This window comes from Phnomibacter sp., assembly GCF_036803085.1.
In the GTDB taxonomy this organism is placed as follows: Bacteria; Bacteroidota; Bacteroidia; order Chitinophagales; family Chitinophagaceae; genus Phnomibacter.
In genome coordinates this window covers 1-57,671 of the sequence record NZ_DAIRUZ010000008.1, presented here as the reverse complement: position 1 = coordinate 57,671, position 57,671 = coordinate 1, and the positions used below count along the sequence as shown (strand labels likewise).

Sequence of the window (57,671 nt, the reverse complement as noted above, 5' to 3'; positions counted from 1 at the left end):
AAGGTACGCAGCCATACTTCCAGTATCCACGGGTATTGGGTCATGAGTTGGGTTGCGAAGTGGTAGAAGTTGATCCGTCATCAGGGTTTGTGCCCGGTGATAAAGTAACGATTGTGCCATACTTTGCTTGCGGCGAGTGTGTAGCCTGCCGCAATGAGTTGCCCAATTGCTGTGCTGCCATTCAGGTGTTTGGTGTACATGTAGATGGCGGCATGAAAGAATTTATTTCTGTACCTACAAAAGCATTGCTGAAAGCCAACGACATGAGCTTTGATGAGCTGGCTTTGGTAGAGCCATTGGCCATTGGTGCACACGGCATACGCAGGGCTGCTGTACAGCAAGGCGAATTTGTGTTGGTGATTGGTGCCGGTCCCATTGGCTTGGGCATTATGGAGTTTGCCCGCATTGCCGGCGGCAAAGTAATAGCCATGGATGTGAATACAACGAGGTTGGATTTCTGCAAGGATAAACTGGCGGTGAAACATACCATCAATGCGGCTACTGAAGATGTGCTGCAGCGATTGAAAGAAATCACCAATAGCGATATGCCTACTGTGGTGATTGATGCAACAGGCAATCAGAAAGCCATCAACGCCGCATTTTTATACATGGCACATGGGGCCCGTTATGTATTGGTGGGTTTGCAAAAAGGCAATCTTGAAGTAGCGCATCCGGAGTTTCACAAAAGAGAAGCCACACTGATGAGTAGCCGCAATGCAACGCAGGAAGATTTTGACCATGTGATGCGCTGCATGCAGCAAAAACTGGTAGATCCTGCAACGTACATTACGCATCGGGTGGCATTTGCTGATGTAAAAGAGCAATTTGAATCGTGGCTCAATCCTGCCAATGGCGTTATCAAAGCCATGGTTGAACTGTCGTAATTTTCAACATCAAAAAAGAAAGGCGTGATGCGTAAAGCTGCTTGGATATTGGGTTTGATGATGTGCTGTAGTTTGTTGTTGCAGGCTCAGGTTCGCCATGTGCAGTCTTTTAATAAAGGGTGGAAGTTTTACGCAGGTGATGATAGCCTGGCGAGCCAAACCATATACAACGATAGTAAATGGCGTCCATTGCAATTGCCCCACGACTGGAGCATTGAAAGTCATTTCTCAGCTCGGTTTCCGGCAACTAACCAAGGTGGGGCTTTGCCCGGCGGTATTGGTTGGTATCGCAAAACATTTACCATGCCTGCATCGGCATCCACCAAGTTTACCAGTATTCATTTTGATGGCGTATACAAAAACAGTGAAGTGTGGATCAACGGTCATTGGTTGGGTAAGCGACCAAATGGCTACGTCAATTTTTCGTACGAACTCACACCGTATTTGCAATACGGAAAAACCAATGTGATAGCAGTGCGGGTAGATAATGCTGCACAGCCCGATTCTCGATGGTACAGTGGTAGCGGCATTTACAGAGACGTACAATTAATAACGACCAATAAAGTTTCGCTGGCTAATGAAGGTGGCGTGTTTGTGACCACACCCATCGTAAGCAACGAGTATGCGCAGGTAAGCTTTCAATATGATATTCGAAATGCGGATAATGAAGCCGTATTGGTTAATGTGTATACTGATGTGCTGGATGCCAGCGGAAAAAAAATAGCCAGCAGTAAATCACCCATGTTGCGCAAAGTGTATCAAGGCAGGCAGGCGTATGCTGATGTGTTGCGTATTGCCAAGCCTGTAAGATGGTCGGTTGAACATCCGTATCTCTATAAAGCCGTTACTAAAATTGAAGTGAATGGGCATTTGGTAGATGAGCAAGTACATCCATTGGGCATCCGCAGTTTTCGGTTTGATAGCGAAAAAGGTTTTTTTCTGAATGAACAACCACTCAAAATTCAGGGTGTTTGTCAGCACCACGATTTAGGCGTATTCGGCGCAGCTTTCAATAAAGCCGCTGCCATGAGGCAGTTGCGCATTTTGAAAGAGATGGGAGTGAATGCCATCCGCTTTTCGCACAACCCGCCGGCCTCTACATTGCTCGACCTTTGCGATTCCATGGGTTTTCTGGTAGTGGATGAAGCATTTGATATGTGGCGTAAAAAGAAGAACAAGTTCGATTATCATTTGCAGTTCAATGACTGGCATGAACAAGACCTGCGGGCTATGGTACTCCGCGACAGAAATCACCCTTCTGTATTTATGTGGAGCATTGGCAATGAAATACGGGAGCAGTTTGACAGCAGCGGCACCGTAATTGCCCGTCGCTTGAGTGCCATTGTAAAATCGCTGGATACTACACGGCCCGTCACCAGTGCCCTCACTGAAACATTTCTCGAGAAAAACTTCATTGCACAATCCAATGCTTTGGATGTGCTGAGCTTCAACTATAAGGAGTACGATTATCCGCATTTGCCCAAGCGTTTTCCCGGTGCATCATTCATTGCCAGCGAAACCGCTTCGGCACTCAGTACCCGTGGGGTGTATGTGGGTGCTGCCGATAGCATGCATGTATGGCCGCCCAATTTTAAAGAGCAGGAAAACTTTTCCGGCGGCTATGCCGATACTACCTGCAATGCCTACGACAATACCTATGCTTATTGGGGTGCCACGCATGAAAAAGCCTGGTTGGCGGTAAAAGAATATCCGCATATCGCAGGCGGATTTGTGTGGAGTGGATTCGATTATCTCGGCGAGCCATTGCCATACAACTTTCCGGCCCGCAGCAGTTATTACGGCATTATTGATTTGGCAGGTTTTCCCAAGGATGTGTACTACATGTACCAAAGCGAATGGACCAACAAGCCGGTGCTGCATGTGCTGCCTCACTGGAACTGGAAGAAAGGAGACACGGTGGATGTGGTAGCCTATTACAGCCAGGCCGATGCAGTAGAACTTTTCTTGAATGGTCAATCACTGGGTAAAAAAAGCAAATCAGACAGCAGCCTGCATGTGCAGTGGCGGGTACCTTTTGCCTCAGGCAGCATCAAAGCAATTGCTTGGAAAGATGGAAAAATTGTACAAACCACCATCACTAGCACCACAGGCAAGCCAGTGGCCATTCGCTTATTGGCAGATAGGAAAATAGTGCAGGCCAATGGGCAAGATGCCGCATTTATAGAAGTACAGTTGGTAGATGCGCAGGGCCGTTTGGTACCCGATGCCGATGTGACTTTTTCTGCTACAGTAACCGGCGCCGGTACACTGGCAGGTACCGACAATGGTTTTCAGGCCGACACAGTATCGCTGAAAAGCAACCAGCGACGTACGTGGAAGGGAAAGGCTTTGGTAGTAGTACAATCTGCAGAGCGGCAGGGAAATATCACCGTTACCGTAAAAGCAGCAGGAGTTTCTACAGGCATAATTACGCTGAACTGCCAATAAAAACGGCTTGCCTGCGATACGGAAACGTTTGCGTAAAAAGCAGGGCGCATAGGAAAATAGTACATCAACTTAGCAATACCGTACATTTTTAAGGGAAGAGGCAGAAGTACTTTTAGTGTGTTAAAAAAAGCAGTAAAAAGCCATCTGAAAATGTTCGATTTGCTGCAGTTGAATGTCCATGAAAGATTGTTTGCCTCCTATGATGATGAAGAAACGGCCAGCCCGGGTGCTGTCTGTACAAGCCAGTGACAATCAGCTGTTGCCTGCAGATGCAGCACGTTTTATGATCTTCTTCCTTACAGCAATTTTTTTCTCTCTATTATCTTTTGCACAGCAAGATGCCAACTACCTGAAAGTCATTACAGAGCGGTCGGCTAAAATCATCAACACATTGGGTGTGCAAGATTCAACACATTACAATCAGGCATTACAGGCAATAGTGTTGCAATATGCCGCTATCAATGAAATTCACGAAGAAGCAAAAGCGGCTACTCAGCAGGCAAAAGCAAACAGTACGGATACGGCAGCATTGCGGGTGCAACTGCAAGCCATTGAATTGAAAAAGAAAAATCTGTTGGCAGCAAAGCATCAATCTTATTTGCAACAATTACATGCTGTGCTTACGCCGGCACAAGTAGAGCAGGTAAAAGATGGCATGACGTACAAAGTATTTCCGAATACCTATGCCGCTTACCTCGATATGATTCAGCAACTGACTGCCGTGCAAAAAGCCAAAATTTATGATTGGTTGAAAGAGGCGAGGGAAGAAGCCATGGATGCAGAATCGTCTGACAAGAAACACGCTGTATTTGGGAAATACAAAGGCCGTATCAACAACTATTTATCTGCCGAAGGATACGATTTAAAAAAAGAAACGGAAGCCTGGCAGCAACGCCTGAAAGCAAAAACCAAATAACCAACACTGTATACAACGATTGAAAATGGAAACCCGTAAAATGCCATATATGAAGCACATGCTAAAACCAAAACTGCTAGCACTTAGCGTATTTATGATGATGGCGGTCAGCCTGTTTGCACAGGAAGTCATCGTCTCTGGTACTGTAACCGGTGCCGATAGCGGACAGCCACTTGAAGGTGTGTCTGTAAGAGTTAAAAATACCACTACCGGTACAGCTACCAACGACAAAGGTCAGTTCTCTATCAAGGCGCCTTCTTCAGAATCGGTGTTGTCCTTTACTTATGTAGGATATGCTGTGTATGAAATTAAAGCGGGTGCAAGTGGCAGCATTACAGTTAGTCTTACTAAAGCCAACAACCAATTAGATGAAGTAGTAGTGATTGGTTATGGTACTAAAAAGAAAGTGAATGTGATTGGTGCTGTAGCACATATCCGTTCAGAAGATATTCAGGATATTCCGGTGGGCAATATTGGTCAGGCACTCATCAACCGTTTGCCGGGTGTGGGTGTCAGTGTTGCTTCGGGCAAGCCAGGCGCCAGTGTCAACATCAACATTCGTGGTGCTTCAATTTTTGCAGGGGCTACTTTGGTAGGAGCCACTGCCGATCCGCTGTTTGTAATTGACGGTCTGATAGCCAGCAAAGAAGATTTTGATAACCTCGATGCCAGCCTCATTGAAGACATTAACTTTTTGAAGGATGCATCTGCCGCCATTTATGGTGCAGCAGGTGCAAAAGGCGTAGTGCTGGTAACTACTAAAAAAGGCCGCCCCGGTAAACCCAAAATTTCTTATTCTGGTTATTTCGGTATTTCTGATGAAGCAGTGAAGCCTCAAATTATGAGTGCTTATGAACATGCGAAACTGCTGAACAACGGATACGAATTAACAGGCGCTCCTACAGCGCAGCGTTTTTCACAAGCCGATCTCGATTTTTTGGCTACCAACCCCTACAAAAGCTGGTACGATGAAATGTGGAAGGCTTCTTCACAAATGCGCCACACTTTAAACGTCAGTGGCGGTTCTGACAGGATTACATTTTTTGCCGGTGGCAACTACTTCCGTCAGGATGGTAACTATGGTGGTATTCTTTCTCAGAAGTACGGGTTTAGAATGGGTACCAACGTAAAAATAGCTGATGGACTTTCTGCCAATGTAATTTTTGCATCAGACTTCAGCAAGGATAATCGTAACACACTGAAAGGTGCCAACGATGAATCGGATGATTTGTCTATCCGTGCCATTTACCTTACTCCTAAGTGGGTGCCCATGAGCATCAATGGCGTGCCAGTAGGTTGGAGTGGTGTAAACCCTCCGGGCAACTGGAACCCCAATGCATTGTTTAGTTCTGGCAACTACAAAAGAAATGATGGCCAGGGCATGAACATCAACGCTTCGTTGGAGTACAAACCTACTTTCTTAAAAGGTTTGACAGCACGTTTTCAGTATGGCAGAAACAGCCGCACCAATGCAGGCAAAGAATATTTTCCTCACTATCGTGTAGGTAATTTTATTCGGGGTGGTCAAAATGGCTTGCTGTATACCGATGTATTGAATGCCAGTACACCTATGCAAACCGTGAGCAACAGCGATCAGTTGGCTGAAGGTTCAGATGTAAGCAACAGCAACCAAATGGTAGCTACGCTTTCCTACGGGTTTAAAACAAATACCAGCGATTTTGATGTAATGGTTGGCTTCGACCAAAGCGAATCAAACACCAGAAATATTTACATCTACAAAAACGGACAATTGGTGAATGGTGTTGATCAGTTTTGGGCATTTAGCAATACCGGCCAAACCATTCGTAACCCTCAATACAGCGAGTCTGTAAAGCGTTCTTTTATCGGCCGCATGAATTATTCTTTCATGGATAAATACATGGTTGAAATTATTGCCCGTTATGACGCATCTGCAAACTTCCCTCCTCAAAACCGTTGGGGTTTATTCCCATCTATTGGTTTGGGTTGGAAGATCAGCGAAGAAAATTTCTTCCAGCGTACATTCCCCTTTATCGATTTTATGAAGATCAGGGCTAACTATGGGTTGGTAGGCGAAGACCGTGTAGCTAACCGATTGTGGCAAGCTCGTTTTACCCAAACTACCGGCATGCTGTTTGGTTCTGTTGTTACCAATGGTCTCGATCCAAACCTTTCGCCCAACCCCAACATCACTTGGGAAAAGGCCCGTACGTTCAACGCAGGTTTCGACGTGAATGTGATGCGCAGCAAACTCACTTTTGCCTACGACTTTTTCCATCGTTACAACTATGATGGATTCGACAGATTGGATGCAGGTGTATTGCCACCCACAACCGGTGTAGCCACTGCAGTGGTAAACTATGGCCAGAGCGTAAGCTGGGGGCATGAGTTTATGGTTGGCTATCGCGGAAAAATCACCAAGGATTTGAATTACACCGCCGATATCAACTTCGGATTTTCTAACTCACGTTTGATTCGTTCTTATTTCAACCCTGCACGTTTGGGTACTTACGGACCTGATGGGCTGAGCATTACTCAAGGCCTCGATCCTCGTCAGTACAACAGCAGCAACTTCGGTTATATTTCTAAAGGCATTCTTCGTACACAAGATGATGTAGATGCGCTGTTGTCAAAAAATCCTAACTACCTCATTGGTGGACAAAAACCACAAGTTGGTTTCATGGATTTTGAAGATGTAAATGGTGATGGCAGAATTGATGACCGTGATATTACTGTGATGTACAACCGCACCACACCAGTGGTTGCTTTTGGTATGACCTTTGGCGTAAGCTATCGTGCATTCAAATTGCAAATGAACATGAACCTGCGCCTCGGTGGCAAAGTGTTCTATGATAGTGAAGCACGTAAAGTGCCTACCACCACACAAAATGCGCCGTCATTCTGGAACGATACCTGGTCGTTTGATAATCCAAACGCACAGTTTCCAAGAGCTGATGCGCCATTAGCCCGTGAAAACTCTACGTTCTGGGCAGTTAGTGGTACACAAAGCCGTATCAACAACATGGTGTTGTCTTACAGCTTCCCCAAATCAATCAGTCAAAAATTGGGCATTCCTGAGTTCCGTGCATTTTTTACCGGCACCAACTTGTGGAACATCGTAAATCCATTGAAGTATAAAGATCCTTACACGTCCAACTTTGCCAGCTACCCAACCCTGCGTACCATTTCACTGGGTGTAAATGCTACTCTTTAATGATTGCTTAAAAGAAAAAATATGTACACGAAAAATAAATTCCTGAAGCTTGCAGCCGTATCACTGAGTGTGGTGTTGTTGGCTACTGCCTGCAAAAAAGACTTCTTCGAAGTAGAAGATCCAAACGGAATCGATTCGCAAATCTGGAACGATGCAGGTGCTGTTGATCTCTTCCTCAACAGGAGTTACGATCTCATTATCCCAAACTGGCCTACAGTTGGCGGCATCCATACTACATCGGATGAAACCAATAGTGTAAGTACTGCATTTTTATATGGCCAGTTGGTAGAAAATTCGGTAACAGATATAGGTGGTAGCAACTCTATTACTAACAACCGCTATTTCGATATCCGTCGTTGCAACGTGGCTATTGATGGGTTGGCTACAAGTTTGTTGCCTGCATCAGTTAAAGATCCTTTGCTGGGCCAGTTTTACTTCCTCCGTGCATTTGTGTATTTTCGATTGGTTTCGCTGTATGGTGGTGTACCGCTTATTTTAAAAGCACAAGATTTAACGGGTGAAGATTTGAATGTACCCCGTTCAAAATCAAGCGAAGTATTTGCAGCTATTGCTAAAGACCTTGACTCGGCTGCAGCAAAACTGCCTGCATTGTGGTCGGGCAACAATGTTGGTCGTATCACCAAAGCAACCGCTATGGCATTTAAAGGGAAAGCATTGTTGTACTGGGCTAGTCCACAGTTCAATCCTAATAATGATGCCGATCGTTGGGCTGCTGCTTATCAGGCCAACAAAGCAGCCTATGATACAGGTGTAGCACATGGCTATATTTTATTTCCTGCGTATGCCAATATTTGGGTAACCGAAGATCACCGCGAAGTAATGCTGGTGCGTAAGTTAGATGCCATTTCTGTTAGCCCCGGCCGCGGCACAAATAACGAGTACGTTACTCGTCCACCTTCTGAATCTAACAACGGCGGTGGGTCTAACCAACCCACATGGAATTTGGTGCAAGCATACACCAATAGCGAAGGCTTACCTATTACGCATCCTTCTGCCAATTATGATCAGGTGATGTTTTGGCAAAACCGTGACCCACGGTTGGAAGCTTCTATTGCATACAATGGTTCTGTATGGCCACTCAGTGGAAAGGCCGGCCGTAAGCAGTGGAGCTATACAGGCGTATTGGATGAGCAGGCTTCAAAAATTGTAACTGGTTTTTATTGTGAGAAAATCACCAACCCTTCTATTACTGCTACACAAGCACAATACAATAGCAATACTGGCGGCGGTAGTGGTATGGATTGGATTGAAATGCGTTTTGCAGAAGTGATAATGAACCTGGCAGAATGCGCAAACGAAACCAATCGTTTGGCCGAAGCAAAAGACCTGATTCGTCAGATACGAGTACGTGCTGGTATAAAGCAGGGAAGTTTTGATTTTGGTTTGGATGTAGCTACCGATGCTGCTTCTATGAGAACACTGATTCTGAACGAACGTCAGGTGGAGTTTGCCATGGAAGGAAAGCGGTACTGGGATTTACGTAGAACACGTAATCTGCATTTGATTTCTGCGCGGCAGTCGCTGAAAGTTACGCCAAAGCCGCCTTACTATGCAGGAACAGGTACTGTTGCGGGCCGCATTTATCTCGATAAGCCAGATGCCCTTGGAGTTCGCCCAAGAGATACGGCTAACCTGAACAACAAAGCGGTGTATACAGCTATGTTCAATGTAGCTATCGCATCATTGGAAGGTTCAAATGTGATCAGTATTCCCAATACTTACTATCACTACGCTTTGCCAAACTTTTTCAACCAGGCTACTTATACCATGGAGCAAACGCTTGGCTGGTCGGGCGGCACATTCGATCCGCTTAAGTAATCTCTATTTACTGACTACAAAATATTACAGCTATGAAATATCGTTTGCTCACATATATTGCTCCATCTGTATTGCTGATAGCCGCTATTGCCGGCTGCGACAAGGGTGTAGAACCAATTACCGCTTATGGGGTAACAGTGGAGTACAAGAACAGCAATGAGTTTGCTATCACTGCCGATAAAACAGTGAATCCGAAAGACTCCATTTATTTTGATTTCAACATTTCATCCAGCAAAGAGGAAATGACTTATGTTGAAATTCAAAAGAACGGTGTGCGTATTGATACCTTCAACGTTACAGGCAATAAAACAACTTTCTCGGGTTCAAAAGGGTATCGTATTGATAGTATACCCGGCGATTACAGCTATCGCATTTTAGCCCGCAACCGAAATGCCACTTTCCTGGGTGACGGTGGTAAAACATTTAAGATAACAGTGAAGCCAGACTTCGATTTTTGGTCGTATCGCATTTTGCAGGTGCCCGATTCAACTGCTAAAACCAACAAGTGCTATTACTCTACCAAAGATGGAAAAATCTTCAGCTTTACTGATGGTGCTGCCAATGCTGCAGGTATTGATTTCGGTTATTATTTCGATACATCTTTCATGAGTACCACTTCCACTACGGATGATTTGGGCCATACCATTTATGCATTAACTGCTACACAAGGTCAGCTCAATTATTATGACATCAGCAGTTGGACAAAGAATGCCACCGTATTTAAGAAGCTCCCTTCTTCGGTCAACTTCGTTTCACAACTTACATCAGCCGGTGCTATTCAAACTTTGGTAGGTGGAAACCTTACCAGTGGAACAGCTGCTTTTGTTAATAAAATTTCAACTGCAGCTGGTAATAACGTGATTGGATTTAAGCGGGCTGATGGTAAGCTGGGTGCAATACTGGTTCGTTTCATTCAGGGCAATTCACCTTCAAAAACTACCCAGATTGAAGTGGATGTAAAAGTGCAGAAATAGTCATCGTTATAACACAAGCAATCTAAAGAGAAAGTGTTATCGCTTTCTCTTTTTTATAACGGTCTGTTTTGCTGCTGAAAAACGTCTAACCTTAATATATCCCGACTATGAAAATGTATCGTACATCTTTACTATCACTGGCTGTGTTGTTGCTAATGACTGTGTGTGCCAGTGCACAGTATCCGCAAATTCCACCCGACGTTCAGCGTACTTCAGACTCGTTGATGAAAGCAGCCAATGCACATTCCGACAGCATGTGGCAATTGGCCTGGCCCGTTATACAACAAGAAGCCAAACAAGGTAAACCTTACATCCCCTGGGCATCGAGAGTAGATGAATTGCCGCAGGCTGATATACCTGCTTTTCCCGGTGCAGAAGGTGGTGGCAAATACAGCTTTGGTGGCCGTGGCGGCAAAGTATATGTGGTTACCAATTTGAATGATGATGGCGCTGGTAGTTTGCGTTGGGCTTGTGAGCAAGGTGGTGCCCGTATTATTGTCTTCAATGTAGCAGGCATCATTCGCTTAAAAACACCATTAATCATTCGTGCTCCGTACATCACCATTGCTGGTCAAACTGCACCTGGTGATGGTGTATGTATCGCCGGAGAAAGTGTGTGGATCAACACACACGATGTTATTATTCGGTACATGCGTTTTCGCCGTGGCGAAACTTGGGTGGGCCGCAGAGATGATGCTATTGGCGGCAACCCGATTGGCAACATCATCATTGATCATGTGAGTGCCACATGGGGCCTTGATGAAAACATGAGCATGTATCGCCATATGTACAACGACAGCACCGGAAAAATTGAAGACAAATTCGGCACGGTAAACATCACCATTCAAAACTCCATTTTTGGTGAAGCACTTGATACATGGAACCATGCATTTGGCAGCACACTGGGTGGCGAAAACTGTACGTTTATGCGCAACCTTTGGGCCAACAATGCAGGCCGCAATCCATCGGTTGGTTGGAATGGTGTTTTCAATTTTGCCAACAACGTTATTTTCAACTGGGTACACCGCAGTATTGATGGCGGTGATTACAGAGCTCAGTTCAACATCATCAACAATTACTTCAAGCCCGGTCCGGCTACACCCAACAATAATGTGGGCCACCGCATTCTAAAACCAGAAAGCGGCCGCAGCAAACTCAAGTACAAAGTGTACGGCCGTGCTTATGTAAATGGCAATGTGATGGAAGGTTTTCCTGCCATTACCAAAGACAACTGGAATGGTGGTGTGCAGGTAGAAGAGCAAAGCGACGCCGGCGAGTACACCGCATTTATGAAATGGCACAAACCATTGCCTATGGCACCCATCACTATTTTGAGTGCAGAGCAGGCTAAAACCTATGTGCTGGCCAATGCGGGTGCCACCTTGCCCCGCCGTGATGCAGTGGATGCCCGTATTGTAAAACAAGTAGCTACCGGAAAAATTGAATACAATGCTGATGTGCAATTGCCCGAAACGCAATTCAAGCATCGTCGTCTGCCAATCGATTCTTACAAGCAAGGCATCATTACCGATCCTGCACAGGTAGGCGGCTATCCCGAGTATAAGGGAACGCCTTACAAAGACAGCGACAACGATGGCATACCCGATGCCTACGAAATCAAAATGGGTTTGAACGCCAACAATGCCGCCGACGCAGGCAAGCTGGCGAAAAACGGATACAGCAATATTGAAAATTTCCTGAACAGCGTGGTAGATGTAAAAACTGTAAAACCCGCTGTAGCGGCTAAATAATATCCGCAGTTACATTTCTCACTGTATGCAGCTTGGCATTCATTCCTTAGATAGCTTTATACAGTAGAATGAACAATCATGATTCGTGTAGCATATTCATATCGTTTGATTACAGCAGCATTGCTGCTGCTGGTTGTAAAGGCTTCGTTTGCACAAAAGCAGGCGAAGCCTGTGCCGCCTTTGTATGTAGAGAAAGGACAACTTCAATACAAGCCCGATACATTGGGCAATCGCATTCCCGATTTTTCGTATTGTGGCTACAAAGCATCTGAGCAAGCCATACCTGTAGTGCCAGCAAAAGTGTATGTGCCACTTAGCACAAAAGATGCCACAGATAACATTCAACTGGCCATTGATTATGTAAGTGGTATGCCGAAAGATGCACAAGGTTTTCGGGGTGCTGTTCAATTGTTGCCGGGTGAGTATAAAGTGAGCGGCTCTTTGCGCATCGATTCATCAGGTGTGGTGCTGCGGGGTAGTGGGGCTTTTGCAAAAGGCACACGCATTGCCGGCACCGGCGCCAGCCGCGAAACCTTGCTGCGCCTGTTGGGTGAAGGAAAGCCCACGGTGCTGCATACGCAAACCATTGCAGATAAGTATGTGCCAGTCAATAGCAAGCTGGTAACAGTGGCTGATGTTGCTGTCTATCATGTTGGCCAGCATGTTCGCATTCACCGGCCATCCACTGCAGCATGGATACAAGCTTTGGGTACCGACCATTTTGGTGGCGGCATTACGGCGTTGGGTTGGAAGCCGGGCGAAAGAGATTTGTTTTTCGACAGAACCATCACGGCTATTCATGGCCATCAGCTGGAGCTGGATGCACCCATTACTACGGCATTGGACGTACAATACGGAGCTGCATTTGTGCAGTTGATACAATGGCCCGGCCGGATTTCTCAAACTGGTGTGGAAAATCTGCAACTTGTTTCTGCTTACAATAAAGCCAATGCAAAAGACGAAGATCATCGTTGGGATGCCATTGGCATTGAAAATGCAGTCGACTGTTGGGTGCGTCAGGTGAGTTTTCAGCATTTTGCTGGCAGTGCTGTGCGGGTGTTGGAAACTGCACAACGTATCACCGTAGAAGATTGTATTGCTACACAACCCATTTCTGAAATTGGCGGTCAACGTCGATATACCTTCTTCACCAGCGGCCAGCAAACTTTGTTTCAGCGCTGTTATGCCGAAAATGGTTATCATGATTTTGCTGCTGGCTTTTGTGCAGCAGGCCCCAATGCATTTGTACAATGTGAATCTATATTGCCGTACAGCTTTAGCGGCGCCATAGACAGCTGGGCAAGCGGAGTGCTGATGGATGTGATAGCTGTAGATGGCAACGCATTGCGTTTTGGCAACAGAGGACAGGATGCAAATGGTGCTGGATGGGCGGCTGCCAACAGTGTGTTTTGGAATTGTAGTGCAGCCCGTATAGATTGCTATCAGCCACCTACAGCACAAAACTGGGCGTTTGGCAGCTGGAGTCAGTTTGCAGGCGATGGTTACTGGAACGAATCGAACAACAGCATACAACCCCGCAGTTTGTACTATGCACAACTGCAAGAGCGTTTGAAAAAAGATGTAGCCGCTTTGGCACAACTGATGCCAGTGTCTACGGAGGCGAGTAGTAGCCCTTCGGTAGCGGTGGCATTGCAACTGAGTAAAGAAGCCATGCAGCTCAAGCCACTGTTGAAGACATGGATTGAAGCTGCTGCCAAACGAAATGCGTTGCCTGTAACAACAACTGCCGCACCATCCATTACGGATATTGTAGAAATTGTTTCCCGACCAGCTGATCCCTTTCCAATTACACAACTGAAGCAAGGGGTATTGGTAAGAGATGGCCATTTACTGGCTGGTAAACGTACCAATGTACAATGGTGGAGTGGTAGCCTTAGCGCCAAAGACATTTCCAATGCCAAACCGCACCTCACTCGTTTTGTACCCGGCCGCTACGGCAAAGGTTTGACAGATAATATTAAAGAAGTGGCTGTTGACATGAAGGCGACAGGCACCGTAATGTTGGAACACAACTACGGTCTTTGGTACGACAGAAGACGAGATGATCATCAGCGGGTGCGAAGAATGGATGGCGAAGTATGGCCACCATTTTATGAGCAACCATTTGCCCGCAGTGGCCAAGGCACGGCATGGGATGGATTGAGTAAGTATGATTTAACCAAGTACAATGCTTTTTACTGGAGCCGGTTACAATCATTTGCCAATGAAGCCGATGCTAATGGTTTGGTATTACTGCAACATCATTACTTCCAGCACAACATTATTGAAGCCGGAGCACACTATGCTGATTTTCCATGGCGTACGGCCAACAATATCAATAACACAGGTTTTGTAGAGCCGGTGAATTATGCTGGCGACAAACGCATTTTTTACGCCGAACAATTTTATGACATCAGCCATCCGGTTCGCAGAGCATTGCACCGCCAATACATACGGCAGTGTCTCAATAACTTCAGCAATAACCATGCGGTTATTCACAGCATTAGCGAAGAATATACCGGTCCTTTGCACTTTGTGCAATTTTGGCTGGATGTAATTGCAGAGTGGAAAAAGGAAACCGGCAAGCAACCGCTCATTGCGTTGAGCACAACAAAAGATGTGCAGGATAGTATTTTGGCGAAGCCCAAATATGCGGCACTCATCAACATTATCGACATACGCTACTGGCACTATCAGGCAGATGGCACTTTGTATGCACCTGCTGGTGGCGTAAGCCTGGCGCCACGCCAACATGCACGGTTGCTGAAACCCAAAAAGACAAGCTTCGGGCAAGTGTACCGTGCTGTACTCGAATACAAAAAGAAGTTTCCTGAGAAAGCAGTGATGTACAGCGGTGATAATTATCCCGAATTTGGAATTGCTGTTTTGATGGCGGGTGGTAGCTTACCCGTTTTGCCTGCCAATATAGATGCAGCAATATTGGAAAAAGCTGCGGGCATGAAACCTGTATCTGGCAAAGAAGAAGGCGTCTATATCCTGAGCAATGGCAAAGCTTCCATTGTGTACAACAGCAACACCCATCAATTCACTGTTCAAGATTGAATAACTGATTTAGGATTATGAAGAAGTTTTTAGTATCGATAGGCATGTTGCTTCACTTGTTTGCACAGGCGCAGTTGCCTTTGTTGCAGGTGTCATCCAATCAACGGTATTTTCAAACGGCTGATGGAAAACCTTTTTTTTGGTTGGGCGATACCGGCTGGTTGTTGTTTGTAAAATGCAATCGGCAGGATGCGGTGCACTACCTGGATGTAAGAAAGTCGCAGGGATTTAATGTGATACAGGTAATGGTGCTGCACGACATGAACAATACCAAAAATGTGTACGGCGATTTGGCTTTGCGAAATGAAGATGTGTCGAAGCCCAATGTAACGGAAGGGAAAAATCCTGACAATGCAGATGCATACGATTATTGGGATCACGTGGAATACATTATAGATGAAGCGGCCAAACGGGGTATGTATATGGCACTGGTACCAGTGTGGGGAAGTAACGTGAAAGGCGGAAAAGTAACGCCGGAACAAGCTGCCGTGTATGGCCAATTTTTGGCACAGCGTTTTGCTAAGAAATCGAATATCATTTGGCTGAATGGTGGCGATGTAAGAGGTTCAGAAGGTGGCGAAGTTTGGGAAGTGCTGGGTAAAACCATCAAGCAATACGATCCCCATCACCTCATGACTTTTCACCCAAGGGGAAGAACAACTTCCAGCGAATGGTTTCACAACAGTAGCTGGCTCGATTTCAATATGTTTCAGAGTGGGCATAAAGATTATGCGCAGGATACCGTAGCTACGGAAACACATCACTTTGGCGAAGACAACTGGAAGTACGTGGCACTGGATTACAAACTCAGCCCGGTAAAACCAACGTTGGATGGTGAGCCTTCGTATGAAAACATTCCGCATGGTTTGCACGATAGTTTGCAACCTCGCTGGACCGATGCTGATTTGCGCCGCTATGCTTACTGGAGTGTTTTTGCCGGTGGTGCTGGTTTTACCTATGGCGAAAATGCGGTGATGCAATTCAACAATGCTGGTGATTGGACCGCCAATTATGGTGTGACTATGAATTGGAAACAAGCATTGATGGCACCCGGTGCTACGCAAATGCAACAGCTTAAAAAACTGGTTGAAAGCAAAGATTTTTTTCAGCATGCATCCGCACAGCATTTGGTTGTGGACAATGGTGAACGCTATGCCCGTGTAGCAGCTGCAGCTTCTTATAAGCTGGCCATGTTTTATGTATTCACCGGTCGGTCATTTAAATTGTACATGAACCGAATCATGTTTACGCCTGCAAAAGCCTATTGGATAAAGCCTGCTACCGGTGAGCAGATAGTAATTGAAACTTTTACTAAAAAAGGTGAAGTAACATTTAATCCGCCGGGCGATGAAGCCAATGGTAACGACTGGGTATTGGTGATTGAAAAATAAACATGCGGTATTTTGTTTACATAGCTGTTAGTGTTATCCTGACTTCTTGTGCAGGTAAAGGATACTTGTTTACATCCTTTCACGAACCGGCAGATGCGGGGCTACGCATGCTCTACAGTTTCGATGGCAAACACTGGACAGATTTGGATACGGTGCTGCTGAAGCCAACCGTAGGTAAGCAGCAAGTAATGCGGGATCCGTCAATGGTACAAGGCCCTGACGGTACTTTTCATTTGGTGTGGACCAGTAGCTGGCGTGGCGATAAAGGATTTGGTTATGCTTCGTCCAAAGATTTAATCCATTGGAGTGAACAACGTTTGATACCGGTAATGGCTCACGAACCAACTACGGTAAACGTGTGGGCTCCGGAGATTTTTTATGATGGGGCTACAAAAACGTACAGCATCATTTGGGCCAGTTGCATTCCCGGTAGGTTCGAAAAAGGGCAGGAGGCTGACAGCAACAATCATCGCATGTATATCAGCAGCACCAAAGACTTTCAAACATTTTCGCCCACCCAATTATTTCTTGACCCGGGTTTTAGTGTGATTGATGCGGTGATGGTACAAAGAGCTGCAAACGATTTTGTATTGGTACTCAAAGACAATACGAGACCGGAACGCAATTTGAAAGTTGCTTTTAGCAATAGCATCAATGGGCCATGGAAAAATATTTCTGCACCCTTTAGCGATGCTTTTACAGAAGGCCCAACCGTGGTAAAACTTGACAATCAGTGGTTGATTTATTTTGACTCCTACCAAAAGAAAATTTACGAAGCATTTTCAACGACTGACTTTCAGCAATTCGCAAACGTGACGAATGAAGTGCTACTGCCACAAGGGCACAAGCATGGAACGATAGTGCCCGTAAAAAGAACATTCATCCGGCGGTTGATTAAGTATACAAAATGATTATGCGTGTAGTGAAGAATACGATAGGTGCAGCTGCTGTTATCTTTTGCATGGCAACATCCAATGATGCATCTGCACAAGACACGGTTCGATATGTAGGCAGTACACTGGCAAATGTCGATTATCATCATGGGCAGTTATCGCCGGCCATGGGTGTACACAACATACAAACCATGCGGGCCAACAGAGCCGATGCACCAAAGCCTACTGCATGGACGTATAACCACGCACCCATGTTGGCGTATTGGAACAATAAGTTTTACCTCGAATACCTGAGCAATCCTGTTGGTGAACATCAAGGTGCCGGACAAACACTTTTGCAATCATCATCCAATGGCTATGTATGGACAGAACCTGTCATTATTTTTCCGCCATACAAAGTGCCTGATGGTTTTGTAAAGCCCGGCAAAACAGATACAGCACACAACAATTATGCAGTAATGCATCAGCGTTTTGGTTTTTATGTATCGAAAGCCAACCGATTGTATGCATTGGGTTTTTATGGTATTGTACTGGGTGCAAAAGATGATCCGAATGATGGCAATGGCATAGGCCGTGTTATTCGGGAGGTAAAAGCTGATGGCAGCTTTGGCCCGATTTATTTTTTGCGCTACAACCATGCATTCAATGCGCAAAACACTGTGTATCCGTTTTACAAATCATCTGGTGATAAAGCTTTGCTGGCAGCATGCGAAGAAATTTTAGCGACGCCACTACTCATGATGCAAACTGTAGAAGAGGCCGACAGAAATGATCCGCTGATTCCTTTGCAAAAAGATTTTAAAGCATTCAACTTTTATCATTTACCCAATGGCCATGTGGTGGGTTTATGGAAATACGCATTAACGAGTATCAGCAAAGATGAAGGTAAAACATGGCAGTATGGTCCGCTTCGGGCTCCGGGTTTTATCAATGCCAATGCAAAAATATGGGGCCAGCGCACCAGCGATGGCAATTATGCAACGGTGTACAATCCGGCAGAGTTTCGCTGGCCATTGGCTGTGAGTGTAAGCAAGGATGGCTTGAATTACAACAATCTCTTGTTGGTGAATGGTGAAATAACCTCGATGCGGTATGGCGGCGCTTACAAAAGTTATGGACCGCAGTATGTGCGGGGCATTCAGGAAATGAATGGCAAGCCTGCTGATGGCAACATGTGGGTGACGTACAGTATGAACAAAGAGGACATGTGGGTGAGCAAAATTCCTGTGCCGATTGCAGATAAAGCAACAGCTGATGTGCAGGATGATTTTACTTCAGATACCGCGATAGCCGCATGGAACAAATGGAATATCTATAGCCCTTTGTGGTGTAATGTTTCTTTGGATAAAAAAGGACTAACGCTGCACGATAGCGATCCTTTTGATTATGCAAAAGCGGAACGTTTGTTTCCAGAATCGAAGCAGGTTAATATTGATTTTAGCCTTACGCCGGCGCAAAATCAACATGGTGATTTATACGTGGAAGTGCTGGATACTAAAGGCACTGCAACGCTACGCCTGATATTGGATAGTGCAGGAAATGTGCTTACCAAACAAGGCTATCGCAACAAGAGCCTGGGTAAATTCCGTGCCGGAGAAACACTCCGTATTCGAATTGAATTGAATACTACTACTCGTTTTTATTCTGTTATTATCAACAATGGAAAACCGTCCCTGAATGTTTTCTTTCAGCCTGTAGAAAAGGTTCAACGTATAGCATTTCGTACGGGTGAAGTACGGCGTTTTCCCAATGCAGACACGCCCACCGATCAAGATTATGATCTGCCTGCTGCAGCATCGAGAGTGAAAGAAGCAACCTATTTTATTCATAGCGTATTTACAAATCATAAATAAGTATAACCATGGCAAACCAATCATATGCAACCATCGGTGTCATCATCGGAAACCGTGATTTCTTTCCTGATAAACTGGTGGCAGAAGCAAGAACACAAATCATAGATCTGTTTCATCAATTGAACATTACGCCTGTAATGCTAAGTGATGCCGATACAAAGCTCGGCGGCGTAGAAACTTTTGCGGAAGCACAGAAATGTGCGGCATTGTTCAAACAGCATGCCGACAGCATTGAAGGCATTCTGGTGGTGCTGCCCAACTTCGGCGATGAAAAGGGTGTTGCAGAAACCATTAAATGGTCGGGCTTGAATGTGCCTGTGTTGATACAGGCCTATCCCGATGATTTAGGCAAAATGGATGTGGTAAACAGGAGAGATGCCTGGTGCGGAAAAATTTCAGTGTGCAACAATCTGTATCAGTTTGGCATCAAGTATTCACTTACTACAGAACATGTGGTGAGTCCGACGGATGAAAGTTTCATTGCTGATTTGAAAAACTTTCTTGCTGTTTGTCGTGTGGTGAAAGGTATGCGCAAAGTGCGAATAGGTGCAGTGGGTGCAAGGCCCGGAGCATTCAATACCGTTCGTTACAGTGAAAAAATCTTACAACGCAACGGTATTTCTGTAACAACAGTTGACCTGAGTGAAATACTGGGTAATGCCAATAAACTTACTGCCAGCGATCAATCGGTAAAAGAGAAACTGGAAAAGATACATGCGTATGCAGCTACAGGAGCTACGCCCAACGACCGATTGGTACAGATTGCAAAATTGGATGTGGCGCTTGCCGATTTTATGGCTGCCAATTCATTAGACGCAACCGCTATTCAATGCTGGACATCGCTACAGCAAAACTATGGTTGCAATGTGTGCACCAGCATGAGTATGATGAGTGAAAACATGTTGCCTTCTGCATGCGAAGTAGATGTAACAGGTACACTCAGTATGTATGCCATGCAATTGGCAAGTGGTTCACCATCTGCACTGGTAGATTGGAACAACAACTACGCCGATGATGATACCAAATGTGTATTGTTCCATTGTGGCAACTGGGCAAAGTCTTTCTTGCCGGATATTACCATCAGCACAGCACCCATTCTTGGTACAAGTGTTGGTACAGAAAATACGTATGGTGCATTGGATGGCCGTACTCCCGCCATGCCATTAACATACGGTCGTATCAGTACGGATGATTGCAAAGGCATCATCAAAGCATACATTGGTGAAGGTGAATTAACGAATGATCCACTCAACACTTTTGGTAACCGTGCTGTGGCACAAATCAACAACCTGCAAGGCTTAATGAATTATGTATGTCGCAATGGTTTTGAACATCATGTAGTAATGAACGCCAGCAAAACTGCAGGCATTCTGAAAGAGTCGTTTGAAAATTACCTGGGTTGGGAAACCTACACACATGGGTAAATGGTGAATGGTTCAAATGCATTTAAAATGACAAGCAAGGAATTAAAATTAAAATCAGTTGAGTATCGGAAAAAAATACTCAAATACATTTTGCAGGCAAAAGCCGGGCATACTGGTGGAAGTTTATCAGCTACCGATATTTTGAACGTGTTGTACAACGATGTGTTGAATGTATCACCAGAAAACTTTGCATCCCCCGACCGTGACCGTTATGTGCAAAGCAAAGGACATTGCGTAGAAGCATTGTTCGTCGTGTTGGCCGATCAAGGTTTTTTTCCGGAAGAAGAGTTGAACACGTTGTGTAAATATCAATCGCATTACATTGGCCACCCAACCCGAAAAGTAAAAGGTGTTGAACAAAATACTGGTGCGTTGGGGCATGGTTTACCTATTTGTGTAGGCACAGCTATTGCAGCCAAACTCGATAACAAAGCGTATCGTGTGTTTACCTTGATGGGGGATGGTGAATTGCCCGAAGGCAGTAACTGGGAAGCCGCTTTGAGTGCAGCACATTACAAGCTTGACAACCTCTGTGCTATCATTGACAAGAATAGCCTGCAGATTACAGCAGCTACAAGTGATGTAATGAACACCGACCCGTTGGATGAAAAATGGAAAGCATTTGGCTGGGCAGTGAAAGAAGTAAACGGAAATGATATTGAGGAATTAAGAACTGCATTCAACAGTCTTCCTTTTGAAAAAGGGAAGCCATCTGTCATTATTGCACATACAACAAAGGGAAAGGGTGTGAGCTTCATGGAGAATGAATTGAAGTGGCATCATGGTGTACCCAGTAAGGAACAGTATGAACAAGCAATGGAAGAATTAGATGCGGAACGAATCAATCTTGAACGACTGAGTAACTAAGAAACAAAGCTGCACAAAGAAAACTTAGTGGCTCTTTTTGTGCTCTGTGTCTTTGTAGTTAAATAAAAAGAAGATGGCAGAACAAATACATATAGAACCCGGAGGCGACAAGCCCAACCAGGATGTTTTTGCTGAAACCTTGCAACGGCTGGCAGCATCCGACCGCAACGTGATTGCTGTTACCAGCGATTCGAGAGGGTCAGGAAAGCTGGTGCCTTTTGGAAAGCAGTTTCCCCAGCAAATAGTGGAAGTAGGAATAGCAGAACAAAATCTTGTGGGCGTAGCTGCAGGTTTAGGTTCTTGTGGTAAAAAAGTGTTTGCCGTTTCGCCGGCTTGTTTTTTAACGGCACGTTCGTTGGAGCAAATCAAAAACGATATCTGCTACAGCAATCATCCGGTAACTGTTGTGGGTATCAGTGCTGGCGTTAGCTATGGTGCGTTGGGAAGTACGCATCATAGTCTGCACGACTTTGCCGTGTTGCGAGCCATCAACAATATTACCATTGTTGCTCCCGCCGATAATTTCGAAACCGAAAAAGCAACTGAACTCGCTGCTGCTAGTGGCACTCCAGTGTACCTGCGATTCGGCAAAAAAATAATGCCTGCTTTAAAAGCAAAAAACAACGACTCATTTGTTTTTGGTAAAGGAAGAATCATCACCGAAGGAAATGATGTCGCCATCATTGCTAATGGTGAAACGGTTTATCCCGCAGTACAGGCAGGTGCGTTGCTGAAAGAACAAAACATTGAAGCAACAGTGGTGAGCATGCATACCATTAAGCCTTTGGATACTGTACTTATTGAATCGCTTGCAAGAAAGTGCAAAGCAATTGTTACAGTGGAAGAGCACAGTATCTATGGTGGATTAGGTGAAGCAGTGGCATCCTTTTTAATGCAGCTGAAAAGCCCATCCACTGGAGGGGTTTGGGGAGGCTCATTTAAGATAATCGGTATTCCAGATGAATACACGGTAACAGGTTCGCAGATTGAAATTTTCAACCATTACGGAATTAGTAAAGAGGGGATAGCAAGTGAAGTGCTGAAGCTGATTCAGCAATAATCAGACGGTGCAGCTATGTAGTGTCATTGAAATCGGTGAGAGAAAATAAAAGATATGTCAGCGAAATATATACTTGCCATTGATCAGGGAACAAGTTCTACCAAGGCACTCATCTTCGATGAGCAAGGGCAGGCTATTGCAAAAGGTGCTGAGAATTTGCATACGCATTATCTCGACCATGGTTTTGTAGAACAGGAGCCAGCAATTATTTATCAAAACGTACTGGCAGCTGTACAAAAATGTTTGCATGCTTTTGCTGAAAAAGGATTTGATTCAAATGCAATTGCTGGCATTGGCATTTCTAATCAACGGGAAACATTTGTTGTATGGGATAAAGCCGGTAAACCATTGCACAATGCTGTGGTGTGGCAATGCAAACGTTCGGTACAAATTTGTGAGGAATTGAAGCAACAAGGATTGTCTGAACAGGTGAATCAGAAAACCGGTCTGGTGATTGATCCTTATTTTTCTGCTACCAAACTCATCTGGCTCAACAGGAATAATGAGGCCATAAAAGCAGCCATTCAAAGTGGAGAAGCTTTCTTCGGAACAATTGATACATGGTTGCTTTACAAGTTGACCAACGGCAAACAGTATGCTACAGACTATACCAATGCTTCAAGAACACTGCTCTTCAATCTGCATTCATTGCAATGGGATAATGAGTTGATTGATGCGTTTGGATTAACTGGTATTCAGTTGCCGGAAGTAAAATCATCTTCCGCATTTTTTGGTGAAACAACATTGGATGGGTTGTTTTCGCAACCCGTTCCTGTAACAGGCATGATTGGCGATTCGCATGCTGCTGCATTTGGTGAAGGTTGTTTTGAAGCAGGCACTGCGAAAGCTACATTGGGCACTGGTTGCAGCATTCTCATGAACATTGGCGACAAACCGGTACGGTCTAAAAACGGAATGGTTACTACCATTTGTTGGAGTATTGATGGACGCATTGATTATGCATTTGAAGGCGTGATTGTGTCCTGCGGCGCCACTATTGAATGGTTGAAAAATGAATTGAATTTATTTACTGACAGCAAAGAAACCGAAGCCATGGCAAACGCTGTTGCTGATAGTGCAGGTGTGTGTGTGATTCCTGCGTTCAGTGGATTAGGTTCGCCGCATTGGCAGCCAGAACGCAGGGCTTCTATTAGTGGGATGAGTTTTGGTACCACCAAAAATCATATTGTGCGGGCAGCGTTGGAGTCTATTCCCTTTCAGGTGAAAGATGTCATTACTGCCATGGAGCAAGATGCTGCGATTGAGTTGAATCATTTCAATGTGGATGGCGGAATTTCTGCCAATCGGTTTGTGGTGCAAAGCATGGCCGACTTGTTGGGTAAAAAAGTAACAACCATTGGTAATCCAGACGTGTCTGCATTGGGTGCTGCTTTGTTGGCAGGACTCAAAACAGGTGTATTTGACAGTCTTGAGGTGATTACAGAATTACCGGTTGCTCAAAAAAGCTTTTTTCCTGATGCAGATGCCAATCAAATAAAACAGAGTTATGCTGTGTGGCAGCAGTTAATATGATAGCCATGAAGTGTGTATTCAAATATTGTATTGCTGTAGCAGCTGTGTTGATGTTCACATGTCAGGCAATGGCACAATCAAAGCCATTGTTGCTCAAGCATCAGCAATTCAAGCATTATGTTGATTATTTCAACAGCATGGAAACGCCCAATATTGAGCAAGCCATTCCAAATGATAGTGCGTGGTATTGGATGCAGCAAAATATTCCGCTGTTTGAATGTCCCCAGCAAAACATGGAAGAGATTTTCTATTACCGTTGGTGGACGTTGCGCAAACACATTAAGAAAACCCCGCAAGGTTTTGTGATGACAGAATTTTTAGTGCAGCGTAGTTATGCCGACAAATACAATCTTATCTCCAGCGGGTTGGGCCATCATATTTACGAGTCTCGCTGGTTGCACCACAAGCAGTACATGGATGAGAACCTGCTGGTTTGGTATCGGGGCAATAACGGAAAGCCGCTGAATAAGCTACGCTTTTACAGCAGCTGGAATATGGATGCCATTTACAAACGTTTTTTGGTCAATGGGGACAGGAATTTCGTATTGAATCTGTTGCCTGATCTAGACGCTGACTATCAGGCCTGGGAAAAAGAGAAGCAGCGGCCCGATGGTTTGTATTGGCAATACGATGTGCGGGACGCCATGGAAGAAACCATCAGCGGTGGCAGAAAAGAAAAGAATCCACGACCTTCCATCAACGGGTATATGTATGGCAATGCCAATGCTATGGCAGCCTTGTGGCACCTGAAAGGTGATGCAACAAAGGCGGCAGACTATTTGCAGAAAGCCAAAACCGTTAAAGCCGCAACGCAATCAAAACTCTGGAACAGTGAACATAACTTTTTTGAAGTACGCAAAGAGCAAGGCGATACATTGGCGGCAGTGAAAGAGGCCATCGGTTTTATTCCATGGTATTTCAATATGCCCGATAGTAGCTACAATATTGCTTGGGAAAGCCTGACAGATACCAAAACATTTTGTGCTCCGTTTGGCATCACTACTGCGGACAGAAGTCATCCGCAATTCAGAACACATGGGTGTTGCAAATGCGAATGGGATGGTGCAGTGTGGCCATTTGCCACTGCACAAACATTGACGGGTATGGCCAATTTGTTGCAGGTGCAGCCAGCTCCCTACGTATCTAAGCAAGATTATTTTCAACTGCTGAACACGTATGTTGAATCGCAATACTATCGGGGGCGTCCATACATTGGCGAGTACCTCGATGAAAAAACGGGTTACTGGTTAAAAGGCGATGAAGAAAGGAGCAGATATTACAATCATTCTACGTTTAATGATTTAATCATTACTGGTTTGGTGGGGTTGCGTCCACGGGCCGATAACGTGTTGGAAGTATCGCCATTGCTGCCGCAGCATACATGGAAATGGTTTTGCCTTGACAATGTATTGTACCATGGCAAAATCATCAGCATAGTGTGGGATGAAGACGGAACGAAGTATAAGCGGGGCAAGGGATTGAGTATATGGGTGAATGGGAAGAAAGTAGCCTCTTCTTTATCACTCGAAAAAATTACAGGCAAACTATGATCAGGTTTATCCATACATTTTTTTCATTTTGGCGCAATAACCAACACAAGTTTTTTGTGTTGGTCTGTTGCCTTTGCAGCACGATGTTTCTTTCTCTTTCTGCTAACGCACAAGAAACCGAAAAAATATATCTCTCCGGTACTGGCAGCGATGCAACGGTGCAGTGGGATTTTATGTGTACAGCTGGCATGAATGCCAATAAGTGGACAAAGATTGCTGTGCCATCCTGTTGGGAATTGCAAGGGTTTGGCAAGTATGATTATGGCTTTGCCAAAGACAGTGTGAGGGGAAAAGAACAGGGCTTGTATAAGCACCGCTTTCATGCACCTCTCGCCTGGAAAGGGAAGCATATTAATCTGGTGTTTGAAGGTGTAATGACGGATGCTGAAGTAACCATCAACGGACAAAAGGCCGGCGAGATACATCAGGGCGCCTTTTATGCATTCAAATACAACGTGAGCAAATTGCTGAAGTACGGCAAAGAAAATTTGCTGGAAGTAAAAGTATCGAAGCATTCTGCCAACGCTTCTGTAAACGCAGCCGAACGGCAGGCTGACTTTTGGATTTTTGGCGGTATCTTCAGGCCTGTATGGTTGGAGGTTTTGCCTGCCGTACACATAAGTGAAGTAGCATGGAGAGCAGAAGCTGACGGCAGTTTTTTTGCTTCTATAAACAGCAATAGCCAACAAGCCATTCAAGCCAAAGTGCAACTGCTGGATGCGACAGGAAAAACAGTTACAATTTTTGAAGGTAAGAATGTACATCCGGAAAGGCCGGGCGAAATGCTGTTGACTGGAACACTGACGCAACCCCGGCCATGGACATCCGAAACACCGTATTTATATACAGCGGTTTTCTCCATTTATCAAGAGGGAAAACTGCTGCACAGCATACGCAAGAAAGTAGGTTTCAGAACGGTTGAGCTAAAGCAACGGGATGGCATTTATGTAAATGGCGTCAAGATCAAATTCAAAGGCGTGAACCGGCATGCTTTTCGTCCGGAAACGGGCCGCACCACCAGCTATCGCATTAGTGTGGAAGATGTGCAGCTCATCAAAAGCATGAACATGAATGCTGTTCGAATGAGTCATTATCCGCCGGATGATCATTTCCTGGATGTGTGTGATTCATTGGGTTTGTTTGTAATGGATGAATTGGCGGGCTGGCATGGCCACTACGATACACCTACCGGGAAAAAACTGTTGAAGGAAATGATGTTGCATGATGCGCATCATCCATCTATTGTGTTGTGGGCCAATGGCAATGAGGGCGGGCACAACCGTGAGCTCGATACATTTTTTACACAATATGATTTGCAGCAGCGGCCGGTTGTGCATCCTTGGGAGTTGTACAATGGTGTAGAAACACAACACTACCGTGAGTATAACTATGGCATTGGCAATTACGACAATGGCAATGAGATAGTGATGCCTACCGAATTTTTGCATGGGCAGTTTGATGGGGGACATGGTGCAGGCTTAGAAGATTACTGGCAACACATGTGGCACAACCCGCTGAGTGCCGGTGGTTTTTTGTGGGACTTTGCCGACAATGCTGTTGTTCGCAAAGACAAGCAAGATTCGCTTGATACCGACAAACATCGGGCTGCGGATGGTATCGTAGGTCCTCATCATGAAAAAGAAGGCAGCTATTTTGCCATCAAACAAATCTGGAGTCCGGTATTTATTGAACGAAGAGAAATTACGTCCGATTTCGATGGAAGTTTTATTGTTGAAAACCGGTATCACTTTACCAATTTGAACACCTGCCAACTGCGTTGGAAATTGAAAAGGGTTGATGTACGTACTACGAATGAAGTGAATGGTACTGCACCGATGCCTGATGCTGCACCACTCACCAAAGCGACGCTTCAATTAAACCTGCCTGCCAACTGGATGGAATACGATGTTTTGTATCTCAGCATTACAGATGCGCAACAGCAGGAACTGTTTACCTGGACTTACCCGATTCATCGGCCTGCTGCTATCGCTTCAAGAATGCGCAGCATAAAAGGGCCACATGCCATTCAATTGCAAGAGCAAGATTCATTGCTGCAAGTTCGGGTGAGTGATGTAACCATTCAGTTCAATAAAAACAATGGTGTCATGCAATCTGTGAACAATGCCAAAGGATTGTTGCCTTTGCACAATGGACCAGTGTTGCAGGATGCCGTGAATAATTTGGGTGCTTTGCAGGTAACAGCTTCCGGCGATTCTGTTGTGTTGCAAACGCAATACAACAAGCAAAGCCATTACAACAACATCAGCTGGACCATTTATCCATCGGGTTGGGTAAAGCTGCAAGTGCAATACTTTCCATCTGTCTACTTCACCAATTTTGCCGGCATCAATTTTTCATTTCCGGAAAAGGAAATACAATCCGTTACCTATATGGGTGATGGCCCGTATCGTGTTTGGAAAAACAGAATGAAGGGCAATCAGTTCGGAGTATGGAGCAAAACCTACAACAATTCAGAAACAGGAGAGAGCCCATGGTTGTATCCTGAATTCAAAGGCTATCATTCCCGTTTTTATGGCGGTTATTTTTTCAGCAAAAGCAATCGCTTTACTGTTATTTGCGAAACAGAAAATATTTTCCTGCGTTTGTTTACGCCTGCTTGGAAAACGGATCAGTGGCACAATTACGAACCATTGTTTCCATCGGGTGATATTTCTTTTATGCATGGCATCAGTAGTATTGGTACCAAAACACAACGCAATGAAACCACTGGCCCCATGGGTTTCAAAAATATTTTTTACGACTACGAAAAGGATCCTGCAAGGGCTTTACACATGACTTTATTCTTCAACTTTTCAGCTCAATAGTATGCGTACATTTTTTTCTCTGTTAGCGGTGTTGTTTTCGTTGCAGCTGTCTGCACAAACCCGCTTGCAACAATTGCGTTGCGAAATGTTGAGCAATCCGCAAGGCATTGATGTAGCTCAACCCCGCTTTAGCTGGCAGCTCATCAGCCAGGAAAGAAATGTACAGCAAACGCATTATCAAGTGCTGGTGAGCAGTAGCAAGGCTGCACTGGCGGCCAACAAAGCTGATGTTTGGAATTCGGGAAAAGTAGCTGGCAGCCAAAGCATACACATTCGGTACAATGGTGCGGCGTTGCAATCGGGTAGCCGCTATTATTGGAAAATACTGGCTTGGACAAACAAGAGCAGCAATCCATTTACGTTATCATCCGAATTTAGTACCGGTCTTTTTCAAACATCCGATTGGAAAGCCAAATGGATTGGCTACGATCAGGCTTCACCGTGGGATAGCATCAGCCAGTGGTCGCGGTTGAGTGCACGGTATTTGCGCAAAAGCTTTTCTGCCAAGCCTGCTTTGAAGAGGGCTACTGTACACATAGCCGGTATGGGGATGTATGAGTTGTACATCAATGGAAAAAAAATTGGCAATCAGGTGTTGGCGCCCAATCCTACTGACTATCGGAAAACGGTGTTGTACAACACGCATGATGTAACCACAGCATTGAAAGCAGGCAACAACGCTATTGGCGTGGTGCTGGGCAATGGCCGTTTTTTTACCATGCGCCAAAACTATAAAACACACAAGCACAACAACTTTGGTTTCCCCAAACTGCTGCTGCAACTGCAACTGGAATATGCAGATGGTAGCAAGCAATGGGTGCTGAGCGACGAAAGCTGGAAGCTGAATGTGGATGGAGCTATTCGCAGCAACAACGAATACGATGGTGAAGAATATGATGCAAGAAAAGAATGGCCCGGTTGGACAACTGCTGCTTTCGATGCATCGAAATGGATGCAGGCCAATCTTGTAACAGCACCTGATGGTAAATTGCAGGCACAGTCGGCAGAATCGATGCAAGTGATGAAGGTTATTCAACCAAAATCCATCCGCAAAAAAGCATCCGGCAGATACATCATTGACATGGGGCAAAATTTTTCGGGATGGATGCACCTGAAAAATATTGCGGGCAAAAAAGGGGACAGCATTGTGTTGCGCTTTGCTGAAAGCCTGCAACCGAATGGCGAATTGTTTGTTGCCAACTTGCGGGATGCAAGGGTGACTGATAAATATTTTTTCGGCAATCATGCATTAGATGCCAACGGTTGGCGGCCATCATTTGTTTACCATGGTTTTCGCTATGTGGAAGTAAGTGCATTTCCTGGCACACCACAGCTGGCACAGTTTAGCGGCGAGTTGGTGTACGATGCATTGACTACTACCGGAAGTTTTTCTACTTCCAATGCAGTGATTAATCAAGTGTATCAAAATGCGTGGTGGGGCATTGCCAGCAATTACAAAGGCATGCCTGTTGATTGCCCTCAGCGCAACGAACGCCAGCCTTGGTTGGGCGACAGAACAGTAGGAGCACAGGGTGAAAGTTTTGTGTTTGACAATGCGAAACTCTATGCCAAATGGATGCAGGATATTGAAGAAAGCCAAACAACTGCAGGTAGTATTCCAGATGTGGCACCTGCATTCTGGAATTATTATACCGATGATGTAACCTGGCCTGCGGCATTTATTTTTATCAGCAATCATTTGTACAATCAGTATGGCGATGACATGCCGATTCGGAAGCATTATGCCAGCATGAAAAAGTGGATGATGTACATGAAAGAAAAATTCATGAAGCAATACATCATGACGAAAGACAAATATGGCGACTGGTGTGTGCCTCCCGAAGCCTTGCATTTGATTCACTCCAAAGACAGCAGTCGCCAAACCGATGGCCAGTTGATAGCTACAGCATACTATTACAAATTGCTCTCGTACATGCAGCGTTTTGCTGGCATGCAGCAACTGCCTGAAGATGCTGCTTACTTCGGTAAGCTGAGTGACAGCATTCGTATTGCATTTCAGGAAAAGTTTTACCGGCCTGCACTCAAGCAATACAGCAACAATACTGTTACTGCCAACCTGCTGCCTTTGTACTTCGGTATATGTCCCGATTCATTACGCAGTGCAGTTTTCGAAAAAATAAGGCACAAAGTGCATGTCGAAAACCACGATCACATCAGCACCGGGCTCATTGGTTCGCAATGGTTGATGCGTGGCCTTACCGAGTATGGCTATCCCGAACTGGCGTATACCATTGCGTCCAACAACACTTATCCGAGTTGGGGCTATATGGCGGCCAATGGTGCCACTACCATTTGGGAATTGTGGAATGGCAACACGGCCGACCCCGGCATGAACAGTCAAAACCACGTGATGTTGCTGGGCGATTTGATCACCTGGTTTTATGAAAACCTCGCTGGCATTCGCAGTCATAAATCTGAAGTAGGTTTCAAAAAAGTAATTATGAAACCTACCATACCCGCAGGCCTGCAAGAAGTGAAGGCGGCCTATGAAAGCATGCATGGTAGCATTGCCAGCCATTGGAAAAACACTGAGTCAAAGTTTGAATGGCATATCACTATTCCTGCCAACAGTAGCGCCCAAGTGTACATACCTGCAACAGCAGTAGAAGAAATTACGGAAAACGGCAAGCCACTGACGGCCTACAATTACATGAGCATTGGTAAGCTGGAAAAAGACATGCTGCAAATTAACATTCCATCGGGCACCTATCATTTTGTACGCAACAAACCTTTCAAACAGGGCATTGTAAAAGATGAATTCATCTTCGAGAGAGCTTCTTTTCCAGAAAGCCATGCAGCTACTATTGCTGAAACACCATCAGGACTGATAGCAGCATGGTTTGGCGGTACCAAGGAAGGCAATAAAGATGTGTGCATTTACACCAGTCATTTACGCAATGGCCAATGGACAACACCCAACATGGTTGCCGATGGTGTGCTCAATGATTCTACAAGATATCCGACGTACAATCCTGTGTTGTACTATGCTGATAACGGTGAGCTATTGTTGTTTTACAAAATTGGCCCCAATGTAGCAGGATGGACTGGTTGGTTGATGCGCAGCAAAGACCATGGCTACACCTGGAGCAAACGTGAAGCCTTGCCAGAAGGATTTTTGGGCCCCATCAAAAACAAGCCCGTAATGATAAACGGGGTATTGATGTGCCCGTCGAGCACCGAAAAAAACGGATGGAAAGCACACATAGAAATGACCCGTGATTACGGTAAAACATGGATCAAAACAGAAGCACTGAATGATGCCAATCCTATACAAGCCATTCAGCCCAGCATTTTGCAATACAAAGATGGCCGGCTGCAATTGCTTTGCCGCAGCCGCAATACCACGTTGAATGAAACATGGAGTCATGATGGCGGCAAAACGTGGTCGCCCATGCAAGCCAGCCCATTGCCCAACAACAACTCTGGCACCGATGCCGTAACGCTGCAGGATGGCCGGCAGTTGTTGGTGTACAACCACTTGCTGCCCACCAACAGTTGGGTAAAAGGGAAAGGGCCCCGCACACCACTCAATGTGAGCATTACCAACAATGGTAAAACCTGGTATGCAGCATTGATACTGGAAGATTCACCCATCAGCCAGTATTCGTACCCGTCAGTTATACAAACGAAAGACGGATTGGTGCACATTGTGTACACATGGCGAAGAGAAAGAATCAAGCATGTAGTAGTGGATCCATCCAAACTGACACTGCAGGAAATAGTGAACAAGCAATGGCCGGGTGCCCACGAATCGGACGCCACCACATCAGATGATTAACTTTAGGTACATCTTTTTGAGAATAATACGCAATCGCATCATGAAATTTATTGCTGCCAAACAAAATGTTTTTCGGGTACATACCACGTTGTTGTTGCTGCTGATATTTGTTTCGATATCATCGATAGCACAACTCAACACCGATCAGCAATACAGCCGTCCATTGAAAGAAGTGTTGCAAAACATTCAGAAAAAATATGGCGTTGTTATCAAGTTTGCAGACAGCATGGTGGCCAATAAAATGGTGACCTATGCCGATTGGAAATACCGGCCAGATGTAGAGGTAACATTGGATAATGTGCTGAAGCCGCTGGAGCTGAAAGTGAAGAAGGAAAAGGAGAAACAGTATAAGCTGAGTGCATATGAATATTACCGCTGGCCGGTAGCAGAAGGCTGGGCCGAAATGGACCGCATTGCTGCGCAATACAATACACCCGAGGCATGGGAAAAAAGAAAGGCAGAACTACGTCCTTGTATACGGGAAGCATTACAACTGACACATTTGCCTGCAAGGCCAAACAGTGCTCCTATTATTACCCCCAAAAGAATGTATGATGGGTATACGGTAGAAAATATTGCGCTGGAAATTTTGCCGGGTGTGTGGATCAACGGTTCGTTGTACAAACCAGCCAAATACAAAGGTAAAATTCCTGTTATTCTCAACCCCGACGGGCATTGGGAAAAACAACGCTACCGCCCCGATTGTCAGTATCGCTGTGCAGCATTGGCCAAAATGGGAGCGATGGCATTTAGCTACGATTTATTTGCATGGGGCGAGTCTTTATTGCAATTCAATATCGAAGATCATCGCCGCAGTTTGAGCATGACCATTCAGGCATTGGGCAGCATTCGGATTCTCGATTATTTGCTGGCGCAAAAAGATGCCGATACTGCCAGAGTTGGCATGACTGGCGGCTCTGGTGCTGGCAGCCATACTGTGCTCATGACGGCACTCGATGACCGCATTAAAGCATCTGCACCAGTGGTATCGTTGTCGTCGTATTTCTATGGCGGCTGCCCATGCGAAAGCGGCATGGATATACACGGTTGCGGTGGCCGCACCAACAATGTAGAACTGGCTGCTATGGCTGCACCAAGGCCACAGTTGATTGTAAGCGATGGTGGCGACTGGACAGATAAAATGCCGGAACATGACTTTCCTTATTTGCAAAAAATGTATGCCATGTGCAGCCAGCCTTCGGCGGTGAGCAATGTGCATTTGTCCAATGAAAAACATGATTTTGGTATCAACAAACGCAAGGCGGTATACGAATTCATGGCGAAGTATTTGCAATTGCAATTGCCCGCTATTCAAAACAAAACCGGTGAAATTGACGAGTCAACGATTACCATAGAGCCAGAGCAAAACATGTATGTGTTTGGCGATAAAGGAGAACGATTGCCTGCACATGCAGTACACGGTTTTGATAATTTGGAAAAGTTGTTTGCAGCAGAAGTAGAGAAAGCCAAAACTAGCCAACGCTATAAAATTGGCCTGATAGATTTGATGCTGCTGAAGCGCCAAAAACTCGGTGCCATTACCCTCACTGCCGACTTGAAAGCAGACGGTGTAGAAGTAGATATGGGTGGCTTGGGCAACCGGCCCACCTTCGACAATCAATTGTTGAACGACAGTGTGCGGCAGTTGTTTTTGCAAACAGCGAAAGAAAGAAAAGTAGAGCTGTTTTGTTTGGCCATGACAGGCTACTATGCGCAGTCGTTTTGCAGCCGGGCCGAGTACATTCGGAGCATTGAAGATTGTATCCGCACCATGCAACTCATGCAAGTGAAGCATGCGTTTTTACCACTGGGTGTGCAATGCGATATCAAAAAAAATCCCGGCATTCGTGATTCAGTTATTGCCCGATTGAAAGTAGTCGGCAAAATGGCGGAAGCCGCAGGCGTTATCATCGGCATCGAAACTTCCTTGAGTGCAAAAGAGGAAGTGCAATTGCTGAAAGAAATTGGCTCTCCGGCCATTAAAATATATTTCAATTTTTCTTCGCCACTCAAAGAAGGCCGCGACCTGATTGCTGAATTGAAAACATTGGGTAAGGATCGCATCAGCATGATACATGCTACAAACAAAGACAGTGTGTGGCTGGAAAACGATCCGCAAATAAACATGCAGCAGGTAAAGCAAACGCTGGATGCCATGGGCTGGAGCGGCTGGCTAGTGATTGAACGCAGTCGTGATGCTAAAAAGCCATCAGATACAAAGTATAATTACGGTGCCAACACTGCCTATCTCAAACGCATTTTTCAAGAAGAGTAAAATAGTGCAGGCAGCGGTTGCCAGAGGGCTGTATGACGCAACTGTAGCCCTTGGCAAAACAGTAAAATAGACCATCTTTTTGGCAAATAGTCACATTTTCCGGGCTTGCTGATACCGGTACTTTTAATGGCTGCAGCATGCCTGATAACAAGGCAAAGTGTAGCAGTACCCGGTATGAAACGATTGTTGATTAGCCTGCTGTTTTTTTGCTGTGCCTTGTCTTCGGCAATGGCAGTAAATATTTATGTAGCCCCCAATGGCGCAGACAGCAATGACGGCTCTATAGAAAAACCTTTTGCCACACTCAACATGGCTCTGCGCAAAGCAAGAGACTTGCGCCGGTTGAATGATGCATCGTACAAAGAAGACATTCATATCATTTTACGTGGCGGCAATTACCAGGTATTAGAAACCATTGTTATCAGACCGGAAGATAGCGGCACCCGTGAAAGCGCCACGTTTATTGAAGCAGCACAAAATGAACAACCTGTTTTGAGCGGCGGAGTACAAATCATTGATTGGAAGAAAGTTACTGCTCCTGTCAAAGGCTTGCAGACAAAGTATCAAAGTAAAATTTGGGTGGCCGAGGTGCCGCAGGTGAATGGCAACAGTTTTAATTTCCGTCAACTGTGGGTGAATGATGTAAAAGCAGTGCGGGCAAAATCTTCCAACGGTGATGAGATGCTCCGTATTCTTAACTGGAACAAAGCTGAAGCAGCTTGTGTGATTCCTACATTAGCTTTTCAAAACCTTGATAAAGCAAACGGACTTGAATTGTTCATTCATCAATGGTGGGAGATTGCTAACCTGCGCATCAAGAAACTGCAGGTGATGGGCGATAGTACGAAACTGTTTTTCCATCAACCCGAAAGTAAAATTCAAAACGAACATCCATGGCCTGCACCATGGCTGAGTAAAGAAACCGGTAACTCTGCTTTTTACTTAACGAATGCGATTCAGTTTTTAGACGAACCGGGTGAATGGTATTTAGATGTCAGCAATAAAAAAATCTATTACTGGCCACGCAGCAATGAAAATTTAGCAACAGCAAAAGTAGTTGCTCCATTTACCGAGACATTAATACGTGTGGAAGGAACGATTGATAACCCGGTGAAGAATCTGGTGATCGATGGTATTTCTTTTCAGCATACAGGGTGGTTACGACCTTCACTGCAAGGACATGTACCGCACCAGGTTGGTTTGTATATGACAGAAGCATACCGGTTAAAACCTGCAGGTACAAAAGAGAAATCGGGTTTGGATAACCAGGCATGGATTGGCCGACAAGCGGCTGCTGTGGAATTGAGTTATGCCATTCGTACACGAATTAAAAACTGTTCTTTCCTGCATTTAGCGGCAACGGGTATTGATTTAAAAAAAGGCGTGCAGGATAATATGACGAAGAATAATCTGTTCAGCGATATAGGTGGCACGGCTATCCTCGCCGGTAATTATGGCGATGAAGGAAGAGAAATTCATTTGCCATTCGATCCGAAAAATGAACGGGAGAAATGCGATATCATTTTCATTGAGAATAATTTCATCACCAATGCTACCAATGAAGATTGGGGCACGGTGGGTATTGGTTGCGGCTTTGTGAGCAGAACAAGCATTCGTCATAACGAAATTGAAAATGTATCGTACAGCGGTATCAGTTTGGGTTGGGGATGGTCACCTGCACAGAATATAATGAAGGACAACCGAATCGTTGCCAACAAAATCCATCATTACGGCAAATGGAATTATGATTGTGCCGGTATCTATACACTGAGTGCACAACAGAATTCCATCATTGAAGACAATTATATCGACAGTATTTATAAATCACCCATTGCTCATTTGCCATCGCACTGGTTTTATATTTATACGGATGAAGGCTCTTCGCATATCACTGTAAAAAATAACTGGACGCCCTCACAGAAATATTTACAGAATAACAACGGTCCCGGTAATGTGTGGAGCAATAATGGTCCGCAGGTGCATGACAGTGTCAAGCAAAATGCGGGGCTGGAAAAGCGCTTTCACTATTTAACCGCCAATAAAACGGCGAAGGTTGGTTTCATCAACGAAGAACACAACGAAGTGATTGAACTGGTGGTAAAAGAAGGGATGCAGTTGAACTTACCCAAGCTGAAAGAACTGCTGGCGAAGAATAATATGGACAGCAATGCCATTTATCATTGGCAGAATCATTATGTCATCTTCGATAAAGTGCAGGACATTGGCGTAATGCAGGGACGTATCGCCAACAATTTTCCTGAGGCAGAAGTAAGCGTGTATCACGACATGTTTTACGAATACAGCAAGAAAAAACATTGCACAGATAAAACAGTGGCGAAAGAATGGCAGCATATCATCCTTACAGCAAACCTGGTGGCAGATGAAAAATTGCAGAAAGAATATCTCAGTTACCATGCCACACAGTTTGAAAAATGGCCGGAAGTTTCAAAAGGTTTCTGCAATGCCGATTTTCAGCAGTTGTTGTTGTTCAGAAACGGACGACAGTTGATGTTGGTGATCAGCATTCCGAAAGGTGAAAGCCTGGATAAGTTGAATCCAAGAACAACAGCCAATAATCCACGGGTGAATGATTGGAATACGATCATGAAAAAATACCAGGAAGGAATTAAAGGAACAAAGCCGGGGGAGACGTGGGTGTTTTTAAGTCAAACCCCCAACCCCTAAAGGGGAGCAAGGCAAAACCCTTGTGACGATTAACAATAATTATTTTGAAATAGATGAAATACGAAAAAAATAGTGATGCTGATAGCACCCCTTTAGGGGCGGGGGGGCTTACAATTGGAATTTTAGGCGTTGGTGAAGGCCGCAGTACCATGAGTGCAGCATTGCAAAGCAAAAAACTACATCTCAAAATTATTTGCGACCGTAACGAAAAATTATGCAAACAACGTTGCAAAGAATTTGATTTTAATAGTTATACAACCAACTACGAAGATTTGCTTAACGATGCAGAGATAGATATCATCGCCATTTACACTCCCGATCATCTGCATGCCGATCATATTAAACAGGCATTGCTGCATGGTAAACATGTGGTGTGTACCAAACCATTCATTGATGATCTGAGTCGTGCAAAAGAATTACTGGAACTGCAAGAGCAAACAGGTAAGAAAGTATTTGTCGGACAAAGCTCCCGTTTCTTCGAACCATACAAACGTCAACGGAAAGATTTTGAAGCAGGAGAGATCGGCGAACTCATCACAATCGAAAGTCATTACAATGCCGATCATCGTTGGTTTCTCGAAAAGAAATGGGCATTGGAAGATTCATTCAAATGGTTGTATGGAGGTTTAAGTCACCCTGTTGATTTTATCCGTTGGTACTTACCCAACATCGAAGAAGTGATGGGTTATGGTATGATCAGTGCGAATGGAAAAGCAGCAGGGTTAAAAAATGAAGATACCATGCATTTCATCTTTAAAGCAACCGATGGTCGAATTGCGAGAGTAAGCGGCACTTATACCAGTCCAACACAACCAACAAAGCGTGACAGTGGCATGAGTTGCGTATTACGTAGTACGCAAGGCGCATCGCAAGCCGATTATCATGAGCTGCGTTATTCCATCACTGATAAAACTGGTGAAGAAAAGATCATTCATTGGGGAGACAGCACATTGAAATATTATTTCCGTTTCGAAGGACAGAGTCATCATGCAGGAGAGTACCAGAATTACCTGGAATACTTCGCTGATTCTATTGAACAAGGTTTTACCGCTTATCCAAACATGCAGGAAGGAATTGGAACCGTGGCATTGTTGCAGGCAATGGATAAGAGTTTGAAAACAGGAGCGCCGGTGAAGATCGCTGATATATTGAAACAATACAATCTTGAACCATTAAGCCACTAAGGCACGAAGTAACGCAAAGCTTCGTGTTGCTTTGTGTTCCCTGTGTCTTTGTGGTTCAAACAAGTCATGAACGAAATTTACAATAAACTCACAACGCTTGACTTTGCCATTGTAGCCATTTACCTGGTTGCATTGCTGGCCATTGGTTATGTCGCCAGTTTCCGCAACAAGAAAAAAGATGAAACACTTTTTTTGGCGAGCAATTCACTCAACTGGTACAACATTGGTTTCAACATGTGGGGAACAAATGTGGGCCCCTCATCATTACTTGCATTTGCAAGCATTGGTTTTTCCGCAGGTATTGTGGGTGGAAATTTTGAATGGTATGCGTTTGTGTTTTTAACGCTGCTGGCAATGGTGTTTGCACCTCGTTACATCGCCAGCAAAGTAAGTACCATGCCCGAGTTCATGGGCAAGCGCTATGGTAAAAGCACACAGGATATTTTAGCAGGTTATGCGTTGGTGAAAATTTTGATCAGTTGGTTAAGCCTTGGTTTATTCAGCGGAGGAATTTTAGTGCGACAGATATTAGGGATACCCATGTGGCAATCAACCATTGTACTCGTTGCATTCTCGGGTTTGTTTACGTACATGGGTGGGTTGAAAGCCATTGCAATAGTGAATGTATTCCAAATGATCTTACTAATCATTGTATCATTGGCATTAACGTTTATCGGTTTGCAAAAGCTTGGCGGCATAACAGCATTGATCGATAAGACACCGAGTCACTTCTGGAATTTAATTCATCCGGCATCCGATCCCGGTTATCCATGGCATGCATTGTTATTGGGTTATCCTGTATCGGCCGTTGCATTTTTCTGTACCGATCAGAGTATGGTGCAAAGTGTGTTGGGTGCAAAAAATTTAAAACAGGGACAGCTCGGTGTAAACTTCATCGGCTGGTTAAAAGTACTGGCATTGCCCATGTTCATCTTGCCGGGCATTTTATGTTTTGCATTGTTCCCCGATTTAACTGATGATAAGTTGGCTTACATGACAATGGTAACAAATCTCTTTCCTTCAGGATTGAATGGGTTGGTGATTTGTGTGTTGATCGCTGTGTTGGTGGCAACCATTGGTTCCTCCTTGAATGCATTAAGCACAGTGTTTACAAAAGATATTTATGTCAATAACATGAATCCGCAGGCCACTGTGCAGCAACAAATAAAAGTAGGACGTTATACTGTTGTTGCGGGTTGTGTGCTGGCTGTGTTAATGGCGATAGCATTTGATAATATACAAGGCAAAACCTTGTTCGATATTTTTCAATCCATACTTGGCTACTTGGCTCCGCCATTGGCAGTTACATTCTTGTTGAGTGTGTTCTGGAAACGCACCACCAAGCTTGCTGTGAATGTAATTTTATCGGCAGGTTCTGCATTCAGTTTGTTGGTAGGAATGCTCAACTTGTGGATTCTGCCTCCCGATGCAGCAACAGGTGCCAACACCTGGTGGCCGCATTATTTCCTCATCTCGTTTTACATCTTCGCTATCTTATTTGTTGCAGCCATACTTATATCCTTGCTCGATAAAAACAAAGTAACGGCCACAATCGAAACAGCGCCATTGCCAAAAACAGATAAGCAGGTAAAAATGCTATTTGCATTATTAGGTCTTGTGATACTAACCCTCTACATCATCTTCAACGGACACTAAATATGGAACATAAAAAAGGAAGTTTAAAAAGTACGATTGCTGTATCGCTAACTAATTACCTGGATGCAGGAGCAATTGTTGCAGGTGCAAGCGGGTTGACGCTTTGGCAAAATTACCTTGGACTTAATGAAGGGCATCTCGGTTGGCTGAATGCACTTAGTGCCAACGCTTTTGGTGCGGCTATTGGCGCTATTTTCGGTGGCTTCCTGGCAGATAAATACGGACGCAAAACCATTTATACATACAACATGTTGGTGTATATGCTGGGGATTGCCATTATTATGTTCACTGTTAATTTTCCCATGCTGTTGGCCGGTTTTCTTATCACAGGTATTTCAGTGGGCGTGGGTGTTCCAGCATCATGGACATATATCTCCGAAAATTCAGAAGTGGGTAATCGTGGAAAGAATATGGGTATTTCACAGTTTGCATGGGGTGTCGGTCCCATGATTATTTTATTGCTGGGCATGCTCCTTGCTCCCGGCAACGCTGATGCTTCGGCCGGTGTTTTATTTGATTACGTGCAAAAAATTGCAACACTTTTTATTGGTAACGATGCAAGTGTTGAAGCCATCAATGTATTCAGCAGCCGTATCATTTTTGGATCTTTGTTAGTGGTTGCTTTTATCGCATGGACATTGCAACGAAAACTCAATGAATCGAAAGATTGGGAAGAAGCAAAAAAAATGCAAACCAACGAAAAGCAACCCGGCGTTTTCGCATCGTTTGGTACACTGTTTACCAACAAAGTGAATATCCGCACCATGCTTTTCCTTGCTGGTATTTATATCAGCTGGAATATGGTGGCTTCGGTGATGGGCTTCTTTCAGCAACATATTTATGAAACCGCAGGCGGTCTTTCAAACGGTGAGGCCAACATGATTACGGCAGTACAATGGATTGTCATTATAGCCATTACCTATTTTGGTTTTGCCATGTTGGTTGATAAAGTGAATCACCGCTGGTTGTATGTTTTCGGTACATCAATTGGAATAGTGGCCTGGTGCATTCTTATTTTCATCGGCATAAAAAATCATGTTGCGCTATGGACGTTCACCATGCTCTGGGGTATACATGCAGGCATAAGCGTACAGGCATTTTATGCACTTTGGGCTTCTGAACTTTTTCCTGCAAAATATCGGGCCGCTGCGCAGGGCATTATGTTTTTTGCAGTGAGAAGTATTGCAGCAGTATGGGGTTTTGGTTTTGTAAATATTTATGGTGAGAATGGCGAAGGATTTTCTACCGCAGCCTACATTATGATTGGGCTGCTCATTTTTGCATTGATTGTAGGAGCCATCTGGACACCCAAAACCCAAGGCAAATCATTACAACAAATTTCCAAAGAAAGATATGGAGAGGATATTTAGATGATGAAGTCAGTATCTAAATATCCGAAGCAATTAACGTGAAGCAAATGAATAACTCAGATTTATCAAATACAATTTCAACACCAACCTGGATATGGTATCCCGGCGATTTCGAAATTGTACTGGCCAATAAAATGCAAAACCGTCGCACCGAACGTGGTACATTTTTTCCTGTATTCTGGAAAATAGATAGCCATTATGTGCTCATGGATTTTCATAAAGTGTTTGATGTACCAGACGAAGAGACCGTTGACATTTATGTAGAAGGTGAATACAATGTAAAGCTTGATGGGAAAGCATTTGAAGGTAGTCCGAAACAAATTGTTGTACCGGCTGGTAAACACAAGATCAACATTAAAGTATTTAACCAGGCCAACGTGTCTGCTATCTATGTAAAAGGAAAAACAATTGTATCGGATGCTTCATGGTTGGTGACATTCGAAGACAAAGAATGGATCGATGAAACAGGAAAAGCATCCGACATCTCCGCTACCAAATGGGTAAATGCAGGAAGTTCGAATTTTAATTCACCTGAGCAATTGCCTTCGCAGTATATGCTGCCGACAAGAGAACAATCACCAGTATCAACAACAAAAGGAAATAATTCCATGCTTGTTGATTTTGGTAAGGAAACTTTTGGTTTCGTCAAACTGCACGAATTAAAAGGCAAAGGCAAGCTTTCTGTTTATTATGGCGAATCAGAAGAAGAAGCTTTATCAACTGAACATTGCGAAACGCTGGATAGGGTAGATGTAAATAACACGGAGAAGAAAGATGAGATTATGAAACTTTCGAAAGCTTATCGTTTTGTAAATGTGCAATACGATGAAGGCGTAATACTCGATTCCGTTTCGATGCTGTACGAATATGCTGATGTAAAAGAACGTGGCAGTTTTACCTGTAACGATGAAGAGATCAATCGCATTTACGATGTTTCGAAATACACGTTTGAATTAAATACAAGAGAATTTTTCATTGATGGTATCAAACGGGACCGCTGGATCTGGAGTGGTGATGCTTACCAAAGCTATCTCATGAATTATTATCTCTACTTCGATAATGAAACAGTCAAACGTACAACCTATGCATTGCGTGGTAAAGATCCGGTAACGGGGCACATCAACACCATTATGGATTATACCTTTTACTGGTTCCTCGGCATTTATGATTACTATCTCTACACCGGTGATAAAAAATTTATTGCACAGAACTATGATTGCATGAAAACGCTGATGGATTATGTGCTGGCCCGGCGTAATAAAGATGGATTGATGGAATGGATGACCGGTGATTGGATATTTATTGATTGGGCTGAAGGACTTAGCAAAAAAGGCGAAGTAAGTTTTGAACAGTTGTTGCTGGCACGCAGTCTCGAAACAATGGCGCTGTGTGCAAACATTGCTGATGATAAAGATGCCGAAGCGCAATACAACTCATTAGCAGCTGATATGCGATACAAATTATTCAGCATTTACTGGAACGATACAAAGCAGGCACTGGTGCACAGTCGTGTGGATGGCCAGCAAACAGAAAATGTAACACGCTATGCAAACATGTTCTCCATCTTCTTCGATTATTTTAACGAGGAACAAAAACAACAGGTGAAAGCATCTGTGTTACTGAACGACGATATTCAGAAGATCACTACACCTTACATGCGTTTCTACGAACTGGAAGCATTGTGTGCATTGGGCGAACAGAATTATGTATTGGAGGAAATGAAAGATTACTGGGGAGGCATGTTGAAGCTTGGCGCAACAAGTTTCTGGGAAGAATACAACCCTGCCAAACAAGGAGCAGAACATTACGCCATGTATGGCCGGAAGTTCGGTAAGAGTTTATGCCATGCATGGGGCGCAAGCCCGTTGTACCTGTTGGGCAAATATTATCTCGGTGTAAAACCAACTGCACCGGGGTATGAAAAATATGTAGTAGAACCAAACCTTGGTGGCCTCGAATGGATGCAGGGTAAAGTACCAACACCACAGGGTGAAATAGAATTGAAAGTGACCAACACAACTGTAGAGGTAAAGGCTCCTGCAGGAATGGGATTGCTGAGATTGAAAAGCAGCATACTTCCGGAAGGACGGGACATTGTGCCATTGTCAAAAGGCAATGGCCTTTATGAAATGGCCATTCAACCCGGTGTAGCATACATCATTCAATACAAAGCTGATTAATCATGAAACCCGTACACAAATTGTTCTTCGCTGTGTTATTGTTGCCGCTGTCGCTACTGGCACAAAACGGATTGGTGAGTACTGGCAATAGTCCAAAGGCGGCACTTAACAGTGTAGGCATAAGCGATGTGCAATGGACCAAAGGTTTTTGGGCAGAACGCTTTGCTGTTTGCCGCGATGCTATGTTGCCACAACTCTGGCAAACATACACGAGCAAAAATATGTGCTATTCGTTTCAGAATTTTCGAGTAGCAGCGGGTTTAGATACCGGCCGCTTTCGTGGCCCATCTTTTCATGATGGCGATTTTTATAAAACACTGGAAGCAGTGGCTGCCATGTATGCCAGCACAAAAGATGCAAAGCTCGAAGCATGGATGGATGAAGCCATTGCCGTTATTGGCAAAGCACAAAAAGCCGATGGCTACATCTATACCAAAAACATTATTGAACAGCGCAAAACGGGCAGCGAAAAAATGTTTGATGACCAGTTGAGTTTCGAAGCGTACAACTTTGGTCATTTAATGACGGCGGCCTGTGTGCATTATCGAGCAACAGGTAAAACAACCTTGCTCAACATCGCCAGCAAAGCAGCAGATTTTTTAATTGGCTTTTACAAAACTGCTACACCAGAGCAGGCACGCAATGCTATTTGCCCTTCGCATTACATGGGGTTGACAGAATTGTATCGTACCACACAGCAAAAAAAATACCTCGATTTGGTGGTGCACCTTATCAACATTCGGGGTACTGTAGAAGGCACGGATGATAACAGCGACCGGGCACCATTCCGCGATATGCAAAAGATTGCCGGCCATGCAGTACGTGCCAATTATTTGCTGGCAGGTGTAGCCGATGTGTATGCCGAAACAGGCGATGCCAGTTTGCTCACCACACTTCACCGGTTGTGGAATAATGTTATCCTCAGCAAAATGTATGTAACAGGTGGCTGTGGTGCTTTGTATGATGGCGTAAGTGTGGATGGTACTTCGTACAAACCTGATACGGTTCAGAAAGTGCATCAATCTTATGGCCGTGATTTTCAACTGCCCAACCTCACCGCACACAATGAAACCTGTGCCAACATTGGCAATGTATTGTGGAACTGGCGCATGTTTTTGCTCACGGGAGAATCGAAGTATACAGACATTGTTGAACTGGCTTTGTACAACAGTGTGTTGAGTGGCGTAAGCCTGGATGGCGGCAACTATTTTTATACCAATCCGTTGGCAGCATCCGATCGCTTTCCGTATCACATGCGTTGGGAAGGTGGCCGCATTCCATACATCAGCAAATCCAACTGCTGTCCGCCAAATGTGGTACGTACCATTGCCGAGATAAACAGTTATATGTACAGCATTGGAAAAAAGGGTTTGTACATCAACATGTATGGAGGCAGTCAGTTGTCTACCACTTTACAAGATGGGCAACAAATGATTTTGGAGCAACAAACCAACTATCCATGGCAGGGAAATATTGCTATCCAAATCAAACAGTCATTATCAAAATCTGCAGTCATTTTCTTTCGCATACCCGGTTGGTGCAACAAATACACGTTGCTTGTAAATGGGAAAGTGCCACACAATGTAGTAGACCGTTCGAATGGTTACATTGGTGTAAAGTCCAGCTGGCAAAAAGGAGACAAGATTGAATTGCGGTTGGATATGCCGGTGACATTGCTGGAAAGCAATCCACTGGTGGAGGAAACCCGTGGTCAGGTTACAGTAAAACGTGGCCCCATCGTATACTGTCTGGAGTCTGCCGATTTGCCACAGCACAACATTTTTGATGTGGCCATTCCGGCCAGTGCTGTATGGCAAACAAAGCCATTGGCCATTGCGGGCAGCACGGTTACAGCCCTTACCACTACGGCCAAAGTGAAAGCGCCACAAACCTGGAGCAATGCACTGTATCAGCCATTGAATAATCAGCTGAAAGCTGCAGCCGTTACACTCATTCCATATTATGCCTGGGCCAACCGTGGCAAAACTGATATGACTGTATGGATGCCTGTTGTTCGTTAACCGCGAAAGATTAATTAAGTAAAATGACCATCAAACAATTCGAAATCTTTACGGCAACTGCGCCATTACAAAAGCCCATTGCCGATGCTACGCATACGCTTTCCGAAATCTCATTTGTGGTGCTGCGATTGCATACCCAAAGCGGTCACACGGGCGAAGCCTACCTGTTGAGTTTTCAATACAGTTCGCAAGCCATTATTGGTGCGCTGAAAGATCAGGGACCATTGTTAATCGGTGAAGAGGTTTGCGCTACCGTAAAGGTATTTATGAAGTTGAATCATGCCAACGAATACTTTGGGCACGAAGGCATCAACCGTTGGGCACAGGCGGCTTACAACATGGCCATGTGGGATGCGTGGTGCAAAATACTCAAGCAACCCATTTGGAAAGTGTTGGGCCATTCGGCACAAAAAATACCAGCGTACGGTAGCGGTGGTTGGATAAGTTACACCGAAGCCGAATTGTTGGATGAAGTGAAAGGCTATGCTGCCCGTGGTTTTGGTGCTGTAAAAATTAAAGTAGGCAAACCCGATTGGCGGGAAGACCTTGAAAGATTGCAGTTGGTTCGTGAAGCGGTGGGGCCACACATCAATATCATGATGGATGCCAACCAGGGCATGAATGTACCCAATGCATTGGCGCTGGCCCGTGCTGCCCGCAACATCGGTATTCAATGGTTTGAAGAACCCATTGACCATACCGACTATGAAGGCTATAGCATACTGCGTCATCAGGCGGGCATTTCTCTTGCCATGGGCGAAAGAGAATACAGCACCGTGCCGCTGCGGGAATTACTAAAACGCAATGCCCTCGACATTTGGCAGCCCGATATATTGCGGCTTGGCGGCGTAGAAGCCTGGCGCAACAGTGCGGCTTTAGCAGCTGCGTATAACGTGCCTGTATTGCCGCACTACTACAAAGATTATGATGTGCCCTTGCTCAGCACCATTGCCAATGGCGCCGGTGTGGAGTCATTCGATTGGATAGATCCGTTGATAGATCATCCCATTCAGTTTCACAACGGATTTGCATTGCCGCACAACCGCCCGGGTTGGGGCTTCACTTTTAAGGATGAGCATTTGACTGCTATAGCGTAATACAATGTGGATGTCAGCAGCCGTGCAGTTGGCATCTGCGTTGCGTCGCACACTTCAAGTTTCTGTTCAATACTGAGCAATACAAACCAACATGTACAAACAATTCTGTTCAATATTTGCGGTTCTTTTTTCACTCGTATGCACCGTGCATGTACAAGCACAGCTGGTTGATAAAACGCCTGCTGCGGTGCCGGTTGCTCCTTCCATTTACAACCGCCAACCGTACGAAGATCCTTTGGTGAGCGGCATCAACAGAGAGGCTTCGAGGGCTACGGCATATTCATTTGCCAACACAGCCGATGCCTTGCAGGGGCAGCGGGAAAAGAGCGGCCGCTACCTGTCGCTGAATGGAGAATGGGATTTTGCATTTGCCTTGAAGCCCGGCGATGAGCCAGCTGACTTTTACAAACAAAAAGTGCAGGGCTGGAACAAGATACCGGTGCCGGCCAATTGGGAAATGCATGGCTACGACAAACCCATTTACAAAAGTGCTGTGTATCCATTTCGGCCGGTCAATCCTCCGTATGTGCCAAAAGATTACAATGGGGTAGGTTGTTACCAGCGCAGCTTTGTGCTGCCCGAAAATTGGAAGGACATGAACATTACCTTGCATTTCGGCGGCGTCAGTTCTGCTTACAAACTGTGGATCAACGGAAAGTTTTGTGGCTATGCAGAAGATAGTTTTTTGCCGAGTGAGTTCAACATTACGCCGTATTTGCAGGCTGGAGAAAACATCATTTCCGTTTGGGTAATTCGCTGGAGCGATGGAAGTTTTCTGGAAGATCAGGATCAATGGCGATTGAGTGGCATTCACCGCGAAGTGTATTTGCATGCAGAACCACGGTTGCGCATTGCTGATTTCTTTTACCAAACCACACTCGACTCCAATTATCAGGATGCTATTCTGAGCATCAGGCCACGCATGGAAAACCTGACAGGTGCCAACATGCCCGGCTATGTGCTAAAAGCACAATTGTACACGGCCGATAATCAACCGGTATTGTCTGCTCCATTGCAGAAATCTGTGGACGATATCATCAATGAAATTCATCCACGGTTAGACCGGGTGAAATTTGGTTTGCTGGAAACAACCATTGCTGCACCAAAAAAGTGGAGCCCCGAATCGCCCTATTTATACAAACTATTGTTGAGCCTCGAAGACAGTACGGGCAATGTGTTGGAGGTAAAAACCTGTAAACTTGGGTTTCGGTCTGTTGAGTTTCGGCAACACGACAGCAAGTTGTTGATCAATGGCAAACTCACGTATCTCTATGGTGTCAACCGGCCCGATCATCATCCCGTAAAAGGGAAAGCGTTGTCGAGAGCAGATATTTTGCAAGACATCCGTACCATGAAGCAATTCAATTTTAATTGTGTGCGGTTGAGCCATTATCCATCCGATCCTTATCTGCTTGATTTGTGTGATGAAATGGGTATCATGGTGATTGATGAAGCCAACCATGAAACACATGGTTTGGGTGGCAAGCTGGACCATGACCCCGCATGGACGGCCGCTTACATAGAGCGGGTGAGCCGCATGGCTTTGCGGGATAAAAATCATCCTTCCATTATCATGTGGAGCCTTGGTAATGAAGCTGGCAGCGGACCTAATCATGCTGCTATGGCAGGTTGGATAAAAGACTTTGATATGTCACGGCCTTTGCACTATGAACCGGCCATGGGTTCACCCAAAGCTGTAGGTTATATCGATCCAAGTGATGTCCGCTATCTCAAATCAAACGATCATTCGCACCGCATACAAAACCCACTCGACCAATATTATGTGGATGTGGTGAGCCGTATGTATCCGTCTGATTATACAGCGCCATTGTTGGTCAATCAAAACAACGGCGATCATCGGCCCATCTTCTTTTGTGAGTATGCACATGCCATGGGCAACAGTGCAGGTAACCTCAAAGACTTTTGGGATCAGTGGCGAAGCTTGCCGAGAGTGATTGGTGGTTGCATTTGGGAGTTTAAAGACCAAGGCTTAGAGAAAACTGATTCAGCAGGAGTAAAATACTATGCTTACGGTGGTGATTACGGCGAAAAGTATTTCGACAATTTTACCATTAAAGGCATTGTAGATGCAGATGGTACTCCTAAGCAGGCTATGTACGAATGCAAACGCATTTTTCAACCCATTGATGTGGAATGGGCGGATGCCAAACAACAGCAGCTTCGCATCATCAATAACAGTCAGGTGCTGAATGCAAATACTTACACAGCTACACTGCAAGTGTTGCAAAATGGCTTACCTGTTTTATCAAAGCAAATTGGCGGTATAGATATTGCACCGGGTACTACGGCCAATTTTCCCATTGCGCAATGGTTACCAAAGTTGGATCTACATGCAGCGTATCATGTCAATATCGCTTTTGTATTGCAGCAGCAAACAACTTGGGCGAATGCTGGCCATGAAGTGGCGTCATCTCAATTGTTGCTGCAGTCTGGGTCATCAGGAAAACCATACGTGGCCAATAGTAAAACTGGCATACAGGTAAAGCAAAATGCATCTGGTATCACGGTGAAAGCCGGTGGCACGGAGTTGTATTTTGATGCACATCAGGGTACATTGTCATCGCTGGTACATGGCGGGCAGTCGTACATCAAGCAGCCGCTGTTGCCCAATTTCAAACGACCGCTTACTGATAACGACCGTCGTGGTTGGAAGCCTCACCGCAAGTTAAAACCCTGGTATGAGTATACACTACAATCTACCGGCATGAAGTTGGAGCAAGATGCGGATAACACAGTTACAGTTCGTTGTGGTTTCTCATTGATAAACGATAGTGCACAGGTGCAACTTCGTTATGTAGTTTTTGCAGATGGAGTAGTGCAGGTGCATTACAGTTTGCAGGTAAAGCATGGTTTGCCCAACATGCCCAAAGTAGGGTTGCATATGGGCATCGATTCTTCGTTGCAACAATTGCAATATTGGGGTCGTGGCCCAATGGAAAATTACATCGACAGAAGATATGGAACGATTGTGGCAGTGTATCAGCAATCGTTGTCTGCTTTTTTGCAGCCCTACGTGGTGCCGCAAGAAAACAGCAACCGTACAGATGTTCGCTGGTTTTTTGCACAGCAGCGAAATGCGCAGAATGGATTGCTGATTGTGGCGGATAGTTTGCTGAGCATGAGTGTATGGCCTTATAGCGTTGCCAACTTAACCACAGCCAAACATACCCATGAGTTAAAGCCTGCAGGTTATATTACGATGAATGTAGATTTGATGCAAATGGGCGTGGGCGGCAACGATAGCTGGAGCGATGTGGCTGCACCGTTGGAGCAATATCAAATAAAGCCGAACGATTATCAATACAGTTTTTACATAGTTCCGTTCAACGCAAAAAAGAAATCAGCTGGTGAGAGAGCAAGAGAAATTCAATAAAAGGATGAACCACGAAGGCACAAAGGAGGGAAGTTGCACAAAGCTGCTATTCGTGTTGCTTAGTGTGTTTAGTGCCTTTGTAGTTCATGCGCAAGTACCGCAGGATGTGATGCAGAAAGTATATGAGGAAGTAAAGACGCCGTTCAAATATGGTCTTGTTGTAACTCCTGAAAATGAGACGAAGAAAATCGATTGCCCATCCGTTTTCCGAAAGGGCAATGCCTGGTACATGACTTACATTCAATTTGATGGTCGTGGTTATGAAACTTGGCTGGCTAAAAGCAAAGACTTATTACAGTGGACAACACTCGGCAAGCTCATGAGCTTTTCTGATACCACTGACCCGAAAACTATCGGGTGGGACAGTAACCAGAAAGCAGGATACATTGCATTGCAAAACACCCAATGGGGCGGCAATTACAAACTGGAAAAATACCAACGCAAATACTGGATGAGTTACATCGGCGGTAAAGACCTTGGTTACGAAGCCGGCCCGTTGGCCATTGGTATTGCAAATACTTCCGCAAACCCAACCAAGCCACATGAATGGAATAGGTTGACGCAGCCCGTTTTGAGTAATACAGATGCGGGTGTACGTTGGTGGGAAAACAGGAAGCTGTACAAAAGCACCATCATCAGAGATAAGCATACAACACTCGGCAGTGAGTTTGTGATGTATTACAATGCCAACGGCGACAGCAGTGGTAACAAACCCAAGTGGCGCTGGTTTGAACGCATTGGTATGGCCGTGAGTGATGATATGGTGAATTGGAAACGCTACCTTCCCCATCCTGTAATGGAACATGGTGTGGGCATTACCGGCGATGCGGTGATTCAAAAAATAAATGACCTGTGGGTGATGTTTTATTTCGGGGCTTTTTGGGAAGCCAGAAAAAATGAAACCTTCAACCGTTTTGCCTGCAGTTACGATTTAGTGAATTGGACAGATTGGACAGGGGATGATCTCATTGCATCTTCCGAACCCTATGATGCGAAGTATGCACACAAAAGTTTTGTTGTAAAATGGAAGGGAGTGGCGTATCACTTTTATTGCGCCGTCGATAAAAATGACAACAGGGGTATAGCTGTGGCTACGTCGGTAGATAAAGGTGCATCAACGCTTACATTTAAATAAGCAAATTTGCGGATGATGAAAGCAGTGCTGATAAGGCTGGAGAAATTGTGGATGTGTATGGCTTGGCTACTATTGTGGAGTCTGCAATTAGCGGCACAGCCAAAAACGAAAATCAACGATGTTATTCAGCATTCATTCCAACATCCCGGCCAGCAAGCAAAGCCATGGGTGTTCTGGTATTGGATGCATGCTGCTGTGTCCAAAGAGGGCATTACGGCTGATTTGGAAGCCATGAAATCAGTAGGGATTGCCGGTGCTTACCTTATGCCCATCAAAGACACAAGTGCCAACATTCCGTTTAGCCCCACTGCCCGGCAACTGAGTGCTGAATGGTGGCAACTGGTACAGTTTGCCATGCAAGAAGCGAAGCGCCTCAACCTTCAACTGGGCGTTCATGTGAGTGATGGTTTTGCATTGGCTGGCGGCCCGTGGATTACACCCGAACTGAGCATGCAAAAACTGGTGTGGAGTAATACGGTGGTTCAGCAAGGCGCTACGAACATTCAACTGCAGCAGCCTGCTTCGTACAAAGGTTTTTACAAAGAGGTAGCCATACTTGCTTACCCGCTGAAAGCTGTGCCCGATGAGATGTTGCTACACCCCATTGTTTCTACCAGCAATGCTGCTGATGCATCATTTTTGAGTGAGCCCAACAATCAGCAAACCTTTCGCAGCGATACTGTGTGTTGGATTCAATACAGCTACGACACTTCCGTAACCATCCGTTCTTTGGAAATAAAAACGGGTGGCAATACCTATCAGGCGTTGCGGTTGAAAATGCAAAGCAGCAACGATGGCATTACTTTTACAGATATTGCTCAGTTGCAAGCACCACGGCATGGCTGGCAAGATGCAGATGAAAATTTTACCTATGCCATACCGGCTACTACTGCCACGCATTTCAGATTTGTGTACAATAAAGATGGCTCATTGCCCGGTGCAGAAGATTTGGATGCGGCAAAGTGGAAACCTTCTTTGAAAGTAAAAGGCATTTACCTGAGCAATCAGCCAAAAATTCATCAGTACGAATCGAAGAATGGTTCGGTGTGGCGCATGGCTGATGCTACTTACGATGGTGCTGTTACAGTATCAGATGCGGTGCCCAAAGAACGCATCATCAACCTCACCGGAAAACTGGATAAGCAGGGTCGTTTGCAATGGAAAGTGCCTGCGGGCAATTGGATGATTGTTCGCATTGGTCATACTTCGCAAGGGCACACCAACTACACGGGTGGTGCAGGTTTGGGGTTGGAGTGCGACAAGTTTAATCCTGCAGCTGTGCAGTTGCAACTCAACAGCTGGTTCGGTCAGTTTTACAGCAAAACAAATGCGGTGCTGGCAAAGCAGGTGTTGAAAGTGTTGCACGTAGATAGTTGGGAGGCTGGTAGTCAAAACTGGTCGGCCAATTTTGCTGCTGCGTTTCAACAACGTCGTGGGTATGATATCACACCCTGGCTGCTGTGCATGACAGGTGTGCCAGTGAATAGTGCAGAAAAATCGGAGAAAGTATTGCATGATGTAAGACAAACCATTGCCGATTTGGTAAACGATGTTTTTTACACGCAGGTAAAAGCTGCTGCAAAAGCAAAAGGATGTTTGCTGAGTGCAGAAGCCATTGCGCCAACTATGATGAGTGACGGACTAACGCATTTTAAGTACGCCGATTTGCCCATGGGTGAATTTTGGCACAACAGTCCTACGCATGATAAACCCAACGACATGCGTGATGCTATTAGTGCAGCACACATGTATGGAAAAAACATAGTGCAGGCCGAATCTTTTACAACGGTTCGCATGGATTGGACAGAACATCCCGGTAAGCTGAAAGCCCTTGGCGACAGGCAGTTTGCATTGGGTATTAATAAACTGGTGTTTCATGTGTTTGCACACAATCCTTGGGTGAACAAACAGCCGGGCATGACCCTCGATGGGGTGGGTTTGTATTTTCAACGAGATCAAACCTGGTTTCAACAAAGCAAGGCATGGATGGAATACCTGAGCCGTTGTCAGGCGTTGTTGCAGCTGGGCAAACCGGTAACAGACATCGCCGTTTTTACCAGTGATGCATTGCCACGCAGGGCCTTACTGCCAGACAGGTTGGTGAATGTGCTGCCGGGTTTGATGACGGCTGAAAAGTTGCAGGCCGAGCAACAGCGGTTGGCGAATATCGGTCAGCCATTGCGCAGCATACCCGATGGTGTCAGTCATTCTGCGAACATGGCCGACCCCGAAAATTGGATAGATCCGCTGAATGGGTATGCATACGATTCTTTTAACCCCGATGTATTGATGCAAATGACTGTAGTGGGTAACAAGGTGGTGACACCCGGCGGCAACAGCTATTCGGTTTTGGTGTTTCCGGCACAGCATGCACTCAATCCCAATCATTTGTGGATGACTGTGCCTGTGGCAAAAAAAATACTGAGTTTGCTACAGCAAGGTGCCCGCATTGTATTGGAGCAATCGCCTGTTATTGGCCGGGGTATGAAAGATGAGAATGCTGAACTGAGAAAAGTATTTTCAGTAATAGAAGCTGGCGGGTATAAAGGACAATTGCACATCGGTGCATGGACAAAGAATGAGCCATTGATGCAAGTGCAGAAAGATGTGGACGTTACAAAAGGGAAAGGCCAACTGGCTTGGACACATCGTCGTCTTCCTGATGCAGACATTTACTTTGTGAGCAATCAATCATACCGTTCTATTCGATCTTCCTTCACATTACGGTCGGGTTATCCTGCTGTTGAAGCACTTGATCCGGTTACCGGAAAATATTTTAATGACTATCGCTACACCGTCAGTAAGGAGGGGATTGTAGTCGATGTGATGTTGGATGCAGCACAAGCAGTATTCTTTATTTGTAAAAAAGAAGCAGCACCCGAGAGTGATGTTTTAGCCACCATCAAAGCACCAGAAACTTTCGATATCAGCCGGGATTGGACGCTGCAATTTGATACTGCCAAAGCGGGGCCGGCTGCACCGTTGCCCATGGCTGCGTTACAAAGCTGGACAACCGTTGCAAACGATGCAGTACGCTATTATTCCGGTACAGTGAAGTATAGCAAAACGGTAAACCTGCAACCGCAAGCTTCTTTTCAACAGGCATGGCTGGAGTTGGAATCGGTGTACAACATTGCCACGGTAAAAGTGAATGGCATTGACTGCGGTACCATCTGGACGCCACCGTATCAACTTGACATTAGCGGTGTGCTGAAGGAAGGTACAAACCTGATTGAAATCGAGGTTACCAACACTTGGCACAACCGCCTGATTGCAGATGCGCAACTGCCGCCCCATCAACGTCTTACCTTTACCACCGCACCGTTTCGATTGCAAGGCAAACCATTGCAAACGGCTGGCTTAACAGGAGCGGTGAAATTAGTTGTTCAATGAGAGGTGTACTAAGCTTGTTATTGTGTTGCTGGATGCTGTGGTCGCAAGCACAGCCATCCATGCATGCATACAATGTTATCTGGCATTCGCCCAGTGATAACGCTGGTGCATCTATGCCTTGTGGTGCCGGCGACATTGGCATGAATGTGTGGGTGGAAAATGGCGATGTATTGATCTATGTAGCACGTAGCGGCAATTTTGATGAGCACAATACACTCATGAAATCTGGCCGTTTGCGCATTCAATTATCTCCAAATCCTTTTACAGGAAAATCGTTTACTCAACAGTTGCATTTGCAGGAAGGCTACGTGTCTGTAACGGGCGAAAACAATGGGGTGAAAGCAACCGTCAACATTTGGGCAGATGTATTTCGACCCGTGGCACATGTTGATGTAAAAAGCAACAGGAAGATAGCCGTAACAGCGGCTTACGAAAGTTGGCGTTACCAAGACCGTATAGTAAAAGCCAGAGAAAATTTCGGGAATTCGTGGAAATGGGCGGCACCCAAAAACAATGTGTACAAGGCGGATAGCATTGGCTTTGCAGCAAATGCGGTGTTTTTTTATCACCACAACAGCAGCCAAACCATTTTTGATACCATCGTGGCTCAGCAGGGTATGCAGCCGGTGAAAGCACAGCTCTACAATCCATTGAAACAACTGGCTTTTGGCGGATTGCTTACCGGCAAAAAATTTGTACCTGCAGGTACCGATACCGGCACTTATGCCCACACAGATTATAAAGCATGGCAACTGAAAAGCCAATCAAATGCCACTTCATTTTCGTTGCAGTTGTATTTGCACAATGAGCAAACAGCCAGCATAGCTGATTGGAAAAATAACCTGCTTGCATTGCAGCAGCAGTCACTGCAAGACAAATCGGCCCGAACAAAAACGCTGCAATGGTGGAAAGCCTTTTGGCAACGCAGTTTTATTTACATTGATAGCTTGCAGCAAGACAGCATTGCCTGGCAGGTAGGTAGAAATTATCAGTTGTTTCGCTACATGCTGGCCTGCAATGCCAAGGGGCAATGGCCTACCAAATTCAATGGCGGTTTGCTTACCGTCGATCCTGTTTTTACCGATTCCAAACTGGCATTGACACCCGATTTTCGCAACTGGGGTGGCGGCTTACACACAGCGCAAAACCAACGTCTCGTTTACTATCCCATGATAAAAAGTGGCGATTGGGACATGCTGCAACCACAACTTAACTTTTACCTGCGGCTGCAAAAAAATGCTGAATTAAGAACGCAGTTTTACTGGAATCATAACGGTGCCTGTTTTACAGAACAAATGGAAAATTTTGGTTTGCCCAACTATGCTGAGTACGGCACCAAACGACCCGCTGATTTTGACAAAGGGGTGGAGTACAATGCATGGCTCGAATATGAGTGGGACACCGTATTTGAATTTTGCCTGATGATGTTGGAAGAACATCGGTACACCGGAAGAGACATTGCAGACCGAATTCCATTCATCATGTCTTGTCTCCGTTTCTTCGATGAGCATTATCAAATACTGGCCAAACAGCGGGGCAGTAAAGCGTTGGATGCAGATGGCAAGCTGGTCATTTACCCTGGTAGTGCTGCGGAAACATTTAAGATGGCTACCAATTCGATAACTACAACTGCAGGCATGTATCATATTGCAGTAGGTACTCTTGACTATGTTCATAGCTGGCTTGCAAATCGCCATCATTCAATGCCCGAAAGGGATACGGTAGCCGGGTATTTTTATGCGCAAGCCAACTATGTGCAAGAGCTTCTGCAACGCATTCCTTATCCTTCTTTCCAGCAGTTCAATGGTAAAACCACTTTGGCACCTGCAAAGAGTTGGGAACGCATCAACAATACTGAATCGCCACAGTTGTATCCGGTTTTTCCATGGGGTAGTTACGGCGTTGGCAAACCCGGTTTAGATACGGCTTTGAATACTTGGTATCTCGATACCAATGTGGTAAAATTTCGTAGTCATGTGGGTTGGAAGCAAGACAATATTTGGGCTGCGAGATTAGGTCTCACCAGCGATGCCTGGCAGCTTACCTCCATGAAGTTGCGCAATAGCGACCGCCGCTTTCCTGCTTTTTGGGGCCCTGGTTTCGATTGGGTGCCCGACCACAATTGGGGCGGTAGCGGCATGATTGGTTTGCAGGAAATGCTGTTACAAATCAATGGCGACCAGTTGTTGCTTTTTCCCGCATGGCCCAAAGAAAAAGATGTGCATTTCAAACTGCATGCACCGGGCAATACAACTGTTGAAGCCCGGTTACAGGCAGGCAAAATAACAGACCTTCAAGTGTGGCCGGCCAGTCGCAAAAAGGATGTAGTAATCATGTTACAGTAGTCCCATTTCCAACAGGCCATTCAGATATAGTCTATTTAACTGTAGGGCTGTCCAGTACAGCAATGGCCTTCTTAAACCCCGATAACTCCGGTTCATCTACCAATCAGTAGCCTGTTGTTTTGCATCTATCCATGAATATTTATGCGGAGCTATCATCGCCATTACTACTTTCAGCTATTGCTCCCGCTTTTCGTTCCAAGTCCTCAGCCACACAGTGCCTGTGCGGCTTTCGGGCTTTCCACTACAATCGGGGCTATCCCGGCTACTGTAATACTCTTAAGCCTATCCAGTCCATTTAAATGAATCATTATAACAATCTTCTTCATCACAATCAGATATAGTACTTGTTAAGTAAACCAAAAATCAAATGTCAAACAGAATCTTCCAATAGCGATGAAACCCTTATCTGATAGGAGTTTCATCGCATTATGCACTTCGCATTGTGAATATCTATCCTCAATAATTCCATTTTATTTTTTGCAAAGTCACAAACCCCCTTATCTTTGCCGTCCGCTTTTGAAAAACGAGTATGTTTTGAGGGGTTAGGAAGAGATCTTTGTGAGGGTGATGAGGGGGGTAGGGAGTTTAGGCATAGGGTACTGTTTTAGGACGGTTAGCCTTGAAAAAAAACTTCAAAAAATAGTTGGCCAAAAAGTTGGTTGAATAAAATTTC

General features: G+C 45.0%; 30 protein-coding genes (1 of these 30 running past the window's edge). All 30 read left to right on the top strand.

Annotated features, from left to right (window positions below; genetic code table 11):
• On the top strand, nt 1-884 hold the 3' portion of the coding sequence (locus V7Q13_RS14735) for a zinc-binding alcohol dehydrogenase family protein (RefSeq protein WP_333801431.1). It extends 133 nt beyond the left edge of the window; the window shows 884 of its 1,017 coding nt (coding positions 134-1,017); its start codon lies off the left edge, out of view; the stop codon is at nt 882-884.
• A 27-nt stretch (nt 885-911) separates the two neighbouring features.
• Entirely contained in the window at nt 912-3,332 is a 2,421-nt protein-coding gene (locus V7Q13_RS14730; RefSeq protein WP_333801430.1) for a sugar-binding domain-containing protein, read from the top strand.
• A 178-nt stretch (nt 3,333-3,510) separates the two neighbouring features.
• The gene (locus V7Q13_RS14725; RefSeq protein ID WP_333801429.1) at nt 3,511-4,248 is read left to right on the top strand and encodes a DUF3826 domain-containing protein; all 738 of its coding nucleotides are present in this window, start codon (nt 3,511-3,513) and stop codon (nt 4,246-4,248) included.
• Between the two features lie 49 nt (nt 4,249-4,297).
• Entirely contained in the window at nt 4,298-7,441 is a 3,144-nt protein-coding gene (locus V7Q13_RS14720; RefSeq protein ID WP_333801428.1) for a SusC/RagA family TonB-linked outer membrane protein, read from the top strand.
• A 21-nt stretch (nt 7,442-7,462) separates the two neighbouring features.
• Nucleotides 7,463-9,280 carry a RagB/SusD family nutrient uptake outer membrane protein gene (locus V7Q13_RS14715; protein WP_333801427.1) on the top strand — a complete coding sequence of 606 codons (1,818 nt, stop codon included), beginning with the start codon at nt 7,463-7,465 and terminating at the stop codon, nt 9,278-9,280.
• Nucleotides 9,281-9,312: 32 nt separating this feature from the next.
• Nucleotides 9,313-10,254 (top strand): hypothetical protein, encoded by a 942-nt coding sequence (locus V7Q13_RS14710; RefSeq protein ID WP_333801426.1) that lies wholly within the window; start codon nt 9,313-9,315, stop codon nt 10,252-10,254.
• A 107-nt stretch (nt 10,255-10,361) separates the two neighbouring features.
• Nucleotides 10,362-12,005: a pectate lyase family protein gene (locus V7Q13_RS14705; RefSeq protein ID WP_333801425.1), complete on the top strand. Its 1,644-nt coding sequence runs from the start codon at nt 10,362-10,364 to the stop codon at nt 12,003-12,005.
• 78 nt (nt 12,006-12,083) lie between these two features.
• Nucleotides 12,084-15,068: a DUF6298 domain-containing protein gene (locus V7Q13_RS14700; protein ID WP_333801424.1), complete on the top strand. Its 2,985-nt coding sequence runs from the start codon at nt 12,084-12,086 to the stop codon at nt 15,066-15,068.
• A gap of 17 nt (nt 15,069-15,085) precedes the next feature.
• Complete coding sequence (locus V7Q13_RS14695) at nt 15,086-16,459, top strand: glycoside hydrolase family 140 protein (RefSeq protein ID WP_333801423.1); 1,374 nt, start codon at nt 15,086-15,088, stop codon at nt 16,457-16,459.
• Nucleotides 16,460-16,461: 2 nt separating this feature from the next.
• Entirely contained in the window at nt 16,462-17,370 is a 909-nt protein-coding gene (locus tag V7Q13_RS14690; protein ID WP_333801422.1) for a glycoside hydrolase family 43 protein, read from the top strand.
• Between the two features lie 50 nt (nt 17,371-17,420).
• A complete protein-coding gene (locus V7Q13_RS14685; protein WP_333801421.1) occupies nt 17,421-19,205 on the top strand; it encodes a six-hairpin glycosidase in 1,785 nt (594 codons plus the stop codon).
• Nucleotides 19,206-19,213: 8 nt separating this feature from the next.
• A complete protein-coding gene (locus tag V7Q13_RS14680) occupies nt 19,214-20,629 on the top strand; it encodes an L-fucose/L-arabinose isomerase family protein (RefSeq protein ID WP_333801420.1) in 1,416 nt (471 codons plus the stop codon).
• Nucleotides 20,630-20,656: 27 nt separating this feature from the next.
• Nucleotides 20,657-21,496 carry a transketolase gene (locus tag V7Q13_RS14675; protein WP_333801419.1) on the top strand — a complete coding sequence of 280 codons (840 nt, stop codon included), beginning with the start codon at nt 20,657-20,659 and terminating at the stop codon, nt 21,494-21,496.
• A 73-nt stretch (nt 21,497-21,569) separates the two neighbouring features.
• A complete protein-coding gene (locus V7Q13_RS14670) occupies nt 21,570-22,556 on the top strand; it encodes a transketolase family protein (RefSeq protein ID WP_333801418.1) in 987 nt (328 codons plus the stop codon).
• A 54-nt stretch (nt 22,557-22,610) separates the two neighbouring features.
• Entirely contained in the window at nt 22,611-24,089 is a 1,479-nt protein-coding gene (locus V7Q13_RS14665; RefSeq protein WP_333801417.1) for an FGGY family carbohydrate kinase, read from the top strand.
• Between the two features lie 68 nt (nt 24,090-24,157).
• Nucleotides 24,158-25,639: an MGH1-like glycoside hydrolase domain-containing protein gene (locus V7Q13_RS14660; RefSeq protein WP_333801416.1), complete on the top strand. Its 1,482-nt coding sequence runs from the start codon at nt 24,158-24,160 to the stop codon at nt 25,637-25,639.
• An 83-nt stretch (nt 25,640-25,722) separates the two neighbouring features.
• Entirely contained in the window at nt 25,723-28,464 is a 2,742-nt protein-coding gene (locus tag V7Q13_RS14655) for a glycoside hydrolase family 2 protein (RefSeq protein ID WP_333801415.1), read from the top strand.
• A gap of 1 nt (nt 28,465) precedes the next feature.
• Complete coding sequence (locus tag V7Q13_RS14650) at nt 28,466-32,263, top strand: family 78 glycoside hydrolase catalytic domain (protein WP_333801414.1); 3,798 nt, start codon at nt 28,466-28,468, stop codon at nt 32,261-32,263.
• A 40-nt stretch (nt 32,264-32,303) separates the two neighbouring features.
• Nucleotides 32,304-34,538: a TIM barrel protein gene (locus V7Q13_RS14645; protein WP_333801413.1), complete on the top strand. Its 2,235-nt coding sequence runs from the start codon at nt 32,304-32,306 to the stop codon at nt 34,536-34,538.
• Nucleotides 34,539-34,712: 174 nt separating this feature from the next.
• Nucleotides 34,713-37,223 (top strand): L-rhamnose mutarotase, encoded by a 2,511-nt coding sequence (locus V7Q13_RS14640; protein ID WP_333801412.1) that lies wholly within the window; start codon nt 34,713-34,715, stop codon nt 37,221-37,223.
• Nucleotides 37,224-37,276: 53 nt separating this feature from the next.
• Complete coding sequence (locus V7Q13_RS14635; RefSeq protein WP_333801411.1) at nt 37,277-38,407, top strand: Gfo/Idh/MocA family protein; 1,131 nt, start codon at nt 37,277-37,279, stop codon at nt 38,405-38,407.
• 66 nt (nt 38,408-38,473) lie between these two features.
• Nucleotides 38,474-40,063 carry a sodium:solute symporter family transporter gene (locus V7Q13_RS14630; protein ID WP_333801410.1) on the top strand — a complete coding sequence of 530 codons (1,590 nt, stop codon included), beginning with the start codon at nt 38,474-38,476 and terminating at the stop codon, nt 40,061-40,063.
• Between the two features lie 2 nt (nt 40,064-40,065).
• Nucleotides 40,066-41,433 (top strand): MFS transporter, encoded by a 1,368-nt coding sequence (locus V7Q13_RS14625; protein ID WP_333801409.1) that lies wholly within the window; start codon nt 40,066-40,068, stop codon nt 41,431-41,433.
• 47 nt (nt 41,434-41,480) lie between these two features.
• Nucleotides 41,481-43,613, top strand: a complete 2,133-nt coding sequence (locus V7Q13_RS14620; RefSeq protein WP_333801408.1) for an alpha-L-rhamnosidase-related protein — start codon at nt 41,481-41,483, stop codon at nt 43,611-43,613.
• A gap of 2 nt (nt 43,614-43,615) precedes the next feature.
• On the top strand, nt 43,616-45,634 hold the full coding sequence (locus tag V7Q13_RS14615; RefSeq protein WP_333801407.1) for an aceric acid hydrolase: 2,019 nt from the start codon (nt 43,616-43,618) through the stop codon (nt 45,632-45,634).
• A 23-nt stretch (nt 45,635-45,657) separates the two neighbouring features.
• Nucleotides 45,658-46,731: a mandelate racemase/muconate lactonizing enzyme family protein gene (locus V7Q13_RS14610; RefSeq protein ID WP_333801406.1), complete on the top strand. Its 1,074-nt coding sequence runs from the start codon at nt 45,658-45,660 to the stop codon at nt 46,729-46,731.
• 91 nt (nt 46,732-46,822) lie between these two features.
• On the top strand, nt 46,823-50,125 hold the full coding sequence (locus V7Q13_RS14605) for a glycoside hydrolase family 2 TIM barrel-domain containing protein (RefSeq protein WP_333801405.1): 3,303 nt from the start codon (nt 46,823-46,825) through the stop codon (nt 50,123-50,125).
• 4 nt (nt 50,126-50,129) lie between these two features.
• Complete coding sequence (locus V7Q13_RS14600; protein ID WP_333801404.1) at nt 50,130-51,260, top strand: glycosylase; 1,131 nt, start codon at nt 50,130-50,132, stop codon at nt 51,258-51,260.
• Between the two features lie 57 nt (nt 51,261-51,317).
• Entirely contained in the window at nt 51,318-54,653 is a 3,336-nt protein-coding gene (locus V7Q13_RS14595) for a glycosyl hydrolase (RefSeq protein WP_333801403.1), read from the top strand.
• Nucleotides 54,650-56,998 carry a DUF5703 domain-containing protein gene (locus V7Q13_RS14590; protein ID WP_333801402.1) on the top strand — a complete coding sequence of 783 codons (2,349 nt, stop codon included), beginning with the start codon at nt 54,650-54,652 and terminating at the stop codon, nt 56,996-56,998. Before V7Q13_RS14595 ends, V7Q13_RS14590 begins: the two co-directional genes overlap by 4 nt.
• The last annotated feature ends 673 nt before the right edge of the window (nt 56,999-57,671 follow it).

Bases quoted from the DNA above. Each gene is read 5' to 3' on its own strand.
- V7Q13_RS14675 (WP_333801419.1), top strand. From the start codon at position 20,657: ATGACAAGCAAGGAATTAAAATTAAAATCAGTTGAGTATCGGAAAAAA.
- V7Q13_RS14610 (WP_333801406.1), top strand. From the start codon at position 45,658: ATGACCATCAAACAATTCGAAATCTTTACGGCAACTGCGCCATTACAA.
- V7Q13_RS14600 (WP_333801404.1), top strand. From the start codon at position 50,130: ATGAACCACGAAGGCACAAAGGAGGGAAGTTGCACAAAGCTGCTATTC.
- V7Q13_RS14700 (WP_333801424.1), top strand. From the start codon at position 12,084: ATGATTCGTGTAGCATATTCATATCGTTTGATTACAGCAGCATTGCTG.
- V7Q13_RS14635 (WP_333801411.1), top strand. From the start codon at position 37,277: ATGAAATACGAAAAAAATAGTGATGCTGATAGCACCCCTTTAGGGGCG.
- V7Q13_RS14640 (WP_333801412.1), top strand. From the start codon at position 34,713: ATGAAACGATTGTTGATTAGCCTGCTGTTTTTTTGCTGTGCCTTGTCT.
- V7Q13_RS14660 (WP_333801416.1), top strand. From the start codon at position 24,158: ATGGCACAATCAAAGCCATTGTTGCTCAAGCATCAGCAATTCAAGCAT.
- V7Q13_RS14630 (WP_333801410.1), top strand. From the start codon at position 38,474: ATGAACGAAATTTACAATAAACTCACAACGCTTGACTTTGCCATTGTA.
- V7Q13_RS14595 (WP_333801403.1), top strand. From the start codon at position 51,318: ATGGCTTGGCTACTATTGTGGAGTCTGCAATTAGCGGCACAGCCAAAA.
- V7Q13_RS14725 (WP_333801429.1), top strand. From the start codon at position 3,511: ATGAAAGATTGTTTGCCTCCTATGATGATGAAGAAACGGCCAGCCCGG.
- V7Q13_RS14605 (WP_333801405.1), top strand. From the start codon at position 46,823: ATGTACAAACAATTCTGTTCAATATTTGCGGTTCTTTTTTCACTCGTA.
- V7Q13_RS14720 (WP_333801428.1), top strand. From the start codon at position 4,298: ATGAAGCACATGCTAAAACCAAAACTGCTAGCACTTAGCGTATTTATG.
- V7Q13_RS14590 (WP_333801402.1), top strand. From the start codon at position 54,650: ATGAGAGGTGTACTAAGCTTGTTATTGTGTTGCTGGATGCTGTGGTCG.
- V7Q13_RS14665 (WP_333801417.1), top strand. From the start codon at position 22,611: ATGTCAGCGAAATATATACTTGCCATTGATCAGGGAACAAGTTCTACC.
- V7Q13_RS14670 (WP_333801418.1), top strand. From the start codon at position 21,570: ATGGCAGAACAAATACATATAGAACCCGGAGGCGACAAGCCCAACCAG.
- V7Q13_RS14705 (WP_333801425.1), top strand. From the start codon at position 10,362: ATGAAAATGTATCGTACATCTTTACTATCACTGGCTGTGTTGTTGCTA.
- V7Q13_RS14715 (WP_333801427.1), top strand. From the start codon at position 7,463: ATGTACACGAAAAATAAATTCCTGAAGCTTGCAGCCGTATCACTGAGT.
- V7Q13_RS14620 (WP_333801408.1), top strand. From the start codon at position 41,481: ATGAATAACTCAGATTTATCAAATACAATTTCAACACCAACCTGGATA.
- V7Q13_RS14695 (WP_333801423.1), top strand. From the start codon at position 15,086: ATGAAGAAGTTTTTAGTATCGATAGGCATGTTGCTTCACTTGTTTGCA.
- V7Q13_RS14645 (WP_333801413.1), top strand. From the start codon at position 32,304: ATGAAATTTATTGCTGCCAAACAAAATGTTTTTCGGGTACATACCACG.
- V7Q13_RS14625 (WP_333801409.1), top strand. From the start codon at position 40,066: ATGGAACATAAAAAAGGAAGTTTAAAAAGTACGATTGCTGTATCGCTA.
- V7Q13_RS14615 (WP_333801407.1), top strand. From the start codon at position 43,616: ATGAAACCCGTACACAAATTGTTCTTCGCTGTGTTATTGTTGCCGCTG.
- V7Q13_RS14655 (WP_333801415.1), top strand. From the start codon at position 25,723: ATGTTTCTTTCTCTTTCTGCTAACGCACAAGAAACCGAAAAAATATAT.
- V7Q13_RS14650 (WP_333801414.1), top strand. From the start codon at position 28,466: ATGCGTACATTTTTTTCTCTGTTAGCGGTGTTGTTTTCGTTGCAGCTG.
- V7Q13_RS14690 (WP_333801422.1), top strand. From the start codon at position 16,462: ATGCGGTATTTTGTTTACATAGCTGTTAGTGTTATCCTGACTTCTTGT.
- V7Q13_RS14730 (WP_333801430.1), top strand. From the start codon at position 912: ATGCGTAAAGCTGCTTGGATATTGGGTTTGATGATGTGCTGTAGTTTG.
- V7Q13_RS14710 (WP_333801426.1), top strand. From the start codon at position 9,313: ATGAAATATCGTTTGCTCACATATATTGCTCCATCTGTATTGCTGATA.
- V7Q13_RS14680 (WP_333801420.1), top strand. From the start codon at position 19,214: ATGGCAAACCAATCATATGCAACCATCGGTGTCATCATCGGAAACCGT.
- V7Q13_RS14685 (WP_333801421.1), top strand. From the start codon at position 17,421: ATGGCAACATCCAATGATGCATCTGCACAAGACACGGTTCGATATGTA.